The organism is Pseudomonas sp. GW821-FHT05D12, from assembly GCF_059419825.1.
Genome location: NZ_JBWKSN010000024.1, coordinates 1 through 56,273 on the forward strand (window position 1 = coordinate 1; position 56,273 = coordinate 56,273).

The following is a 56,273-nucleotide window of genomic DNA, read 5'->3' on the forward strand; positions in this document are numbered from 1 at the left end:
CTCTTGGGTCTCGTGGGGTCGGTGATGGGTATAGGAGACAGGTCGATGAATGTGTTGACTGACACGGCGCCTTCGCGGGCAAGCCCGCTCCCACCTTTGTAATCGGTGCAGTCTGCATATCCTTGCAATCTCCACTACCGCATCAAGTGATATCCCGCAGTCAACACCGGGCCCCCTGTGGGAGCGGGCTTGCTCGCGAAAGCGGTGGGTCAGTCGATGAATGTGTTGACTGACAGTCCGCCTTCGCGAGCAAGCCCGCTCCCACCTTTGTAATCGGTGCAGTCTGCAGATCCTTGCAATCTCCGCTACCGCATCAAATGATATCCCACAGTCAACACCGGGCCCTCTGTGGGAGCGGGCTTGCTCGCGAAAGCGGTGGGTGAGTCGATGAATGTGTTGACTGACACGGCGCCTTCGCGGGCAAGCCCGCTCCCACATTTTTAGACGGTGTAAGTCTGCAGATCCTTGCAATGTAGCTGTGTCAGGTGTTGACCAGGTTGGCCAGTTCAGCCCCCGCGACATACTTCTCCAGATTCGCCAGGAACGTGTCCGCAATTTCGTTGCGGCTATTGGTGGAAATGGCCGAAGTGTGCGGCGACAACCTGACTCTCGGGTGGGTATACAACGGGTGCCCATCCGGCAGTGGTTCCGGTTCGGTCACGTCCAGCGATGCCAGCCCGATCTGTCCGTTGTCGAGTGCTTCGAGCAGCGCCTCCTGATCCAGCAGGCCACCGCGTGCGATATTGATCAGGTGCAGCCCGGGCTTGGCGTTGCCGAGTACACCGCGGTTGATGATATGCCGCGTGGATTCGGTCAGCGGGGCTGCCACCACCAGGTGGTCGGCGCGGGCGAACAGGTCGTGGATGTCCTTGGCCGCTTCCACACCGGCAACGCCAAACGGCGCCTGGCTTTGGCGCAGTGCCACGACCTGGATGCCCAGGGCCAGTGCCTTGTGCGCCAGGCTCGCGCCAATTGCGCCGAAGCCGAGGATGCCCAGCGTGGTGCCTTTGAGCGGGCGCAACGGGGTGAAATGCCACTGGGCGTCCTTCACCCAGATGTCCGGCAAATGCTTGGACGCGGCAAAGATCGCCGCCAACGCGAACTCGGCGAGGTTGTCGGCCGCGCTGCCTCGGGAGGTGGTCACCGGTGGCCCGTTGAACAGCCATTGCGGGTAGAAATCGATGCCCGACGACACCAGGTGCACCCACTGTGCGCCGTAGGGCCAGCCCGGTGGCGGGGTGTCCGGGGCGGTGTAGCCGCGCACGTTGATCGGACGCAGCAACAGGATATTCGCCTGCGGCGGCAGGTCGCTCGGCACTCCTGGCGGCACGCCGATCACTTCGGCGTCGGCGTGCAGCACGCGCAGGCGCTCGCGGATCACGTCGTTGTAATCCTCGTCGAGCTGGCTGGCAATAATCACCTGACTCATGTGCGTTCCTTCTGGCGTTGGGCGAAGACCGCTTTGCCGACGCCTTGCAGCACGGCGTCATTCTGCGGGGTATGCACGCGACTGCAGAGCACGTCGCGGTAGTGTCGTTGCAGCGGGCTGTGACGCGACAGGCCGGGGTTGCCCGAGGCCTCGATGGCGAGTTCCACCGCGCGGATGGCATTGTTGGTGACCAGGTACTTCAACTGGGCTGCGTTGGCCGCCGGGGTATGACCTTCGGCGGCGGCGTCCAGCAGGCTGCGGTTGGCAAACAGCAGGGTGTCGATATGCCCGACGGTTTCCTGAAAACGCGGCAGTGTCGACAACGCTGCACCGAGGTTGGACGGCTTGCGTTCCTCCAGCCAGTTCACCAGCCAGTCCCGCGCGGCGTGGGCCACCGCGTCGTACACCGATGACAGCAGCACCGACATCCACAGGAAGCCATCGCCATCCAACTCCGGCTGCGGGGCACTCCAGGGGCTGACGCTGACCGCGTGGTCCAATGGCACCAGCACATTGTCGAGCACCACTTCATGGCTGCAGGTGGCGCGCATGCCCAGGTGGTCCCAGGTGTCGATAATGCTCACGCCGGGGCTGTCCTTGGGCACCAGCCAGGCGCCCACCAGCGGGTCGGCGTCATCGCTGCGGCCCCACACGCTGAACCAGCTCAGGCCATGGCTGCCGGTGGAGTAGATCTTGCGCCCGCTGATGCGCCAGCCCTCGGCGGTGCGCACTGCGGTGGTTGCCGGCAGGCCGCCACGGGCCGGGGTGCCGAGGTCGGGTTCGACGCGCAGCGCATTGATCAAGGCACCGTCGCGCACCGCGTCCTCGGCCACTTGCGTACGCAGGTGGACCGGCCAGCTCTTGCTGTCTTGCAGGCGGGTGTGTTGCAGGTATTGCATCACCAGGATCAGCGCAGTGGACGGCTCGCCCCTGGCAATCGCACTGATCGCCTTGCGCGCCTGCGGCAGGCTGGCGCCGCCGCCGCCCAGGGCCTTGGGCACGGTGAGGGCGACCAGGCCGTGTTCATGCAACAACTTGAAGTTGGCATGCGGGAACGCGCCGCTCTCGTCATACAGGTGCGCGGTGCTCGCCAGCTCGGCGCTGAGGCGTTCGAGCAGGGCTTCGAAGTTGGCGACTTCCACGGAGCGCAGAGACGGTTGGGTCATAACAATGTACTCGGTCAAAAATGTGGGCGCCGGCAAGCCGGCGCCTACAGGGGGTTGTGGGCTTAGATAGCGATGCGTACGGGCTGTTGGCCCAGCAGTCGCTCCACCACCTGCAGCACCGGCTCGGCCTCGGTGCGCACCAGCCAATCCGGGCTCACTTCGACGAATGCCACGGTGCCGTCCCTGGCGATCACCACCACCGTCGGTTGCGGCAGTTCCCAGGTCCCGGTGCCGGTGGTGTCGCCGATGTGGTTGCCCTTGGCCAATGCGGCGTTGCGCGAGGCTTCGTCGAAACTGTAGAGAATGCCCAGGCGCCGGCCGAGGTTGTTGTCGGTGTCGCTGGCCACCAGCAATTGCAGGTTATGGCGGGTCTTGATCTCCACCAGCCGCTCAGGCACCTGCGGGCTGACCGCCACCAGCGGCACCCCCAGTTCGCGCAGGCGTGGGTAGAGTTGGCGTTCGTAATAGGGCAGGGCGAGATTGCACGCCGGGCAGCCGGCAAAGCGGAAGAAGATCAGCACCGCCGGCCCATCGGCCAGCAACAGATCGCGGTTGAGTTCGCCGCCTTCCACGTTGAGCAGGGTGAATGGGTCCAGCTCATCGCCGACCTGCACATAGTCGTCGGGCCGTGCTTCATCGACCAGGCGCTGGCGCTGGTCGATGTTGACCTGCAACGCCGCCGGTGCCCAGGAAGCCACGCGCTCGGCGTGCAGATCCGCTAATTGACGGTTGAGGGATTCGCTCATGCCAGCGCCTCCTGTTGCGCTTCGACCTCGGCGGCGACGCTGTAGCGGTTGGCCGGCACGTCCAGGCCAAGGTTGTCGCGCAGCGTGTGGCCGCTGTACTCGGTGCGGAACAGGCCGCGCTGTTGCAACACGGGCACCACCAGTTCGGTGAAATACTGCAAGCCGTCCGGCAGCACCGAGTTGATGATGAAACCGTCGCTGGCACCGCGCTCGAACCAGGTCTGGATGGCATCGGCGACTTGCTCGGGGGTGCCGACAAAATCACGCTTGGGCCGCGAGAACCGCAGCGCCACTTCGCGCAGGGTCAGGCCTTCGTCCCTGGCCAGTTGCTTGATCCGGTCGGAGCCGCCTTTCTGGCTGTTGGCGCCGAGGTCGCCAAGTTCCGGGAAGGGCGCGTCCAGGGGGTACTTGCTGAAGTCATGGTCATTGAACGGGCGACCGAGGGCGACAATCGCGTCTTCGACGGTGACGAGGTCCACGGCCTGCTGATAGCGGCGTTCTACTTCGGCTTCATCGCGGCCGACAATCGGCCGGATACCCGGCAGGATCGACAGGCTGTCGGCGTCACGCCCAAAGCCTGTGGCGCGGCGCTTCAGGTCCTGTGAATAGGCCAGGCCTTCCTCGATGCTCTCCACGTGCACGAAGATCGCGTCGGAGTTTTCGGCGGCGAAGTTGCGCCCATCCTCCGAGGTACCGGCCTGGAAAATCACCGGTTGACCCTGGCGCGAGCGTGCGATGTTGAGCGGGCCCTTGACCGCGAAGAACTCGCCCTTGTGATTCAGTGCATGCAGCTTGTCCGGGGTGAAGAATTCGCCGCTTTGCTTGTTGTAGGCAAAGGCGTCGTCTTCCCAGGAATCCCACAGGCCCTTGACCACGTTCACGTGTTCCTTGGCGATGCGGTAGCGCACGGCGTGGGGCGGGTGCTCGGCCTTGCCGAAGTTATCGGCGGTGCCGCTGAGCCACGAGGTCACCACGTTCCAGCCGGCGCGGCCGCCGCTGATATGGTCCAGCGACGAGAACTGGCGCGCCACTTGGTAGGGCTCGGTGTAGCTGACCGTCACCGTGGCGACGAGACCGATGTTCGTGGTGATGGCGGCGAGGGCCGAGAGGATCGTCAGCGGCTCGAAGCGGTTGAGGTAGTGCGGGCTGGATTTGGCATGGATATGCAGGCTGTCGGCGATGAACACGAAGTCGAACTTGGCAGCTTCGGCCAATTCAGTCTGCTGCTTGTAGAACCCGAAGTGGGTGCTGGCATTCGGTTGGGCGTTCGGGTGGCGCCATTCGCCCCAACCGTGGCCGACACCGTGGACCATGGCACCCAGTTTCAAATGGCGTGGCTTGGAGGGATGTGGCTTGCTCATGTTCTGCTCCTGTTAGCGCGATGCTTGGGAAAAGGGGACACGCTTGGCGTTAAAGCTCTTGTCGAAGCCTTGCGACACGTCGATGTGCTTGGTCAACAGGCCTTCTTTTTGATAAGTGTCGGCGGTCGCTTGCAGGCCGCTGATCACCGAGTCGTCGATGGCGACCGGGCTCAGGCGGGTGTCCTTGGCCACTTCCACGTGGACTGCCAGCGGCAGGCCGGTGATCTTGGCCTGGGCGGCGGCGTACTCATTGGGGTGGGTGTTGGCCCACGCATAGGCGCGGTCGAGGCGTGCGACAAAGTCGTCGAGTTGCGGGCGCTTGTCGGCGATGGCCTGGCTGGTGGCGGCGAGGTACAGGTGGTTGCTCAGCAGGTTGCTGCCACTGATCAGCACGCGGGCCTGGCTTTGCGAGGTGACCACGGTGGTGTACGGGTCCCAGGTGGCCCAGGCGTCGGCGGTGCCGTTATCCAGCACCAGGCGTGATTCGCTGGGCAACAGGAAAATGAACTGCACATCCTTGGTGGTCAGCCCGGCAGTGGCCAGGGCCTTGATCGCCAGGTAATGACCGATTGAGCCGCGTCCGGTGACGATCTTCTTGCCCTTGAGGTCGGCGACAGTCTTGATCGGCGAGTCCTTGGGCACCAGCAGCGCGGTGGTATTGCGCCCTTCGGCGTGGATGATGCTGACCACCTTGAGCGAGGCACCGGCACCCAATGCGAACACGTAGGGCGCATCACCGAGGGCGCCGATGTCCACGGCGCCGGCATTCAAGGCTTCGCCCAGGGGCGAGGCGGAAGGGAATTCCGACCACTGGATTTCATACGGGACGTTCTTGCTTTCGCCGGAGACTTCCAGGAGTGCCTTGATGGTGGATTTCTGGTTGGCCACCCGCAGTGGCTGCAGGTCGGCGGCGTGGGCGCCGCCGCTCAGGCCGAGGGCAAGGGCGGCGCCCAGGAGCAAGCGTTTGAAGGGGGTGGTAAAGACCATGGGATGCAGGCTCCAGGCAGATCAAGAAGGGGTTCGGTTACCTCCGCCTGGAGAAGGGGTCGGTGAGTGGGGTTAACGTTATGCCCATAAAAACTCGCTGTGAAGTTCTTTTTGGTTATATGTTAATTATTAAAATATTTGATTATGTGTGAGTTGATTATTCTCTAATTGCATTTGGCGGCGCGCTGCGGGCCAGGGCGAAGATGCCATCCATGCGCCAATGCTCGTTGCGGTGGGCAGGGTCATCGGCCCATTCGTCCCAGCCCGAGTCGCGGCGGTATTGGCCGAGCAGCCCGGCTTCGCGGACTGCCACGGGATCGGGGTGGCGCAGCTGTTCGCAGTCGGGGTCGACGTACAGCGCATCGCTGCTGCAATACAGTTCGCACATGAAGCAGGTCTGGCAGGCCAGCTGGTCGGCGATCACGGGTTTGCCCAGGGCGTCGGCGGCAAGCACGTTGGTGGGGCAGACGGCGACACATTGGCCACAGCCGTTGCACAGGTCGGAGTAGATCAGTTCAATCATTGTGGGTGGCCTTGATGGATGGGGTCGAAACGCGCCTGCACCTGGCCCACTCCAGCCAACCGCAAATGCGCGTCAAACTGCGAATGCTGCCGCGGTGTGTCGCTGCGCTGGTGCATGCCGCGGCTTTCCTTGCGCAACGCGGCGGCGGTGTAGCACCAACGCGCGGTGGCGGCCATGGCCACGGTTTCGCGGGCGCGCAATGGGTTGTCGGCGCAGGGTGGGCCGTCGCTGATCTGGTCCCAGATGTTGTCCAGTTCACGCAGCGAGCGCGCCAGTTGGGCGCCGCTGCGGAACAGGTTCTTGTCCAGCGGATGGACTTCGGCCTGGATGCGCTGGATCAGTTCGGCACTGCCGCCCGCCGCGCCGTCAAAGCCACGCAGCGCGCCGAGATACAGCGCTTTTTGGCGGGCCAGCCGCGCGGCGCCGCGACCGGCCCATTGCCCGGTGGAGAGCGCCCAGGCCGAATTCTGCGCGCCGCCGCCGGAGGTGGCGCCGGCAATCGGCTCGCGACTGGCGGCATCCCCGGCAGCGAAGACGCCGGGCACGGTGGTCTGGCAATCGTCATCGACCAGGCGTAAACCGCCGACGCCGCGAATGGTGCCTTCGGGATGCAGGGTCACGGCGAATCGCTGGCGATAAGGGTCGACCCCGCGCCGGTCGAACGGCAGCATCAGGTTGGGTTGGATACTCGGCAGTTGTGCGCGAATATCCGGTGGCACGCGGTTCAGGCGGCAATACACCGGGCCGTTGAGCAGCGCCCTGGCCAGGTCTTCGGTGAAGCCAGGACCGGTGGCAATCCCCAGCGGCCGATCCGCGGCATCGAAATACTCGCCAAAGCTGTACACCATCGAACGGGTCATGCTGCTGCCTGCGGCGGCGATGCAGTAGTAGTTGGAAAACTCCATGCCCGACAGTTCGGCGCCCGCTTCGGCGGCCATCAGGTAACCGTCGCCGGTATTGGTGTGGTTGCCCAGCAGGCGCGACAGGAACGCGCAGCCGCCCGTGGCCAGCACCACCGCGCCGGCGCGGATCAGCCAGTCACCGCCGGCCTGGCGGCGCCAACCGCGTGCGCCGGCCACTGCGCCGTGATCGTCACGCAGCAGTTCCAGCGCAGGGTGGTGGTCGAGAATCGTCACGCCACTGTCCAGCACGCGCCGCCTGAGGCCGCGCAGGTATTCGGGGCCGCGCAGCCCGCGGTACTGGGTCACGCCATGTGCGTCCTGCGGGAAGTCGTAGTAGCCGCTCAGCCCCGGCAGGCTGGTCCAGGTGGTGTCGATGGCGCGGGCCATCCAGCGTGCATCGGCAAGGCCATAGGCGGTGCCCAGGCGTTTGTCGATGGCCGCTTCACGGGCGTCGGGCGGCACCCACCAGTGACCGGGACCGGCGGTGGCGGTCACGCCGCTGGTGCCGCAGTAGCCCTTGTCGACGAGGATCACCCTGGCCCCTTCGCGCGCCGCCGCGATGGCGGCCCAGGTGCCCGCCAACCCGCCGCCGATGATCAATACATCGCTATTCAATTCAGTCATCACCCGCGCCTCAGAAGTTGTACGCCAGGCGCGTGTAGTAATACGCGCCGCCAAAGCCGAAGGGCGAGAACTGCCCATACTCGTACCCGCCGGCCCAGTCCTTGATGCCTTTTTTATCCGGATAGACGTTGAACAGGTTGTTGGCCCCCAGGGCCACGGTGAAATGCTTGGTGATGTCGTAGGCGGCGTCGACATCGCTGATCCATTTGGCGCTGAACTTGCGATCGTTGATCGGGTTGTTGTCACCCTCGATGTAGCTGCCGAAGCGGGTCAGGGCGAGGTTGAGGGTGTAGGCGCTGACCTTCCAGTTGGCCGCCAGGATCAACTTGGACTGCGGGGTGGCGACGGTCAGGTCCTTTTGCAGGCGGCGGTCGAAGATCTGGTAGTTGGAGCCCAGGCTGGCCAGCGCGGGTGGGGTGTCCTGGAGTTTTTCGATCTTGGTCTGGTTCCAGTTGTAGGCCAGGCTCCAGCGCACCTGGCCGTACTGGTCGAGCTGCTGGCGGTATTCGTTGATGATGTCGATGCCACGGGTGCGGGTGTCGACGGCGTTGGTGTAGTACTGCGCGTACAGGCCCGGCGACAGGCCGTTGGCGACCAGGATCTGCGACACCGCCGGCCCGCCCAGCAGACTGGTGGAAACGATGCGGTCGCGAATGCCGATCTGGTACAGGTCGGTGGTCAGCCGGTAGTTCGGGGTCGGCTCGTAGGTGAAGCCCAGGCTGTAGTTCAGCGACTTCTCGGGCTTGAGTTTTTCCGCGCCCAGGGCCTGGGCCTCGGGGGTGTCCACCGGCAGCACCTTGACCGGTACCGAGACCTGCTGGCCGTTGACCACGCCGCCGGAGGTGAAGGTCGACGAGGCGTAGATCGTCTGTGCCAGCGACGGCGCCCGGAACCCGTTGTTGATCGTGCCGCGCAGGGCAAACTCGGGCGTGAGCTTGAAGCGCGTCGACAGCTTGCCGCTCCACGTGCTGCCGATGTCCTGGGTGTAGCGCTCATAGCGGGCGGCGGCGCCGATGTACCAGCGGTCCGTCACATCCAGGCCCAGGTCGACATAGCTGGCGACGTTGCTGCGACTGATCTCGCCGGCATCCGCGGTGCTGGTGCCGTTATACGACGCCAGGCCCGGCAACGGTGTTTGGCCGGCGAAGGGACCACTGGGCAGCACGTAGTTGCCGGGCGTATAGGACGCGTAGTCGCCGGCCTCGATCTGGTATTTCTCCCAGCGGTACTCGAAGCCGAATGCGGTTTGCAGCGGGTGGCTCAGGCCGATATCGAAGGTGCGGCTGAGGTCGAGGTTGTTGGTCCACTGGTCGAAGATCTGCGAGGCCAGGTTGAACGAGGTCGGGCTGGTCGGCCCCAGGGATGGGTTGAGGGTGTTGTTGGCGTTGAGGGTCGAATCGTCTTCACCCCAGGTGGAACTGATGTCGTAGTCCCAGCCACCGACCAGGCCCTTGAAGCCGCCCGCCACCTGGAAGTCCTTGGTGCGGTTGCGCCGTTGCGCGTGGATGCCATCGGGGTAGGGCGTGTTCGGGTCGCCGGCCAGGGAGGTGATCTCATTGGGGCGGTAGTTGCCGGTGACCTTGGTGGTTTCCATGTAGCTGGCGGTGGAGAACGAGTAGAACTTGAGGTCGTCCTGCAGCGGCAGTTCAAGGTTGTAGCTGGCGTTGGTGACCTTCTCGCGACCCAGGCCGTAGCTGGGGTTCCAGCCGTGGCGGTTGACCGTCTGGTCGCGGCTGTCGGGGGCGGCGGCGGTGCCGTAGAGGCGGCCGGTGGCACTGCCGGTGCGGTTGAAGGGTTCCTGTTCCTTGCTGTCCAGCGCCAGGTTGGCGAAGCCGTCGTTGGGCAGCGCCAGGCCGTAGTTGACGGTCTGGTGCACGGTGTCGCCGTCGCCCGCACCGTAGCGGCCGAAGGAGGTTTCGGCGCTGCCGCCGCTGTCGTTTTCCTTGAGGATGATATTGATCACCCCGGCGATCGCGTCCGAGCCGTACTGCGCGGAAGCGCCGTCGCGCAGCACTTCGATATGGTCGATGGCCGACACCGGGATCAGGTCGAGGTTGACCGGTACCGCCGCCGTGCCGATGCGTGCCAGGTTGTTGATCAGCGCGGTGTTGTGGCGGCGCTTGCCGTTGACCAGGACCAGCACCTGGTCGCCGGACAGCCCGCGCATGGTCACTCCGCGCACCGACCACGACGTCCCACCGCCATTGATCGCCGGCAGGTTGAACGACGGCAGCAGGCGCGCCAGGAGTTCCTTGAGGCCGACCTTGCCACTGGCCTGCAGCTGTTCGGCACTGATCACGTCGATGGGCGAGGGGCTGTCGGCGATGGTCCGCGCCTGATTGCCACGGTTGCCGGTGACCACCACGGTACCGAGGGTTTTGTCCGGGTCTTCGGCTTGGGCCGGGACATTTATGGCGAGCAGGGTCAGCGCGACTGCGCCGTATTGAAAGCGGGATGGAGGCATGGGGGCTGATTCCAGGAGACCAAAGAACACCGCAGATCCCGCGTGGGCGCGGGCTGGCTCGCGAAAAAAGTGGTGTCAGCTACCCATGAGCTGGCTGAACCGCCGCCTTCGCGAGTAAGCCCGCTGCCACAGTGAATCTGTGTGGGACTTTTAAAGGGTGATCAGGCCGCGTCAGCGGCTCTGACCCGATGCGGAATGTCGTCATAGGCAATCAGCACCCGCTCCATGCGACGCGGGTAGTCGCCGTAGTTGTAGACCGGGTAGTGCAGGGTCGAGCGGTTGTCCCAGAACGCCACCGAGCCTGGACGCCACTTGAAGCGCACCTGGTGCTCCGGCTTGTTGAATTCCTGCAGCAGGCGGTCGATCAGTTGCTTGCTTTGCTGGGGCGTCCAGCCGATCACCGAAGGGTTCTGCGAGAAGTTGATGAACAGCCCGTCTTCGCCGGTTTCCGGGTGGGTGCGCACCAACGGGTGGGCGAGGATCGGGTAGTCGTAGCCGACCTTGTCGAGGGCCTTCTTGAAGTCGTGGACCACATGCAGGTTGTCGATTTCAGCGCGCAGGTCATCCGGCAAGGCGCGGTACACCGCCCCGGTGTCGGCCCACAGGGTGTCGCCGCCGACTTCCGGCAAGTCCACCGCGCGCAGCACGGCGCCGAGCGTGGGTTGCAGCAACCAGCTGGTGTCGGTGTGCCAACGGCCGCTGGTGCGCGGGCCGTAGAGCTTGCGCTCGTCCTGGGCTTCGATCAGGTGGGCCTGGGGGCGCGACGGGTCGTTTTGCTGGGTGGTGGGGTGCACGTACAGCTCGCCGAATTCCTTGGCGAAGGCGATCTGCTGTTCGGTGTTGATAGCCTGGTCGCGGAAGAACAGCACCTTGTGCGTGAGCAGCAGGTGACGCAGTTCGTCGCGCAGCGCCGAGGTCAGCGGCTGGCGCAGGTCGATACCGCCGATTTCGGCGCCGAGGGTGGGTTCCAGGCGGGTGATATGCAGGGTCATGCGGGTGTCCTCTCGTGTGTGGGTTCAGCCTCCGCCTGGAGAGGGGTCGGATGTGGGGGCCTGCACCCGGGGTGGGTGCAGGCGGGTCAGGTCAATCAGATCACATAGAAACCGTGGGTGCCGTCGCGGCCCAGTTGCTCGACCAGGCCGAATTCCCAGTCCAGGTAAGCCTGCATGGCTTCCTTGGGGTTGTCGGTGCCTTCGTATGGACGGCGATAGCGGTCGATGCGCGGGGAGGCCAGGTGCGTCTCGCCTTCTTCCAGCGGCAGTTGCGCGTTGATCCAGCCGGCGGTGCCGTCCTGCAGCAGGAACACCTGCTTGCCGGTGATGGCCTCGACCTCGGCCACTGCCAGGCGCGCCAGTTGGCTGCTGCCGCAGGTGAGTACATAGCGCTGGGCGGCCGGCACCTTGGCCAGGGCTTCGGGCAACTGCGCGCGCAGGGCCCACCAGGCGCCGGGGATATGGCGCTTCACGTAGTTGGCGCTGGCAGTGAAATCCAGCACCACGGTGTCGCCATGGGCCTGCCAGTCGGCGAGGGTCTGCGGGCTGATCAATTCGGCCTGGGGCGGCGCGGGCACCGGGGCGACCCAGGCGCCTTTTTCGCTGAAGTGCGCCGCTTGCAGGTCATCCAGCACGTGCACTTCCCAGCCCAATTGCGCCAGCCAGGAGGCGGACATGTTGGCGCGCACGCCGTCGTCATCGGCCAGCACCAGGCGCGCTCCGCGCACACTGGCGACGTGGTCGGTTTCCTGCACCAACTGGCCGCCGGGGGTGGAGCGGGCGCCCGGCAGGTGGCCGGCTTCGAATTCTTCCGGGGTGCGCACATCGAACAGGTAGGTGGTGCGCGCAGTTTGCTGCTGCCAGGCGTGCAGATCGGCGAGGGTGGCCCGGCCAACGCGGGCCTTGTCGGCGACGCGGCGCGCATCGACGGCGGCGACCTGGCGATGTTCTTCCGAGGTCGGTGCAAAGCGGCGTGATTGGCCATGGGCGAGTTTCTGCCCGGCCAATGTCCAGCCGATGGTGCCGTTGCGCAGTGCGGAGACGGGGTTGGCCACGCCGGCGTTGATCAGCGACTGCGTGCCGATAATGCTGCGGGTCCGCCCGGCGCAGTTGACGATGATGCGGGTGGCCGGGTCGGGCGCCAGTTCACGGGCGCGCAATACCAACTCGGCACCGGGCACGCTGATGCCGGTGGGGATACTCATGGTCTGGTATTCGTCGAAGCGGCGGGCGTCGAGCACCACCACATCGGCCTGGTTATCGAGCAGCGCCTGCACTTCTTCAGCGGCCAGCGAGGGTGTGTGGCGCTCGCTTTCGACCAGCTCGCCGAATGCCTTGCTGGGCACGTTGACGTCGATAAACAGCTCGCCACCGGCCTGGCGCCAACCTTCCAGCCCGCCTTCAAGCAGGCTCACCTGGGTGTAGCCCAGCGTAACCAGGCGCTCGGCGGCGCGGGCGGCCAGGCCTTCACCGTTGTCGTAGACGGTGACCTGGGTGTCACGGCGCGGGATGCGCGAGTACACCTCCAGCTCCAGCTTGGACAGCGGGATGTTCGCGGCGAACAGCGGGTGGGACTCGGCAAACGGCGCTTCTTCGCGCACGTCCACCAGGGCGACTTCTTCACGGTCCAACAGGGCCTGGCGAATCCGGGCGAAGCTACGGGTCGATACGGTACTCATAGGGCAGGGCTCTTTTCTTTGGACAAATCCCAGATATTCGGGAGGAAGGCGTTGGAATAACCGGAGATAAACAGTTTCTCGCTGCCGTCGGGCTGGTACACCGCGCGGCGCACGGCACCGATATTGGCGCCGTACACATGAATGCTGATGGACACCTGGTCGCTGTGGGCATTGCTGACCTGATGGATATCGCCGACCTTGGGCGACACCGCCTCGACCTGGCCCGGCACCAGCTGGATCGGCTTGCCTTCGGCGACCAGGCGACCGTCAGGCGCGCGCTCGAAGCCTTGGGAAAATTCCGCGCCGCGCAACATGCCGATCAGGCCCCACACTCGGTGGTCATGGATCGGCGTGCTTTGCCCCGGCCCCCAGACAAAACTGACGATGCTGAAGCGCTGGCGCGAATCGGCATGCAGCAAAAATTGCTGGTAGCGCTCGGGGTCGGGTTGGGCAAATTCATCGGGGAGCCAGTCATCATGGCTGACCAGTTGCGCGAGCAGTTTGCCGCCACGGTGCAACAGGTCGCCTTCGCGTGGATTGCCGTCGATCAATTCCGCCAGGGCGCCTATGAAGGCTCTGAGTCTCTCGGGGTGTCGGGCCTGGGTCATGACAATTCCATCGGTGGGTGTTGATGGGTTTATCTAAGCATAATGTTTATAGTTAATATGCTATTTTTTAATGATTAGCTTATAGCTGCAGGTAATTTAGAACCGGTCTGAATAGCGTTAGACGTTATCGATTGCAGCGCGGGCTATCCAGACAGCGTTCCTGCAACTATGCTTCGCACACATCTTAATGACTGTTCTCTATGTGCGGCCCAAATGAAAATTGACGATATCGATGCCTTTGTCGAAGTGATTCGTTGCCAGTCCATCAGCCATGCCGCCGAGTCGTTGCAACTGACCCAGCCGGCCATTACCCGCCGTGTGCAGAACTTCGAGCAGGCGCTGGGTGTGGAGTTGTTCGACCGCAACACCAAGCCCCTCAAGCCTACGCTGATCGGCACCCGCGTCTATGAGCAATGCCGGCTGATCCTGCGCGAGATGGATGCCCTGCGCGAGCTGGTCGCCACCGACGCACCGCCCACCGGCCTGCTGCGCCTGGGCGTGCCGCAGACCATCGGCGACGTGGTGCTGCTCGATGCGCTCAAGCACTTGCGCACCGAATACCCCGACCTGCGCGCCCAAGTCGCCACCGGCTGGGGCAGCCAACTGGTGGGCAAGATCGAGCGCGGAGAGCTGGATGCCGCAGCGGCGCTGTTCCCGGCCGGCAAGATTTTCCCGGACAACGTGGTGGGCGAGTCGATCGGCAAGATGGAATTGGTGGTGGTGTGTGCCAAGGCACAACTGCCGAAGAAACCCTGCAAGCTGGCGGACGTGTACCAGAGCGGCTGGATCCTCAACCCGGACGGTTGCGGCTTCCGCGCGGGGTTGCAGCGCACCTTGTCGGACCAGGGCCTGGCCTTGCGGGTCAACCTGGAAACCTTCGGCACCGAGCTGCAACTGGGCCTGGTGGCGGACGGCCTCGGCCTGGGCCTGGTGCCACGCCCCCTGCTGGAGCGCAGCGCGCACCGCGAGCAACTGGCAGTGATGCCGCTCAAGGACTTCAAGCCGGTGATGGACCTGTGGCTGATCTACCCGCACTTCCTCGGCAACCTGCAGGGGCCGGTGGATGCGTTCGGCAAGCTGGTGGCAAATTCCCTGCACAAGATCCGCAACGCCGCCTGACCCGCCCGGTGCAGGAGCCCGGCTGGCCGGCGATGAGACCCTCGAGACCAGGGCATTGCTCAAGGACGCCATCGCCGGCAAGCCGGGCTCCTGCGGGGGGAGAAGGTGTCAGTTGGGTTATAAAAAAATATGATAATTAGCTTAGATTAAAATGTGCTTTTTATTATTTTTTTGCATCCCCTAGGCTTGCCTGGAAGTCCTTAAGGCCATCCAGGAAGTTTTGCCATGAGCAGCGTCACCTCGATCTCCAGCGTTTCCAACAATGTTCGCCAGCGCGTCACTCCGGAAGAATGGGAAGTGCGTGTCAAACTGGCCGCCGCTTATCGCCTGGCGGCCCTGTACAAGTGGACCGACCACATCTACACGCACTTCTCCGCGCGCGTACCGGGCCCGGAGGAGCATTTCCTGATCAACGCCTTCGGCCTGTTGTTCGATGAAATCAGCGCCTCCAACCTGGTCAAGGTCGACCTCGACGGCACCATCGTCGACGACCCTACCGGCCTGGGCATCAACTACGCCGGCTACGTGATCCACAGCGCCATCCACGGCGCACGCCACGACTTGCAAGCAGTGCTGCACACGCATACCCGCGACGGCATCGCAGTGTCGGCGCAGAAAGACGGCCTGCTGCCGATCTCCCAGCATTCCATCGGTTTCTCCGGGCGCGTGGCTTACCACGGCTACGAAGGCGTGGCGCTGGACCTCGACGAGCGCGAGCGCCTGGTCGCCGACCTGGGTGACAAGAGTGTGATGATCCTGCGCAACCACGGCCTGTTGACCGCCGGGATCAGCGTCGAACACGCCTTCCAGCAACTGCAGGGGCTGGAGCGCGCGTGCAATATCCAGATCGCGGCGCAGGCGGCGGGCAACGCAGAGTTGATCTTCCCGCCGGCCGAGGTGGTGGCCAAGGTCGAGAAGCAGGCTGAGGCGTTCAAGGCGGGGGATGGACCGGGGGTGGCGCGGCATTGGAATGCGCTGATCCGGCAGTTGGAACGCACCGACACCGACTACAAGAACTGATCTGCCTATAAGCGCCAGCCCCCTGCAGGGGCTGGCTTGCCTGCGCCTGCAGGGCGTGTGTTTATGCCACTTGTTGTGCTTGCTCGCGCTCGGCGATCAGCTGGCGGGTGAGCGGGATCAACCGCTTGCCGTAATCGATCGCATCGTTGAGCGGATCGAACCCACGGATCAGGAAGGTGGTGATCCCCAAGTCGTAGTAATCCACCAGCGCCTCGGCGACTTGCTCGGCGGTCCCGACCAGTGAGGTCGAATTTCCCTGGGCCCCGAGCAAGCCCGCAATCCCGGTCCACAAACGCTTGTCCAGGCGCGAGCCCTGTGCTGCCGCTGCCAGCAAGCGGCGCGAGCCTTCATTCGGCGGTTCGCGGCGTACAAAGCCATTCTTCTCGGCCAGCGCGGTAGCCTGCTGCAGGATGGTCTCGGCACGCGCCCATGCCAGTTCCTCGGTCTCGGCCAGGATCGGCCGCAACGACAGGCTGAAGCGGATGGTGCGCCCGTGCTTGGCCGCCTCGGCGCGTACCTGGGTCACGATCTCGCGCACTTGCTCATAGGTTTCGCCCCACAGCGCGTACACGTCGGCATGCTTGCCCGCCACTTCAATCGCGGCCTGTGAGGAACCGCCGAAGTACAGCGGGATATGCGGCTGTTGCGGCGACTTCACCGTGGAATACGCGCCTTCGACCTGGTAGTAGTTGCCCGTGAAGTCGAACGGTTGCTCGCTGGTCCATTCCTGGCGCACCACGCTCAAGTATTCGTCAGTGCGCGCGTAGCGTTCGTCCTTGCCGATATGGCTGCCATCGGCGCGCAGTTCGCGGTCGTCGCCGCCGGTGATGATATGCACGGCGGTGCGCCCGCCGTTGAATACGTCGAGGGTGGTGAACTGGCGGGCGGCCAGGGTCGGCTGGGCAAAGCCTGGGCGATGCGCGATCAGAAATTGCAGCTTCTTGGTCACGCTGGCGGCATGCGAGGCGATCAGCGTGCTGTCCGGGCTATTGGAATGGAAGGCCACCAGGGCGCGGTCGAAGCCGGCCTCTTCGTGGGCGCGGGCCACGGTTTCCACGTAGTCCGGTTGCAGGGTCGGGCCGCTGCGCGGGTGGATCTCGGAAGCGTGGTGGCCGCCGATGTAGCCGATGAATTCAATGCTCATGGTCTGTCCTTGTCGAGTTCGCGGGGTGCACCTCCGCCGGGCAGGGGGTCGGTTATTCGCGTCCAAAGTAGGGGCAGGGAAGGGGCCTGTAAAATGCCGATTGGTTCTAACCTAATTATTAAAAAACAGAATCATAAATTATTTGATGTATCAGTAATTTGCATGTTGATCGCATTAGGTTATTCCCAGAAAGACTTTCACCAGGGTTTTTTATGCGCTTAGCATGGACCCGCAACGGCGCTCCCGGCCGTGACGTTTTGAACAGGAAGGCCAATGACCGAGACGATTTCCCTCAATAAAGCCGAGGGTCAGCTGAAAGCGACCCGTGGCTGGCGCACGCCCGACGCGGTGCTGCGGCTGGTCAGCCCGATCGTGCTGTTGCTGCTCTGGGAGCTGGCCTCGCAGCTGGGCTGGATCCCCACGCGCGTGATCGCCGCGCCTTCGCAGATCGGCGGCACGCTGTGGGCGATGATCGTCTCCGGCGAACTCGGCAAGCACCTGCTGGTGTCGCTGCAACGCGCGTTGTTCGGCTTGAGTATCGGCGTCAGCATCGGCGTGGTGGCGGCCTTGATCACCGGCTTGTCCAGGCGCGGCGAGGTGATCCTCGATTCGCCCATGCAGATGCTGCGCACCATTCCTTCGCTGGCCCTGGTGCCGCTGTTCATCCTGTGGTTCGGCATTGGCGAGTTCACCAAGATCGCGCTGATCGTCACCGGCACCACGTTCCCGGTGTACCTCAACCTGTTCGCCGGCATCCGCAACATCGACCCCAAGTTGATCGAGGCCGCCAACACCCTGGGCCTGAACCGTCGCGAGCTGATCTGGCATGTGATCTTGCCCGGCTCGTTGCCCTCGTTTTTTGTCGGCCTGCGCTATGCCCTGGGCATCTCGTGGCTGGCACTGGTGTTTGTCGAGCAGATCAACACCACCGCCGGCATCGGCTTCCTCGCCAGTGATGCCCGCGATTTCATGCGCACCGATGTCATCGTGATCTGCCTGCTGATCTACAGCGTGCTCGGCCTGTTGATCGACGGCCTGATCCGCACCCTCGAACGTTTCGCCCTGGCCTGGCGCCCATCCTTTGTGAGGAACTGATATGTCGACGATTGAAGCTGCGGTGCAGTTGCGCAATGTGGTGCGCCAATTCGGCCAGCAACGGGTCATCGATGGCCTTGACCTGGACATCGCCCCCGGCGAATTCGTCGCCTTGCTCGGCGCCAGCGGCTCGGGCAAGACCACCTTGCTGCGCAGCCTGGCCGGGCTCGACAGTATCGACAGCGGCCAATTGCGGGTGCCCAAGGCGCGGGCGGCGGTGTTCCAGGAGCCGCGCCTGATGCCGTGGAAGCGCGCCTGGAAAAACGTGATCCTCGGCCTGCGCATTCCCGAAGCCAAGGCGCGGGCGGTGCAAGCCTTGACGGAAGTCGGCCTGGCCCATCGCCTTGAGGCCTACCCGGCGACCCTCTCCGGCGGCGAAGCCCAGCGCGTGGCCCTGGCCCGTGGACTGGTGCGCGAACCCAAGCTGTTGCTGCTGGACGAACCCTTCGCCGCCCTCGACGCACTGACCCGGATCAAGATGCACCGCCTGATCATCGAGCTGTGGCGCAGGCACACACCGGCGGTGCTGCTGGTGACTCACGATGTGGACGAAGCGATCCTGCTGGCCGACCGGGTGATCGTGCTGGCCGACGGCAAGATCGCCGAGCAACTGCGCATCGATCTGCCGCGTTCGCGGGACACCGGCCAGGACGGTTTCCAGGCGATCCGGGCGCGCTTGCTGAACCTGCTCGGCGTGGAAGTCGATGCACCGGCGGCGCGTCCGCCGGCGATCAACCTGCGGCGCGTAGCGCATGGGTAAAGGCTGACCGAGCCTAACGTTGTAATTTCGCCTGGCCTGAGGTCTGATGGGCGCCGAAACGGGCACGTCAACGGTTGGGCAATGATGCGAGCAGAACTAGCGCAGTTTGGCGGGATTACCGTGATGATTCCGGCTGCCCTCATCATTGCTGTGTGGCTGCGGTATTCCAGCCCGTGGGCACTGCGGGGCTGGATCGTGACGGTGGGTGTCACGTATTCGATCGTGGCGTTCAGCAAGTTGCTGTTCAAAGGCTGGGGCTTGTCCTTTCAGCACGTGGACATTGCCGTACTCAGTGGCCACGCCATGAACACCTGCCTGATGCTGACCGTGGGCTCAAGCCTGCTGGCGCGTCAGTTCAGCGCGGCCCTGCGCTGGCCGGCGGCGCTGGTGGGCCTGCTGCTGGGGCTCTGGTTCAGTGCCTACTGCGTTGCCCCCTTTATCCATCCGCTCAATGAAGCCCTGGCCGGTGCGGTGCTGGGTGGCGTCGCGGCGATTGCCTTTCTGTGGCGGATTGAACCCACCGAGGTCAAGGTGTCCCCGGCGTTCATCGGCGCCGGCCTGGCGGTGTTGCTGGTCTGCGCCCTGATGCCCAAATACAACGCCGAACTGTTGCTCAACCGGGTTGCGGTGACGCTGTCAGGGGCCGAGCGTGCTTATCAGGAGCCTGCCTGGCGCCTGGACGCAGCGCCCAGGCAGGCTGAGTAGGCTACCAGGTCCAGCGCGAGGTTGCTGTCCACCATCAACGCCAGCAATTGCGTCTGTGCCTGAAAGCGTCGTGCATCACGTCGACGGCGCGCGCCCTTCATTTGCCCGAACAACGCCTGGGTGATCTGCTGCGGGGAGCTGCCGTGCAACTGGTCCAGCCAGTGCCCGATGGCCTGGGTGTTGCGCTGATACTGTTCTGGCGAAGCCGGCTCCGCAAACCCTTCGAACATTCCCGTGAGCTTTCGCAGCGCATACCCGCGTTTGACATCCCCCCACAGGCTCATGGCCGTTCCTCGGTGCCGGAGATATTCGCCAGCAATTCGGCGGTTTTTACCTGCATGAACTGGCTGTCACCGCGACTTTCCACGCACAGGCACACCGACAACGCGTCGCTGACCTGCAACTTGAAGCGCCAGTCGGCGAACACCATCGACAGCCCGGCGCCGGTTTCGTCGGTGTCCAGAGAGTTGCTGGCATAGAGCACCTGCATGCGCGCGACAACGCTGGTCGAATTATTCACATCAATATGGATGTTTCCCGAAGAGGGGAATAAGCCAATACGTTCTACCAATAACTTTGACGTGTTCATGGCCGCTCCTCGCCGTTTTGTTCAGGTGGCACTTTATTATGATGTTGCGAGGAAGTAAGTGAATGTTAGATTTTGTCGGATCATTAATACTTGTTATTTTTCGTCTGCCTCAAGAGATGGTCGAATAATAAAGCCTGTGTTCATAATTGCCTGGCTGCTGTGTTGAGGTTGTGTTGCTGTTTTATTCAGGGCGCAGGCACTTACCTTTAACTATTCATCTTCTGCGGCGCGTGAGAGGTTGCCTTGTTCAATAGGATTTTGATCGTGTGTGTCGGCAATATCTGTCGCAGTCCCACGGCGGAAAAACTGCTCCGCACGGCGCTGGCGTCTTCCGCTATTGAAGTGAGTTCGGCGGGGCTGGCGGCATTGTCCGATCACCCGCTGGAACCCACGGCTTCACAGGTTTTGCAAGAACATGGGCATGGCCCGTGCCTGCACAAGGCGCGCCAGCTGACCAGCGATGCGGTGAGTGATGCGGACTTGATCCTGGTCATGGAGCAACGGCACATCGACGGGGTGCTGAGCCTTGCGCCCGAGGCGCGGGGCAAGGTGTTCCTGCTGGGCAAGTGGCAGCAGAACCGTGAGATCAAAGACCCTTATCGCCAGGGCAAACCGGCATTTGTGCATGCCTATGCGTTGATCGAACAAGCCGCCCAGGCTTGGGCGCAGCGGTTAGTCGGCTGAACAAAGTCACTGCAATAAAACGCTATTGATCACTGTTAAAAAGAGTAACGCCTAGTTAAATAAGCCTGGGGTGTTTTATCCGGCACTAGTGAGCGTTTGTGTATTGAGTGAAGTCGTTAAACGTGCAGGGAGCCGGGCGTCTTGCACCCTGTGCCATGCTTTGACTATTTGCAGGAAAAAAGAACTGACTTATGCAATCAGCACCCACTGTAACGTCACATAACACTGAAGAAACTGATCTGGATTTTATGATGCTGGTGGGGACACTGCTGGATCATAAATGGCTGATTGGTGTCATCAGTGCCGCCTTCATGGCCCTTGGCGTAGCCTATGCCGTGTTGTCGACACCTGTCTACCAAGCCACGGCACTGGTGCAGGTCGAGCCGAAAAAGAGCGACATGTTGGGGTTTTCGGATGTCGGCAGTCTGTTGGGCAAGGAGTCGCCCACCGTCACCGAAATCGAGCTGATCCGTTCGCGAATCACCATCGGTACCGCCGTCGATAACCTGAACCTGGACCTTGAGGTCAAGCCCCGGCGCTTTCCGTTGGTGGGGGATTTTATCGCCCGGCGTTTCAAACCTGCCGAGCCGCGTGCCGTGGCCAGCCCCTGGTTCGGCCTGGAACGCTTCGGCTGGGGCGGTGAGCTGTTGACGTTTTCGCGGTTGCAGCTGCCCGCTGAACTGCTTGGCCAGGAGCTGACCTTGACGGCCGGCGAGGGAGCGAGTTTTACCCTGACGGACCCGGATGACCAGGTATTGCTGGCAGGCCAGGTGGGGCGCTTCTATGAGAGCAATGGCATCAGGCTGCAGGTCGATGCGCTTCAGGCCAACCCCGGGACGCAGTTCAGCGTGGTCCGTTCGCCGCGCCTGACCACTATCCTGCGCTATCAGAAACTGCTGGATGTGGCGGAGCGGGGCAAGGAGTCAGGCATCATCGGCCTGGCGCTGGAAAGCACGCGCCCGGCGGCCGCGATCCAGGTGCTCAATGAAGTGGCGCGGATCTACGTGCGACAGAACATTGATCGCACTTCGGCCGAAGCAGCCCAGAGCCTGGCGTTCCTCAAGGATCAGTTGCCGCAGGTGCGCAAGGACGTCGAGCAGGCGGAAACCGCGCTGAACCAGTTTCAGATCCGCAATAAAACCATCGACATCAGCCTGGAAGCCAAGGCGATTCTCGACCAGATCGTCGCGCTGGATGCGAGCATCTCCGAACTCAAGATGCAGCAGGCGGAAATAGAACGAAAGTTCACCCCCCAGCACCCGGTGTATCGAGCGTTGCTGACCCAATTGGCCGAGCTGACCGCACGTCAGGATGAGTTGGCCAAGAAGGTCGAGAGCCTGCCCACCACGCAGCAGGAGCTGCTGAGCCTGACCCGCGACCTGAAGGTCAGCACTGAGATCTACACCCAACTGCTGAACAAGTATCAGGAGCTGGATGTGATGCGCGCCGGCACCGTGGGCAATGTGCGCCTGATCGACAGCGCTGATGTCGACTTGCGCAACCCCGTCCGGCCGCAGAAAGCGCTGATTGTGGTGATCGCCACGTTGCTGGGTGCCTTCGTCGCGATTGCCCTGGTGCTGTTTCGCAAGGCGCTCAACCGCGGAGTCACCAACCCCAACGATCTGGAAAAGCTCGGCCTGCCGGTGTACGCGGCCATCCCGTTCAGCGCGATCCAGAAGGATTTCGACCAGACGCTCCTGCGCACCCGCAAGGCCGATGCGCCGCAGCTGCTTGCCGTCAGCAACCCGACTGACCTTGCCATCGAGGGGCTGCGCAGCCTGCGCACCAGCCTGCATTTCGCCATGCTGGAAGCCGGCAACAATCGCCTGATGATTTCCGGGCCCAGCCCACAGGTGGGCAAGACGTTCGTCTCGGCGAACCTGGCGGCGGTGGTCGCGCATTCGGGGCAGCGCGTGCTGCTGGTCGATGTGGACATGCGCAAGGGCTACTTGCACAAGGTCTTTGGCGTGACGGCGGAGCATGGTTTGTCTGACGTCTTGGCCAGGCGCTGCGAGCTGAGCACGGCCATCCACCCCACGGCGGTGGAAAACCTCCACCTCATCAGCCGTGGGCAGATACCGCCGAACCCTTCGGAACTGTTGATGCACGCCAATTTCACCGCGTTCCTTGAACAGGTCAGTGGGCTGTATGACCTGGTGATCCTGGACACGCCGCCGTTTCTGGCGGTGACCGACGCAACCATCGTCGGTCGCCAGTCCGGCACCAACCTGATCGTGGCCCGTTTCGAACTCAACTCGGTGCGCGAGGTGGAGTTGACGATGCGCCGCTACCAGCAAAACGGCATCGAGCTCAAAGGCGCGATTTTCAACGGTATCGAGAAGCGCTCATCGGCCAAATACGGCTACGGCGCCTACAGCTACTACCACTACGAATACAAGTCAGACAGCGTTTGAGCCTGGGCCACCGGCACTTTAAACCCTGCGCGCAGCACCTTTACCACTGGCCGTACGTTCAACGAGAAACGCTATGAAAGTAACAGTATTTGGCATCGGTTATGTGGGCCTGGTCCAGGGAGCGGTACTCGCTGAAGTCGGCCACGACGTGCTGTGTGTCGATATCGACGCCCAGCGGGTCGAGCGCCTGAACCAGGGCCACATCCCGATCTATGAGCCTGGCCTGGAGACCCTGGTCAGGGAAAACCACGCGGCGGGCCGCTTGAATTTCACCACCGATGCCGTCGCCGGGGTCAAGCATGGTGAAGTGCAATTTATCGCGGTGGGCACGCCGCCGGATGAAGACGGCTCCGCCGACTTGAAATACGTGCTGACGGTGGCCGAGACCATCGGCCAGCACATGCAGGCCCCGTTGACCATCATCGACAAGTCCACCGTGCCGGTGGGCACCGCCGACAAGGTCAGCGCGCGCGTGGCGGCCATGCTGGCCTTGCGTGACCGTACCGACCTGACCTTCGACGTGGTCTCCAACCCCGAGTTTCTCAAGGAAGGCTGCGCGGTGGCCGACTGCATACGTCCGGACCGTATTGTCATCGGCACCGCCAGCCGGCATGCCGAAGCGGTGATGCGCGAACTGTATGCGCCGTTCAACCGCAACCACGAAAAGATCATCGTGATGGATGTGCGCAGCGCCGAACTCACCAAGTACGCCGCCAATTGCCTGCTCGCCACCAAGATCAGTTTCATGAACGAAATGGCCAACCTGGCGGAAAGGCTGGGGGCCGATATCGAGATGGTGCGCCAGGGCATCGGCTCCGATCCGCGCATCGGCTACCACTTTCTGTATGCCGGCGTCGGGTATGGCGGGTCGTGTTTTCCCAAGGATGTCCAGGCGTTGATCCAGACCGCCGATGGCATCGACTTCGACGCCACGCTGCTCAAGGCGGTGGAACGGCGCAACGCCGAACAGAAAAATACCCTGTTCAACAAACTGTCCAGTCACTTCAAGGGTGAACTGGCGGGCAAGACCTTCGCGCTGTGGGGGCTGAGTTTCAAACCCAATACCGATGACATGCGCGAGGCGCCCAGCCGTGTGCTGATGGAAGCGCTCTGGCGTGCGGGCGCCAAGGTGCAGGCGTTTGACCCGCAGGCCATGGAAGAAACCCAGCGGCTCTACGGCGACCGCGACGACCTGCGCCTGTGCGGGACCAAGGAGGCCGCCCTCAAGGGCGCCGACGCCTTGATGATTGTCACCGAGTGGCAGGTGTTCAAGGCGCCAGACTTCACGGTGATCCAGCAGCAGCTCAAACAGCCGTTGATTTTTGACGGGCGCAACCTGTACGACCCCGCGAGTGTGCTGAAGAAAGGCATTCACTACATATCCATCGGGCGACCTCTCGACACCGTATAGGTCATCCCATGAGCGTAGTTAAAAGAATCGTCAATGGCATTGGTGCCAACTCGTTCGGCCAGGTGGTCAACCTGCTGATCCAGTTGGTGAGTGTGCCGGTACTGATCGCCAGTTGGGGCTTTGGCGCCTACAGCGAGTGGGTGGTGCTGTCGGCGATCCCCACCTACCTGGCGCTGTCTGACCTGGGCGTGACCACGGCGGCGTCGAGCAAGGTGGTGATCTGGCATGAACGCGGGCGGGTCAGGGTGGCCCGTGCGGTCTACAGCACCAGCTTTGCGTTTTTAATGCTGGCGGGGCTCAGCGTGCTGGTGCTGGCCCTCGGGGCCATGGCGTTTTTCGACCTGTTCGGCGTGCTCAATCTCCACGCCATCAGGAGCCACGATGGGGTGTTGATCCTGTCGGCACTCACCGGCTATTCGCTGCTGTGCCTGTTCACCAACATGATCTCGATCCGCTACCGGGCCAGCAAGGCGTTGCCGTTGTCGGCCTTCATCATGAACGTCATCAGGATGCTCGAATGGACGGCCGCATTGGTGTGCGCCTCGCTCACCCACAGCCTGGTCGCTACCAGCCTGACGTTGCTGGGCGTGCGCCTGATCGGCCTCCTCAGCAAAAACCTGATTGCCAATCGGCTGGGCATCACCTTGCGTTTCGACCCGGCGGCGATCGGCAAGCGTGCGTTCACCACCTTGATCAAACCCTCGATTGCCTCGCTGGCGTTTCCTATCGGCCTGGCGCTGAACGTGCAGGGCTTGATCATCCTGCTGTCGGTGCTGCTGTCGCCGGCCCATGCGGCGATCTTTGGCTTGTACCGCACCATTTCGAGGGTGCTGGTGCAGTTCTCGACGGTGGTCAACCAGTCCCTGTGGCCGGAGATCTCCTATGCATTTTCGGTCGGAGACAACCAATTGGTCAGGAAGATGATTCGCTACGCCTTGAAGTTTTCACTGCCCATCGCCTGTGTGATGGGGGTGCTGGTGGTGGTGTTTGGCGGCACCATATTCGATGTGTGGTCGGGCCGGAAGGACGATTACTCCAGCACCATCATGCTGGTGCTGACCCTCGGCGCACTGACCCACGTGGCCTGGCAGGTGTACTGGGTCGCGTTGATGGCGACGGCGTCCTACTCGCGCTTCGCACTGGTGTTCATGCTGGTGTCGATAGCCAGTGTGCTGGCGGTTTTCGGCCTGGCACAACCCTTCGGCCTGCTCGGCGTCTGCTACGTGCTGGTGGCCACGGAAGTCGTGTTGTTCTGCTTTGCCAGGCACGGTTTTCATCGTCTTGAAGTGAGGATGGCCCGTGTTGATCAATGACTTGATTCGGCAGCGATTGAAAGTCAACCCGCTGACGCTGGAGGGCCTCAAGTACCTGGCCAAGCGTGTGCTGTTGCTGGGCCGGCTGCTCAAGGCCAGTCACCGCCAGCGTGCATTGCGTCGCCAGGGCGCCACGCTGGGCTCGCTGGTGATGATCAACGCTTGCGAGTTCGAAGGGGCGCTGGCGCGCTTCAGCATTGGTACCGGCAGCTTTATCGGCCAGCGCAGCTTCATTCAATTGCACGCCCCCGTGCGCATCGGCGCCCACGTCGCGATCAATGAGGGCGTGAGGATCCTGACCGGCACCCATGCCATCGATGACCCCGCCTGGCGCCTGAAGGTTGCAGCGGTGGTGATCGGTGATTACGCCTGGATTGCCACCGGCGCGATGATCCTGCCGGGCGTCACGATCGGCGAGGGCGCCGTGGTGGGGGCGGGCAGTGTGGTCAACCGCGATGTGGAACCCTTCACGGTCGTGGCGGGCAACCCGGCGCGGGTCGTCAAGCAGCGTGCCACGCGCACGTTCACCTACAGTCCGGCGCGTTCAAGTGCCATCTTCGAAGCCTGGATGGGGAAATAAAATGATTCTCGTCGCCCATCCCGTCGGTAACCAGAATGTCCGTGCGTTGCTGCGTGCGTTGAACCAACGACAGCTGCTGCATTCCTTTCATACCTCGCTGGCGCTGCACAAGGACTCGCTGTTGTGCCGCCTGCCTATCGTGGGCAAGGAGTGCCTGCGCCGCACCTTTGACCAGGTCGATGGCGCGCTGCTGCACAGCTACCCGCGCTACGACGTGCCGCGCGTGCTCTGCGACAAGCTCAAGTGGTTTCGCCTCACGCAGCGCAACAGCGGAATGTTCTGCCCGGAAAATGTGTACCAGCACATTGACCAGTCCAGCGCGCAGTTCTTGTACCGCTCCGCGCGCAAACCCCGGCACGTGTACGGCTACGACGGCAAGTGCCTGGCCTTGTTCCGCGCGGCCCGCGACATCGGCGGGATCACCCTCAATTATGAGGCGGCCTTTGGCTCGGTCGCCTACGCGTGCAAAGTCCTTGAGCATGAGCGCGAGGCCAACCCCGCGTGGCGCGCCAGCATCCCGAACATCAGTGACGACACCGTGCGCAAGCAGACCACCGAGTTGGCGCTGGCGGACAGGATCATCGTCGCGAGTGCGTTTGCCAAGCGAACCCTGGGTGACTTTGGCATCGCCCCAGGCAAGGTCTCGATCACACCCTACGGTGCACCGGCGCCGCTGGCACATCCGCCGGCAGCGGTGCGCCCCGGTGCGCGGTTGAAGGTGATGTTTATCGGCGCGCTGACCCAGCAGAAAGGCCTCTCGTACTTCTTCGAGGCGCTGAACCTGGCCGCCAGCAGTGTTGCCCTCGACGTCACGGTGATCGGTGGGGACTACGCCAACGGCCGTAACCCGACGCTCAACGCCGAGCTGAAAAAGGTCCAGTGGTTCAGCTCGGCCTCCCACGATCAGGTGATTCGCCATCTGCAGGAGGCTGACGTGCTGGTCCTGCCGTCACTCGCCGAGGCGTTCGGCCTGGTGGTCGGTGAAGCGCTCTCCACGGGGACGGCGGTGATCGTCTCGCAGAACTGTGGCGCGGCCGACCTGGTCGTCGAGGGGGTCAATGGCTACGTGGTGCCGATCAGGTCCGCCGAAGCCATTGCCAGCCGCCTGGTGGAACTGTCCAGTGATCGGCAAAAACTCGCGACGTTGAAGCACAACGCACTGCTGTCTGCCGGCGGCACGACCTGGGACAGCTACGCCAGGGAGGTGCTGGATGCAATCCTTTGCCAGCCCTGAACGGCTCAGCCTGCACGAGCGCTACCGGGCCCGCGTGGTCAGTGCGTTCGTGCTCATCTACCTGCTCATCCTGTTCGAAGGGATCTTGCGCAAGTGGGTGGTGCCCGGCCTCAGCTCGGTGATCTATTTCATCAAGGACCCGATTGTCCTTTACATCTACTGGTGTGCCTTCAGGTTCGGGTTCTTTTCGAAAAACCTGGTGTCGGCTTACTTCGTGGTGCTGGTCATGGTGTTCTTCGTGCTGGTGTCGGCGTTTTTATTGAGCAGCCCTGAAGGGTTCGTCATCTACGGCTACGGCGTGCGCAACTACCTGCTGTATTTCCCGTTGATCTTCGTGGCCGGCAAGACCCTCAGGCTGATGGATGTCTATCGGTTCGCGCGCATCACACTGTTTGCCGCGATCCCGATCAGCGTGCTGGTGGTGCTGCAATATTCGTCCGGGCCCCAGGCGTACGTAAACAAAGGCATCGGCGATGACGACTTCATCTTCATGATCGCCGACGGTGTCGTCAGGCCGTATGGGACCTTTACCTTTACCGCCGGGCACGTGGTGTATGTCTCCGCCTGCTTTGCGTTCCTGGTCGCGTCGATCTTCGACAAGGCGCTGTTCCAGGCGGTGTTTGCGCGGCGCTATGGGCTCTTTGCGGTGTCTGCGGCCTCGGTGGCGGTGATGTGTTTTCTCACCGGCTCAAGGGCCATCTATGCCTATGCGGCGATCGTATTGCTCGCTGCGCTGGTGGTGGCCTTGATCAAGAAGTCGCAGCGCAACCTGCTGGCGCTGTTCCTGCTGGCGGCCGCGTTGTTTGTCAGCCTGTTGATCTTCATGTCCACCGACAGCTACCAGGTACTGGTCGAGCGCAACCGCAGCGCGGTGGCCAGTGAAGGCTCGCCGGTGACCCGCGCATTTTCCAGCCTGTATGCATTTACCCGGGTGGTCGACGACGCGCCGCTGTGGGGGCACGGCATCGGGTCGGGCACCAATGCCGCCTCGACCCTGCTGCGCGCCGGGCGCGAGCAGGGCGCAGGCTTCTTGCTGGCCGAGGACGAGTGGTCGCGAATTGTCCTGGAGATGGGCCTTCCTGCCGGGGCGATGTTCATCCTGTTCAGGATCTTTGTCCTGCTGTGGTTGCTGCTCAAATCCTATAAGGCGCTGGTGCGCCAGGGCACGGGGGTGCCGTTGCTGCTGTGCGGGTTCCTCGCGCCGATTTTGTTCAACGGGGTGATGACCATGCAGGGCACGTTCCTGGCGTTTGGCGTGCTCTACGCCTGCCTGATCCTCGCGGCCTGCAAGAAATCCTGAATCCACTCAACGCATCAGCGGACGACAGCACTTGAAGTTACTAAGAATCATCTCTTCGGTTAAACCGGAAAATGGCGGCCCGATCAACGCCGCTCGGGAAATTGACAAGGTGCTGGTCCAGGACGGGCATCGGGTGGATGTCTTGACGCTGGATGCGCACTTCGCGGTCGACTACCCGGGCGCTGTGCACTTCATGGGGCCGAGTCGGTTTGGCTACGGGCTGAACGGCAATATCCGCCAATGGCTGGAGCAGCACGCGCGCGAGTACGACTTCTTCATCATCAACGGGTTGTGGCAGTACCACGGTTTTGTCGCCCGCCAGGTGCTGAACGCGCAGGATAGGCCGTACATTGTGTATACCCACGGCATGCTCGACCCCTGGTTCAAGCACGAATACCCGCTCAAGCATTTGAAGAAATGGTTGTACTGGCCGTGGGGTGAGTACCGAGTGCTGAGGGATGCCAAGCGCGTGGTGTTTACCAGCGAGGAAGAGAAAATCCGCGCGCGTGAGTCGTTCTGGCTGTATCGCGCCAACGAGACGATCACCGCCTACGGCACCGCCAGCCCACCGGCTGACGGCGCGCGCCTGGCGCAGGCCTTTATCGAGGATCACCCCGAGTTGCAGGGCAAGCGGCTGATCCTGTTCCTGAGCCGCATCCACGTCAAAAAAGGCTGCGATCACCTGCTGCAGGCGTTTGCCCAGGTCGCTGGCCAGGACGCGCGTTTGCACCTGGTGATGGCCGGCCCCGATCAAGGTGGCTGGGGCCAGGCGCTGCGGGCGCAGGCCGAGCAGTTGGGGATCGCCCACCGCGTGAGCTGGCCTGGCATGTTGCAAGGCGCCGCCAAGTGGGGGGCGTTCTATGCGGCCGAGGTGTTTTGCCTGCCTTCCCATCAGGAGAATTTTGGCGTGGTCGTGGCTGAAGCCCTGGCCTGCGGCAAGCCGGTGCTGATCAGCAACAAGGTGAATATCTGGCGTGAAATCGACCAGGACGCCGTCGGGTTTGTCAGTGAAGACACTGCCGCCGGAACCGTGCTTAACCTGCAGCGCTGGCTGCAGCTCGATGTGCCGGGCTACGCGCAGATGTCGGCACGCGCCAAGGTGTGTTTCAGCCAACGCTTTCATATCCGCCGCGGCGCCCAGCGCCTTTTGGAAATCGTGCGGGAGTGTTGCCCATGATTCTCCAAGGCAATGACCCGCATCGCTCGGCGTCATTTTCACTCGGCCATCGGATCCGCCGTCAGCTGTGGAACATGGTGTACGTGGTGCTGTTTCGCACCAGCCCACGCCCGTTTCATGCCTGGCGGGCGTTCTTGCTGCGCCTGTTCGGGGCACGACTGGGCAAGGGCGTGCACGTGTACCCACGGGCGAAAGTCTGGGCACCGTGGAACCTGGAGCTGGGTGACCACGTCGGGATTGCCGATGGCACCACCCTCTACAACATGGCGTTGATCCGGATCGGGCGCTACAGCGTGATTTCCCAGGGCGCGCATTTGTGCGGTGGCTCCCACGACTACAACAGTCGCAATTTCCAGCTGTATGCCAAGCCCATCGTGCTGGGCGAGCACGTGTGGGTGTGTGCCGAGGCCTTTATCACCCTTGGCGTGTGTATTGCCGATGGCGTGGTGGTGGGCGCGCGCACCCTGGTGATCAAGAGCATCGCGCAGCCATGGACCGTGCATGCCGGGCATCCGTCGCGGCAGATCAGCCAGCGCACCCAACACGTGCAGGAGTCGAGGCCATGACCCGCGAAACCGTCAGCGTCATTATCCTGACCTACAACGAAAGCCTGCACATCGCCCGTGCCATCGACTCGGCACGCGCTTTCAGCGACGAGGTGCTGGTGGTCGACTCGTTCTCCACCGACGACACCTGCGACATCGCCCGCCGTCACGGCGCGTTGGTGGTGCAGCACCCCTTCGTCAACCAGGCCAAGCAGTTCCAGTGGGCGTTGGACCACCTGCCGATTACCGGCAACTGGACGATGCGCCTGGACGCCGACGAGATCATCGAGGCTGACCTCGCCGCCGCGATCAATACCCGCTTGCCGACATTGGCCGGCGATATCACCGGCATCAACTTCAAGCGCAAGCATATTTTCATGGGGCGCTGGGTGCGCCACGGCGGGCGTTACCCGCTCAAGATGCTGCGCCTGTGGCGCAGCGGGCTGGGGCGCGTGGAAGACCGCTGGATGGATGAGCACATCTCGGTGGCCGAGGGCCGCACCATCACCCTGGACGGCGGATTTGCTGACCATAACCTGCATGACCTGACCTTCTTCACCCACAAGCACAACCAGTACGCCACCCGCGAGGCGATCGAAGTGCTGAACGCACGGCTGGGGTTGTTTGCGATCCGCGATGAACTGCACACCGGGCAGAGTTCCTTGCAGGCCCGCACTAAGCGCCTGGTGAAGAACCGCCTGTACAACCGCGTGCCGTTCACCCTGAGTTCCACCGCGTATTTCCTGTGGCGCTACATCATCCAGCTGGGGTTTCTCGATGGCCGCAGTGGTCTGGTCTATCACCTGCTGCAGGGCTACTGGTACCGCTTCCTGGTGGGCGCAAAAGTGCTCGAACTGGAAACCGCGATTGCTCACTTAACCGACAAGGAAGCCATTGTCCGGGAACTTTCAAAGTTGACCGGCCATAACTTGAACCTGCCCACACCGAAGTAACTGACCGTTTTTAACAAACACCCAAGTTTGGGTGAAGGCCTTCGCTCGCCTATCAATCGGGAGACAGACATGAACAAAGTTGCGCTTATTACCGGGATTACCGGTCAGGACGGCTCGTACCTGGCGGAGCTGCTGCTGGAAAAAGGCTATACCGTGCACGGTCTCAAGCGGCGTTCATCGTCGTTCAATACCCAGCGCATCGATCATATTTACCAGGACCCCCAAGCCCTGCACAAAAACCTGATCCTGCACTATGGCGACCTGGCGGATTCGTCGAACCTGACGCGCATCATCCAGCAGATCCAGCCGGACGAAATCTACAACCTCGGCGCGCAATCCCACGTCGCCGTGAGCTTCGATTCACCGGAGTACACCGCCGACGTGGATGCCCTCGGCACGTTGCGCATCCTTGAGGCAATCCGCCTGCTGGGCCTGGAAAAGAAGACCCGCTTCTACCAGGCCTCGACCTCCGAGTTGTACGGGCTGGTGCAGGAAACCCCGCAGAAGGAAACCACGCCGTTCTACCCGCGCTCGCCCTATGCGGTGGCCAAGCTGTATGCCTACTGGATCACCGTGAACTTTCGCGAGGCCTACGGGCTGTACGCGTGCAACGGCATCCTGTTCAACCACGAGTCGCCGCGTCGCGGCGAAACCTTTGTGACGCGCAAGATCACCCGCGCCCTGACTAACATCGCGCTGGGCCTGGAGCAGTGCCTGTACATGGGCAACATGGACGCGCTGCGGGACTGGGGCCATGCCAAGGACTACGTGCGCATGCAGTGGATGATGCTGCAGCAGGACAGCCCCGAGGACTTTGTGATCGCCACCGGCGTGCAGTATTCGGTGCGTGACTTCATTCGCTGGTCGGCGGCGGAACTGGGCGTGCGCCTGCGCTTTGTCGGCAAAGGCGTGGAGGAAGTGGCGGTGGTGGAACACATCGATGGTGACCTGGCACCGGGCGTCCTGGTCGGCGATGTGATTGTGCGGGTGGACCCGCGTTACTTCCGCCCGGCGGAGGTCGAGACGCTGCTGGGCGACCCGTCCAAGGCCAAGCACAAACTGGGCTGGACTCCGGAGATCAGCGCCCAGGAAATGTGTGCGGAGATGGTGCGCGAAGACCTCAAGGTCGCCCAGCGCCATGCCTTGTTGCGCCTGCATGGGCATGACGCACCGATTGCCGTGGAGAACTGAGCATGGCACGTGATCTGGATGCGCGGATTTTTGTCGCCGGCCATCGCGGCATGGTCGGCTCGGCCATTGTGCGGCGCCTGTGGGCCTTGGGCTATACCCGAATCCTCACGGCCAGCCGTGATCAACTCGACCTGCTCGACCCGGCGGCGGTGCAGGCGTACTTCGCCGAGCAGCGGGTGGAGCAGGTGTACCTGGCGGCTGCCAAGGTCGGCGGGATTCATGCGAATGCCACGTACCCGGCCGATTTCATCTACCAGAACCTGATGATCCAGGCCAACGTGATCCACGCCGCCCACAGCCATGGCGTGGCAAAACTGTTGTTCCTCGGCTCCTCCTGCATCTACCCGGTGCATGCACCGCAGCCGATGATCGAAGCGGTGTTGCTCGACGGCGCGCTGGAGCCCACCAACGAACCCTACGCGGTGGCCAAGATCGCCGGCATCAAGCTGTGCGAAAGCTACAACCGCCAGCACGGCCGCGACTACCGCAGTGTGATGCCGACCAACCTGTATGGCCCTGGCGACAATTACCACCCCGAAAACAGCCATGTGATCGCGGCGCTGTTGCGGCGCTTCCATGAGGCAACCCAGCGTGGCGATGACGAAGTGGTGATCTGGGGCAGCGGCCGGCCCCGGCGTGAGTTCCTTCATGTGGACGACATGGCCGCGGCCAGCGTGCATGTCATGGAGCTGAGCCCCGAGCGCTATCGCGAGCAGACCCAGCCGATGCGCTCGCATTTGAATGTCGGCACCGGCGTGGACTGCACCATCGCCGAGTTGGCCCAGGCGCTGGTGCGGGTCACCGGCTTCAAGGGGCGCTTGCGCTTTGACGCGAGCAAGCCCGACGGCGCCCCGCGTAAATTGCTTGATGTGAGCCGCATCAATGCCTTGGGCTGGGAGGCCTATGTGCCGTTGGAGGAGGGCCTGCGCGATGCCTATAACGCCTATCTCGCCGCCCTTGAACAGCCACGGGGCCAGTGATGAAGATCCTTCTGTACGGCATCAATTACAGCCCGGAACTCACCGGTATCGGCAAGTACAGCGGTGAACAGGCGCGCTGGTTGGCCAGCCAGGGGCATGACGTGCGCGTGGTGACGGCGCCGCCGTATTACCCGCACTGGCAGGTGGGCGCGGGCTATTCGCCGTGGCGCTATCGCACTGAACAAGACCATGGCGTGACGGTGATTCGCTGCCCGCTGTATGTGCCACGCCAGCCCACCGCGCTGACGCGGTTGCTGCACCTGATCAGCTTTTGCGCCAGCTCGTCGTTGGCGGTGCTGGGGCAGCTGCGCTGGAAGCCGGACCTGGTGATGCTGGTAGTGCCGACATTGTTTTGTGCGCCCCAGGCGTTGCTGCTGGCCAAGCTCAGCGGCGCGCGCTCGGTGCTGCATATTCAGGACTACGAAGTCGATGCAATGTTCGGCCTCGGCCTCGGTGGCGGATCACTGTTGCGGCGCGTGGCGTTTGGCATTGAACGCTGGTTGCTGCGGCGGTTCGACCGGGTGTCGACGATTTCCACCGGCATGCTCGACAAGGCCCGTGGCAAAGGCGTGCATAGCCAGCGGTTGCTGTTTTTTCCCAACTGGTCGGAGACCACGCGTTTTCGCCAGGTGCCGCGCAACCGCGCATTGCTGCAACGTCTGGGGGTGCCGGTGGGCGCGCGGGTGCTGTTGTACTCGGGCAACATCGGTGAGAAGCAGGGGCTGGAACTGATCCTCGAGGCTGCCAAGGCCCATGCCCAGCGTGCGGAGTTGATCTTTCTGATTGTCGGCGAGGGTACGGGCAAGGCGCGGTTGCTGGAGGGCGTCGAACGCGATGGCTTGCGCAATGTGCTGTTTGCACCGTTGCAGGCGTATGCCGACCTGCCGGCCCTGCTGGCGTCGGCAGACGCGCACCTGGTGATTCAGAAGCGCGGGGTGGCGGACGCGGTGCTGCCGTCCAAGCTCACCAACATTCTGGCGGTGGGGGGCAACGCGATCATCACCGCCGATCCAGGCACTACCCTCGGCCGCCTGTGCGAGGAGCACCAGGGCATTGCCGTGCTGATCGAACCGGAGTCGGTCGCCGCGCTGAACGCCGGGATCGAGCGCGTGCTGGCACTGCCCGCGCGCAATGAGGTGGCGTTGAACTACGCCAAGGAGTTCCTCGACAAGGAGCGCATTCTGCAACGTTTCCTGGCACAGGTTTGACGTGTATGTGGCTTGATTTACCGACCTTCCAGACGGTCGTGGCATCGACGCCGCTGGTGGCGATTGACCTGGTGGTGCGCAACAGCCGAGGCGATGCGTTGCTGGGCCTGCGCGTCAATCGCCCGGCCTATGGGTACTGGTTCGTGCCCGGCGGGCGTATCTACAAGAACGAAAGCCTCGACAACGCGTTTCGGCGCATCAGCCGCGACGAGCTGGGGCACCCGTTCGAGCGCGCCCATGCACGGCTGCTGGGCGTGTTCGAACACTTCTACGATGACAGCGTATTTGCCAACGCCGGAGCCGGGCCGGACACCCACTACGTGGTGCTCAGCTATTGCCTGGAGCTGGCTGACCACCAGACGCTGCAGCCGCCCACGGAGCAACACCGGCAGTATCGCTGGTGGCCCCAGGACGAACTGCGTTTCAGCCCACGGGTGCACGAAAACACCCGCGCCTATTTCTGATTCTCCCGAGGATGCTCTGATGTTATTACCGGTGATCATGGCGGGAGGGTCGGGGTCGCGCCTGTGGCCGCTCTCGCGGCAGTTGAACCCCAAACAGTTCCTGCGCCTGACCGACGCGCACCTGTCGATGCTGCAGCAGACCATCGCCCGGCTGGAAGGCGCCAATGTCGCCGTGCCGCAGTTGATCTGCAACGAACAGCACCGTTTCCTGGTGGCCGAGCAATTGCGCCAGCTGGGCCTGGAGCACGCGAGCATCCTGCTTGAACCGGTGGGGCGCAACACCGCGCCGGCCATTGCGCTGGCGGCGTGCAAGGCGCTGGCCGAGGCCGATGACCCGATCCTGCTGGTGCTGGCCGCTGACCACTTGATCGAGGATATCCCGGCGTTCCATGCCAGCCTCGAGGTGGCGCTGCCGCTGGCCCGCGCTGGCAAGCTGGTGACGTTCGGCATCACACCCACCCGTGCGCACACCGGCTATGGCTATATCGAGCGGGGGGACGAGGTAGGCGAGGGCGGTTACCAGGTCCGGCGCTTTGTCGAGAAACCGGACGCGGCCACCGCGGCAACGTATGTGGCCAGTGGCGGGTATTTCTGGAACAGCGGCATGTTCATGTTCCGCGCCAGCCGTTACCTGCAGGAGCTGGAGCGCTTTCAACCGGCGATCCTCGAAGCCTGCCGCGTGGCACTCGAGGGCGGCAGCCAGGACCAGCCGTTTACCCGGGTTCACGCAGCCACCTTCGCGGCCTGCCCGGATGACTCCATCGACTACGCCGTGATGGAGAAAACCGCCGACGCGGTGATGGTGCCGCTGCAGGCGGGCTGGAGTGATATCGGCTCCTGGTCGGCGTTGTGGGAGGCCAGTGAAAAAGATGCCCGTGGCAACGTCATACGCGGCGACGGGTTGACCCTGGATACGCGCGACAGCTACGTGCACGCCGACAGTCGGCTGGTGGCCACGGTGGGCGTGCAGGACCTGATCATTATCGAGACCAAGGACGCGGTGCTGGTGGCCCACAAGGACCAGGTGCAGCAGGTCAAGGCTATCGTCGACCAGCTCAAGCAGGCCGGCCGCCATGAGCACCTCAACCACCGCGAGGTGTACCGGCCCTGGGGCATGTACGACTCGGTCGACGCCGGCCCGCGCTATCAGGTCAAGCGCATCACCGTGAAGCCGGGGGCAAAGTTGTCGGTGCAGATGCACCACCACCGCGCCGAGCATTGGATCGTGGTCAGCGGTACGGCACGGGTGACCAATGGCGAGCAGACCTACCTGGTCTCGGAAAACCAGTCGACGTATATCCCCATCGGCCAGGTGCATGCACTGGAAAATCCCGGGGTGATTCCACTCGAGTTAATTGAAGTGCAGTCGGGCGCTTATTTGGGCGAGGACGATATTGTGCGCTTTGAAGACAAGTACGGCAGGGCCTGAAGTTTTCGACAATTAATAACATTTGCCCTGACGCCCATTGCTACCAATGCACACACTGCCGGGCGCTTCATCGCTAAAACGTTATTTTCAACTGAGTGAGCACGTTTTTATCCGTCTGGTGTGCGGTTTAGTTGAATGGCACTATCGGCCGGACTACTCACTGACGATAAGGAGTCTGTTATGAGAAAACCACTGGCTATTATGTTGCTCAGTCTCTTGAGTATGTCGGCGCTGGCTGCCGAGTTGCCGTTGGGCCTCGACACGACCGTGGTGGGTTCGGTGACGGTCGGCGAAACCCTGCTGATCGGCAGCGCGATTGTCGCCGGCGTGGCGGCTGCGTCCAACAGCGGCGGCAGTTCCAACGGTGGCACGACCACGGGCACCACCGGCACGACCGGTACCACGGGCACCGGCAACTAAGTTGTAGACCTTCCTTTTACAGGCCGCTTGGAATCCCCGTCCAAGTGGTCTTTTTTTCTTGTCGAATATCGCGAGTGTCCAAGCACTATGAGGCGTCTTTTTCCTGTTGCGGCCGTGGCCGCTGCATTGTTGCAAGGTTGCATGTTTGCCCCGGGTCAATATATGGATACCGCGGCAATGACCCAGGAGGGTAGCGCTGAAAGTAGCCGCGTGGAGTTAATTCCGATCACCCCAAAGTTATTGGCCATGGACGCCGCCACGCGCGAGCCTTATTCATTACCCAAAGAACTACTGGATTATAAACCGGCGCCTTATTTGATCGGTCCCAATGACGCGTTGTATATCACGGTCTGGGACCACCCCGAACTGACCGCGCCGTCCGGCCCGCAACAGCAGATCGATGCCAACGGCCGGCTGGTCAATCCGGATGGCAACCTGTTCTACCCGTATGTCGGTGAAGTGGTTGCCAAGGGCCGGACCCTGGCCGCGCTGCGCAGCGAGATCACCGAGAAGCTGCGCCAATACATCGACAGCCCGCAAGTGGATGTCAGCGTCCTGCGCTTTGCCAGCCAGCGCGTGGTCGTGACCGGCGCGGTCGCCAAGGCCGGGCCGGTGCCGATCACCACGATCCCGATGAGCGTGATGGAGGCGGTGGCCACCTCGGGTATCGACCCGCAGAATGCCGACCTCTCCAATCTGAGCCTGACCCGTGGCGGCAAGCGCTACACCCTCGACCTGGACACGTTGAACAAGGACCCGTCGCGCCTCAACGATATCTACGTCAAGGACGGCGACCAGTTGTACCTGCCCTACAACGACCGCAAGCGTATCTACGTGATGGGCGAGGTCATGCAGCCCCGCGCCCTGAGCTTCAAGACCCGCAGCATGAACCTCTCCGACGTGCTGGGCTCGGCGGGCGGGGTCAACCAGAACACCTCGAATGCCGACGCCATCTACGTGATCCGTGGCGCACAGAACATCGAGGTGGAGCCGGCCAAGGTGTTCCAGCTGGAAGCCGCGTCGCCCTCCGCCATGGCCCTGGCCACGCGCTTTGATGTGCAGCCCCAGGACGTGGTGTTTGTCGGCCCCGCCAATATCACGCGCTGGAACCGTTTTATCAGCCAGTTGCTGCCGTCCGCTTCGATCATTGGCATCGGCGCTTCCACTCAAAACAACCTGAGCGAAGCCAGCAGCCGATAAGGTGGACCTTGCGTGAACAGTCTGAAGCGTACGATTTACGTGTCTACGGCGTGGTTACTGTGTGCCTGCAATCCACTGATGCAGGCCTCGCTCGATACCTTCAAGGCGGCGGCTGGCGGGCCTTCGCCGCTGGTGGTGAGCCAGGCCCAGGTGGACGCGGTGCCCTTTCCCCAGATCAAGGTCACCACGGTGTCCAGCGAAGGCGTGATGGCGCTGATTCGCCAGCGCGGCGACCTGCAGTTCTGGGTCGCTTCCGGCAAACAGGTGCTGCTGATACGCGATGGCCTGGTGGTGCGTACGGTCGGCCTGGGCGCCGATCTGGATGGCACGCGCTGGCAAGGCCGGTCGCCGTTCCAGCAGGGCTTGCACAGCGTGCCCGACGGCTATCGCAGCACACGCCAGATCGATGTGGTCGAGGGCTATCAGCTAGGGATCACGGTCACCAGCCGCTTTCAACGCCGGGGCATCGAGACCCTGGAGATCGTCGACAAACCCTACGCCTTGCTGCGCATCGATGAGGACATCGAGGCCCAGGCCCTGGGTTTTCATGCGCGCAACCGTTATTGGGTCGACCCGGTTGACGGCACGATCGTGCAGAGCGAGCAGCATCTCACCCCCCGTTTGAGCCTGACCATCACCCAACTCAAACCCGCCCGCAAGGAGGCGCCATGACGCTGCGCAGAAGATGGGCCCTGGCGTTGCTGTGGAGCTGTGCCACGGCTTGCCAGGCAGCGGTGACCGTCAGCGGCGAGGTGCGTGACACGCAGCCCATCAGCTGGCAACCGGGTATGCGCCTGCTCGACGTGATGACCGCCGCGCAACCGGATGCCCAGGGCTATTGGCTGGCGGCGGCCTGGCTGCACCAACCCTTGCTGGAGCGCCAGGCACGGCTCAAGACCGGCGTGCTGTTTGACCTGGACACCCTGCGCCGTGCCGCGTTGGCGGCCGGGCGTGAGAGCCGGGCGCGGGCAGCGGCGCAGCTGTATCGACAGGTACTGGCGCTGCCGGTCACCGGTCGCCAGATCGCCAAGCTCGACCCGGTGGCGGTAGAGGTCGGCTTTGCGCCCAACCTGCCGGTCAGTGAGGGTGATCGCCTGATCTACCCGTCACGACCCGACACCGTGCGCGTGTTCGGCGCCGTCGTCGCCACCTGCACCTTGGCATTCCAGCCGATGCAACTGGCGCGCGCTTACCTGCGCGCCTGTCCGGCCCTGGCAGAGGCGGATGCCGACCAGGTGTGGCTGATCCAGCCCGACGGGAATGTCACGCGCCTGGGCGTTGCCCCCTGGAATCGCGCAGACGGCCTGCCGCTCGCGCCCGGCAGCACGCTGCTGGTGCCGATCCGCAGCGATGACCTGGACCCGCCCACGCCCGAGCTGAACCCGCAACTGGCCGAGTTTATTGGCACCCAACCCCTGGCCGAGGTCTCGCCTTGAAATTATGTATTGCAGCCGTGCTGCTGGTGCCGTGTGGCGTCGTGCATGGCGATCCCCGTTATACCCAAAGCGATTTCGGCGGCGTCGGGCTGCTGCAAACGCCCACCGCCCGCATGGCGCCCGCCGGCGAACTCAGCGTGAACGCCAACCGGACCGAGCCCTACAGCCGCTACAGTTTTTCCGCGCAGCCGCTGGATTGGCTGGAAGGCACCTTTCGCTACACCGCGATTACCAACCGCCCGTATGGCGCCGAGTCGTTCAGTGGTGGCCAGAGTTACAAGGACAAGGCGGTCGATGCCAAGGTGCGCCTCTATCAGGAAACCCACTGGTTGCCCGAGGTGGCGCTGGGGCTGATGGACCTGGGCGGCACCGGCCTGTTCTCCAGCGAATACCTGGTCGCCAACAAGCGCTACGGCGACCTGGATTTCAGCGCCGGCATCGCCTGGGGCTACCTGGGCAGCCGCGGCGATTTCGGCAACCCGTTGGGCGCGTTGGACGACAGTTTCAACACGCGCCCCACCGCCGAAGGCTCCGGCAGTTTTTCCAACGGCTACTTTCGCGGGCGCCCCGCAGTGTTTGGCGGTGTCGCCTACCAGACACCCTGGGCGCCGCTGAGCCTCAAGCTCGAAGTGGAGGGCAACGACTACAAGCACGAGCCCCGCGACAACCACTTTCGCCAGGACTCGCCGATCAACCTGGGCATGGTCTACAAGCTCGCTGACTCCATCGACGTGAGCGCCGCCTGGGAGCGTGGCAACACCGCCATGTTCGGCATCACCTTGCACACCAATTTCGTCAGCCGCAAAGCGCCGGTCAAGACCTACGATCCACCGCCGCCCAAGCTGCCGACGACGCCGCCCACCACGCCGATGGACCAGGTCGATTGGGCCGCCGTGTCCCAGCGCCTGCACGACAACGCCGGCTACAACGTGCAACGTATCGCCCAGCGCGGGCCGGAGTTGCTGGTGTATGGCGAGCAGCAGCGCTACTTCTACAGTGCCAAGGCAGTGGGTCGCGCCAGTCGGATCCTCGACAACAGCGTCAATGACCAGATCGATTGGTTCACTCTGGTCAGCGAGCGCTACGCCATGCCGATCGAGGAAACCAGTGTGCCGCGCAAGACCTTCCGCGAGGTGGTCGACAACCGCGAGCCCCTGGAGAACCTGCACCGTCAGGCCGAAGTCAATCGGCCCAGCGCCACTCCACCGACCGTACTCTATACCCAGCCACCCAAGCCCTTGAGCTATGGCTTGGGCCTGGGCTACAAGCAGAATGTCGGCGGCCCGGATGGCTTGCTCTACCAGGTCTCCGCCGACCTCGACGCCGAGTACCGCTTCACTCGCAATACGTGGTGGAGTGGCCTGCTCAGTGTCAACCTGCTGAACAACTACGACGGTTTCACCTACGACGCCCCCACTGGCCTGCCCAGGGTGCGCACCGACCTGCGCCGCTACATGACCAGCTCCGATGTGACCCTGCCGACCTTCCAGCTCAACCATGCGCAGCGACTCGACCAGGACCTGTACGGCATGGTCTATGGCGGGCTGCTGGAGTCGATGTATGCCGGGGTCGGCAGTGAAGTGCTGTACCGCCCGATGGGCCAGCGCTGGGCATTGGGAGCGGACCTCAACTACGTGCGCCAACGCGGTTTCGAGCAGGATTTCAGCCTGCGTGACTACCGCACCGTGACCGGCCATATCACCGGCTACAGCGAGTTGCCGTTCAACCTGCAGGGCGCATTGAGTGTTGGCCGCTACCTGGCCAGGGACTGGGGCGCCACCCTGGACCTGTCGCGCGAATTCAACAATGGCGTGCGGATTGGGGCCTGGGTCACGCGCACCAACGTGTCCAAGGAAGACTTTGGCGAAGGTAGCTTCGATAAGGGCCTCTACCTGTCCATTCCCTTCGACGAATTGATGAGCCTGTCGACGATGCGCCGCGCCAATCTGGTGTGGGCGCCGCTGACCCGTGATGGCGGGGCCAGGTTGAACCGCGCGTATTCACTGCATTCGATGACTGATGGACGCGACAGTGACCTGTTCTACAAGAACATCGACAAGATCACTGAGTGAGGCGGGAAGGGGGGGCAGGAAGCCCCCCTTTTTTTGCGTCAGTAGATGTCTTTGGACAGCAGCGTGAATGGCGTCTTGATCAGGATCTTGATGTCCAGCCACAGCGACCAGGTATTGATATAGCGCAGGTCGATGTCCACGCGCCGTTGCATCTTTTCCAGGGTCTCGGTCTCGCCCCGGCAACCGCTGACCTGGGCCAGGCCGGTGATGCCGGGCTTGATGCGATGGCGCGCCATGTAGGCGTGGATCTTCCCCGAGTAGTAGTCATTGTGCGCAATCGCGTGGGGGCGCGGCCCGACCAGGGCCATATTGCCTTGCAGCACGTTGAACAACTGCGGCAATTCATCGATTGAGGTTCGGCGGATAAACCGGCCCACCGGGGTAATGCGCGAATCGTTGCGGCTGGCCTGACGTACCTCATGGTCGTCATGCACACGCATCGAGCGGAATTTCCACACCTTGATCACTTCGCCATTCCAGCCGTGGCGGTCCTGTTTGAAAATCACCGGGCCCGGGGATGTGAGCTTGATCAACAGGGCGAACACCAACAACACCGGGCTGAGCAGCAGGATCGCCAGCAGGGCGATGCTCTTGTCCAGCAATGACTTGCTCAAGGCGGCGGTGGGGCGACTGGTCAGCGGGCTTTCATTGAGGAAAATCGCCGGCAGCCCGTCCACTTCGGCCACGCAGTGATTGAGCAGCAGCATGTTGTTCAGGTCGGGCACCCAGATCACGTCCACGCTGATGTCCAGCAGGTTGAGGTACAGCGCCTCGATGTGCGTGGCGTCCTGCAGTGAGTGGGTGATATAGAGCCGGCGGATACCGTGCTGTCGGATCAGCTGGGGCAATTGCGGCAGGTCGCCGAGGATCTGCGCGGGTGCGTCAGCGGCGATCTCGCTGTGGCTACCGACGAGGCCCACCAGCGGCGAGCGTTTCTGCCGCGAGAGCGTCTTGGCCAGGTCCACGGCGAGCTTGCCGGTGCCGACAATCAGTGACTTGTGCCGTTCATGAAGTTGGCGGTGGTAATACCGGGAGGCACTGTGCAGCGGGATATAACACAGGGCAAGTAACGGGTAACTGACCGCCGCCCACAGTAATAACGTTTCCAGCGGAAACAGTTCGCTGGCATTGCAAACAATGCCGACAATAAACACGATGCCCACGGTCAACAGCCACCCCATGAACAGTCGTCCCAGGCCTACGCCGTAATCATCTTTTTTACTGTAGACATCACACACACTGTACGCCGGGAGCGAGGCCAGAATGGTGAAGGCGGCGAGCACGCGGTAGTTATATTCAAGTTGTCCCGTCTTGAGGAAAACCAGCATAAACAACAGCGCAACGACCAGGCTGGATGCAAGCATCCACTGGCCCCAGAAGGTTAAACCCTTGGGGGTCAGGTTGCGATGCATTCTAGTGTTATTCAGCATACTTCTGCTCCCGGTGGTGACCACGCACGTGGTGGCAGGGTTTAATGAAAAAAACAACAGGCACGCGCAAGCGCGTACCCATGAATGGTAATGAACGGCCGGGGGCAATGGCTGACGACTTATAACAAGGTCAGGTGCGTATTTATTAGAGGTGGGTGTTATAAACGGGCAGCTGAGAGAGGCAGTAAATGGCAGGGTTTTTAATAGAGTCCGGGTGTTTTTTTATTTTAGCGACGCGCGGGAGTCAGCTCTAACGGCTTCTTGATTTTTTGCGTGAGGCAATAACCACGGTTCCTGACGGCGCGAAACAGGCGCTCGCCATCGTTGACCCGTTTGAACTTTTCCTGCAGTCGGCTCAAACACATTTCGAGTCCCCGGTACAACTCGGGTTCACGCCCTATATTACGGATCAACTCTTCTTTGCTGACCACGCGTTCTTCATGGTGCAGCATCTTCTTAATTAAAGCCGATTCAATAGTGGTCAATGAAATCCGCAGGCCACCTTTGACCAGGGTGCGGTCGTGCTGGGTCAGCAGCCAGAAATCCTGCGGGTGCAGTGGGGGTCTTTCGCTATTGATCTCCGTCGTTCGAGTGTGGGGTGTTGGCGGACTGTCCGGCGCCTCGGGCGCTGGCATTCTTGAAGCCTGCCGCGCCGCGTTAACCGGCTGTGCGTGCAAACCGAGGGAGTGGGTAATCACATAAGTATTGAACCGCGCGCGCGTCGGTTGTGGGTCGAGGAAGGATGACGTTTTAGGCGCAGTGAGTTCGTAATGGAATAACTCTGCATTGGGCGTGAAGTCCTGCAGCGCTATCGCAGGAAGTGTCGCAGTGAAGGCATGTTTCTTGAGGGAGCTCATAGTGTCCACCGATATCAGGAAGGGGCAGTTTTACAGGCAGTCAGCAGGGGAGTAATAACCGCCCTGAAAGTATTCGAACGGCAGGTTTTTAGCCAGCATCGCACTGTCGGCAAACTCGACGGTGTCGGCGATGAAGCGCACCCCGCTGGCACTGATCAGCGCCAGCATGCGGTCGTAGAGCCTGTCGAACAGGTCCGAGCGCGTATTCAGACTGAGCCTGAGAGCGGAATCCGGAAAAGGCATTTTTATATAGTCGTACAACTTGAGGTCGATCAGCAGGTCCCCAGGCTTTGTGTCGAGCCTGTAGTTGTTGTAGGCCAACGTAATACCACTGTGATCTTTCAACTTATATAACTGGCGCACCATGGCCCGGCGTTCGACCGGGCCGGGCAGGGCATCCAGGCGGTTGTCGAGCGTGAGGGTGAGGGGCTGGCGATGTTTTTCCAATGACTGCGCGGTCTGGATAATTGCCTTGAACGTGTCTTCGTTCATCAAGGCCGCTTGCCCGATACGCAGGAACGCATGACGAACCCCTTGGCCTGTGACCTGGAGTGTCTTGCGTCGCGGGTTGATGCGCAGCATTGCCTCGCGCCAGGCACTTTCCGGCAGCGCGTCCTCACCGTGATGTTCCGCCCTGATTTCACTGCCCCATAAGGCATGACGACGGTCGACGATGGCTTGCCGGATGAGCGTGTAGCCCGTGGTAGTGGCACAGGGTTGGTGTTCGTTATTCACCGTGCGAACTCCCCTTGGCGGGCGGGAAGTCGCTGACACAAATTAGACCCCGGCTTAGTTTGTAACCGTAACCGCGAATATTCTGGATAATGTTTTCACCGTAGTGCGCCTTGATTTTACTGCGCAGGCGACTGATGGATTTTTCCAGTGCGCGGGAGTCGTAGTACTTGGTATTAAGGCCCATGACGGCGGCGATCTCATTATGACTGAGCAGTCGGTTATGAATGAGCGCTTCGAGTACTTTCATTTCGACGAAGGATATTTCCAGCTTCTTGCCATCGCCGTAGATGCACATGCGGTCCTGGTCCAATACCAGTCCACGATGAAGTCGCTCGCTCTCGTTGAGAAAGGTATCAAACAGGCTTATCTTTTTTTCCGCAGAAGTTTCCACGGCCTTGACGCAGTAATCCGCACCGGCCAGATAATATTTTGTTTTGCTCAAGGTCGAGGCAAACGTAACGACCACAAATATGGTCGAGCCCGGGTGCTCTTCGCGGGTTTTTCTTATTATGTCCAGGGTTTGCTGGCTGGCGGAGGGTGTATCGATTTCTATAATGATGGCACGGTAATGTCCGTGGTGTTGCTGAGGGTCAATTAGTTGTCCGTAGCAACGTGTATCGACTTTTAAATTATTCGCTACAGTGCGAACTAAAAGCGCCCGAAAGTCCTCCGATTTCGATTGAGTCCGGGCAATAGCGAGGACGTTGGAAAAATGCATTACCCTACTCCCTTTTCCGGCATGCAGGCCGTCAGTTCAATCGCTGCTAGCGTTTAGATACTAATCGAATTGAATACGCTAAAACGTGACAAATTTTAACATTCGCCACTTTGTTTTTACGAGCGAGGAGGGCTAATAGGCACAGTTTGTGAAGGGGGTGTGCGGACTTACACATATGCTAGTGCAAATTTTTAATCGCCTATAAGTATTTTAGCCCAAACGATTTTTTTGATTGCACGCGAGGTTGGCCATTGCCTTTCCCAGGCGCCGACGCCACCAGGCCAGGCGAGCACCAGGGGTGAGAAGGGTTCCCATCGCGCCCTGGTGTTTGACCGCCGACAGTACCGTCGGTGCCTCACCGTCTTAGCTGTATTTCGCCCTCGATGCACCCCACCAGAAACTCCATCACCACCTTCACCAGCGGCGAGCGGCGCATATCGGGGTACACCGTCAGCCAGATATCGCGCTGCGGACCCTCGGTCGCCGTCGGCAGCTTGACCAATTGCGGGTCGTGATCGCCCACCAGCGTCGGCAGCACCACCACACCCACTGCGGCCCTGGCCGCCATTTGCTGGGTGATCAGCTCGCTGGCAGCAAAGGCAATTTCGCGCGGGCCGCGCAGTTGGTGCATCCATGCCTGTTGGGGCAGGTGGTCACGGCTGCTGTCGTAGGCAATGAAGGACCACTGTTCGGTGGGCAGTTGCTGCAACGCCGGCGGGCCGTACAGCCCGAAGCGCACCACGCCGACCTTCCTGCGCACCAGCGCGTCTTCATCGGGACGCAGCGTGCGCAGGGCGATATCTGCTTCACCCTTGTCCAGCGCGGCCAAGTGGGTGGAGGGCATCAGTACCAGGTTCAGTTGGGGATACTCGGCACGCAAGCGCGCCACATGCGGGGCGATGCAGTAATTGGCAATGGACGGCGGGCAGCTGACCCGCACCGTGCCAGCCATTTCGATGGACGCCACCCGCGACAGGCGCAGCACTTGGGTCGCCATCTCGTCCATGCCGGCGGCCAGTTCGGCCAGCGCCAGGCCCTGGGCGGTAAGAGGGCGGCTGCGCGGCAAGCGGTCGACCAGTTTCACGCCCAGGGCTTTTTCCAAGGCGTCGACCCGGCGACCCACCGTGGCGTGCTCCACCTGCAACTCGCGGGCAGCGGCCGACAGCGATTGGCTGCGGGCCAATACGGTGAAGTAATACAGATCCTGCCAATCGAACATCGGGTTATTTCCGCACAGAGGCTGGGACGGTTTGGGGAATATTCCAACGGATTGCGTCCTTTTACCATGGCCGCTTCCCCGTGCACATGGAGTTGTTCCTGTATGAAAGCCATCACCTTGCAAACCTACGGCGGCCCGGATGTCTCGCAACTGCAGCTGGATGTGGCCAAGCCGCTGATACGCGCGGGCCACGTGTTGATCAAGGTGGCCTGCGCCGGGATCAATTTCATGGACATTCACACGCGCCAGGGCAAGTACGCCCAATCAGTCACGTACCCGGTGCGCCTGCCCTGTACGTTGGGCATGGAAGGCGCCGGTGTCGTGGTGGAGGTCGGCGCGGACGTGCATCACTTGGCCGTGGGCGACCGCGTGGCCTGGTGCATCGCCTGGGGCGCGTATGCCGAATACGCGCTGGTGCCGGTCGACAAGGTTGCGCAGATACCCAGCGCGATCACCTTCGATCAGGCCGCTGCGGCGATGTTCCAGGGGTGCACGGCCCACTACTTGATTGAGGATGTGGCCCGTTTGCAGGCGGGCGACACCTGCCTGGTACACCCGGCGTCAGGCAGCATCGGCCAGTTGCTGGTGCAGATGGCCCGGCACGTGGGGGCGACCGTGCTCACCACGGGCAGCACCGCACAAAAGTGCGCGATTGCCCTGCAGCGCGGCGCGCACCAGGCCTGGACCTATGATGACGGCGGCTTTGTCGAGCGTGTCCTGGCAGCCACCGACGGCCAGGGCGTGGACGTGGTGTTCGATTCCCTGGGCAAAAGTACCCTGCGTGACAGCTTCCGCGCCTGCCGCACACGTGGACTGATCGTCAATTACGGCAATGTCTCGGGCTCGCTGACCGACCTCGATCCGATTGAGCTGGGCGAGGCCGGCTCGCTGTTCCTGACCCGTCCACGGCTGGCCGACCATATGGCCGACGGGGCGACGGTGCAGCGCCGCGCCAATGCGGTGTTCGCGGCAATGCTCGAAGGGTCGTTGAGCGTGGAGATCGAAGGCCACTACCGCCTGGAAACCGTGCAGCAGGTGCATGCGCGTATCGAGGCTCGGCAACAGATCGGCAAGGCGGTGCTGTGGGTGGACCGCGACTTGGGTTAATGACAGGCGAAAAAAAACCGGCTGATCAGGCCGGTTTGGGGTTCCCGCCAACAGCGCGGGATTATGCGTTGTTGCCTTGCAGACGATCCGCACCGCCTTCAGCCAGGCCACGTTCCTGCAAGCGATCCGCACCGCCTTCCGCCAGGCCACGTTCCTGCAAGCGATCCGCACCGCCTTCAGCCAGGCCACGTTCCTGCAGGCGATCCGCGCCGCCTTCAGCCAGGCCGCGTTCCTGCAGGCGATCCGCGCCGCCTTCCGCCAAGCCACGTTCCTGCAGGCGATCAGCGCCACCTTCAGCGAAACGGTTGCCTTGCAGGCGGTCCGAACCACCCTCTGCAACACGGCTTTCGATCAGGCGATCCGCACCGCCTTCAGCGACGACAGGGTGAGCAAATGCGTTTGCAGCAAGTACCGAGAAAGCGAGGCTAAGCAAGATTTGGCGTTTCATGTGAGTGTGCTCCGAGTGTTTTAGTTGGGTTGTTGCCGGTATGGGTTTGATGTTACGCGTTGGATTTTTTAAGAGAACTTCATTGGGCTGATGGTGACTATCGACGCCAGCGATGGCCCGCTTGCGCGGACCTTCGCCGAGTCGGTCATGGCATCTGCGGCAGCTCATTGGGGCGCAGGTCGAACACCAGCACCTCGGCATCCTCGCCGTGGCCCAGGCGGATCTGCCGCTCATCCCGCACACGGGCGCCGTCGCCTTCCTGCAAGCGCTGGCCGTTGACCTCAACGCTGCCTCGGGCCACATGCACGTACACATGGCGATCTGGCGGCAGGTCCAGGGTGGCGCTTTCGTCAGCGTTGAACAGCCCGGCATACACCCGCGCGTCCTGGCGCACGCTCAGGGAACCGTCGGCGCCGTCCGGCGAGATGATCAACTGCAGGCGTCCGCGTTTCTGCGCCGCGCTGAAATGCTCTTGTTGATAGCGTGGCTCGGCACCGGCCACGGCGGGCACGATCCAGATCTGCAGGAAGTGCACGCCACGGCTCTGGCTGTGGTTGAACTCGCTGTGGGCCACACCGCTGCCGGCGCTCATCAGTTGCACATCACCGGGGCGGATCACCGAGCCGGTACCCAGGGTGTCTTTGTGTTCCAGGGCGCCTTCGAGCACGTAGGAGAAAATCTCCATGTCGCGGTGCGGGTGCTGGCCGAAGCCCTTGCCGGCGGCGACACGGTCATCGTTGATCACCAGCAGGTCGGAAAAACCTTGCTCGGCGGGGTTCCAGTAGTTGGCGAACGAAAAGGTATGGAACGACTTCAACCAACCGTGATTGGCGGCGCCGCGTTCCGAAGCTTTGCGAAGGGTCAGCATGGTGGTGTCCTCAAGTGAGCGCGGGCTGCGAGATGCAGGGCGCTGGCGTTGAGAGGAAGGTTACTGGTTACTGTTGGATTCATTAAGGAGATGAAATCTGAATGACTGTCGCCCTGAGGTTGACAGTAATCGACGTGCCATAATGGCTGACGCTTTCCCTTCTTTAATAGGTCTCCCGCTTGATGAAAACCGTGGCCATGGCGCTGTTTCCGGACTTCCTCCTGCTCGACATGGCGGGGCCGCTCGAGGTGTTTTCCATCGCCAACCGCTACCTGCCTGCGGCCGACCACTACCAGATACTCACCATCGGCACCGAGCCCGGCCCGTTGCGCGCCTCCAATGGGGTGGTGGTGCAGGCCGACCTGGCGCTGGGCCAGGCGCACGCGGCCTACGACCTGCTGCTGGTGCCCGGCGGGCCCGGCGCCTATAACGAATGCCATCCCGCGCTGTTGCCCTGGCTGCAACAGGCCGCGCCGCGTGCCCGGCGCTTTGGGTCGATCTGTACCGGAGCGTTTGTGCTGGGGCATGCCGGCCTGCTCGATCATCACCGCGTGACCACCCATTGGCACTACACCGAGCGCCTGATCAAGGCCTTCCCCAAGGCCATCGTCGAGACGGACCGCATCTACCTGCAGGACGGGCGATTGATTACCTCTGGTGGGGTCACGGCCGGTATCGACCTGGCGCTGTCGATTGTCGCCCAGGACCACGGCAAGCAGGTCGCGGTGGACGTGGCCAAGGTGCTGCTGGTGGTAATGAAGCGCCAGGGCGGCCAGGCCCAGTTCAGCCCGATGACAGCCGCCGTCGCGCCCCAGGAAACCGCGATCACCCGCGTGCAGCAGCACGTACTCGACCACCTGGACCAGCCCTTCAGCATCGAGTCGATGGCCACGCTGGCAGGCATGAGTGCGCGCCACTTCGCGCGGCTGTTTGCCAAGGAGGTGCAGATGACGCCCATGGCCTTCCTGCAGGGCGCGCGTATCGACCGCGCGCGCCAGCTGCTGGAGGCCACCGACCTGCCGCTGAAGACCGTGGCCTTCCACGCAGGTTTTGGCAGCGTGCGGCATATGCGTTCTCTGTTCAGTGAAAAGCTCGGTCTCAACCCGACCCAATACCGGCAGCAGTTCAGTTAGCGCCAGGATGTCCGTCTCGCGCACTCGAATGTCCGTGTCGCTCCCCGTGCCAGCATTGTCCTGTCATCGCCAAGTGGCAAGATAGCCACAGGCCCATGGAACAGGACGCGCAAACGCCCAAGGCCGGGTGTTCCAGCGCGATGACAGCGATGAACAACCTTCAGGCGATGGATGCGAACGGCACGGTGCGTTTCGGTGCCTATGCCTTTCACCGGCAACAGCGGCTGCTCAGCAAGGCCGGGTGGCCGGTGCCCTTGGGCGGCCGCGCGCTGGATATCCTCGCGGTGCTGCTCGAGGCGCCCGGGCAGTTCATCAGCAAGGCCACGCTGATCGAGCGCGTCTGGCCGTGCAGTGTGGTCGAGGAAAGCAACCTGCGCGTGCACATCGCCGCCTTGCGCCGTGCCCTCGACGGGCAACGCTGCATCCTCAACGATCCCCTGCGCGGCTACTGTTTCATTGCGCCGGTGCACGGCGAGCTGTCGTCGCAGTTGCCCCGGCACAATCTGGCGACGCGGCTCAGCCCGGTGATGGGGCGTGATGAATTGCTTGGCGTGCTGGTACGGCGCCTGTCCGGGCAGCGTCTGATGACCCTCACCGGCTGTGCCGGCGTCGGCAAGAGCACCCTGGCCCTGGCGCTGGCCGAGCGCGTATTGCCACGCTATCGCGCCGGCGTGTGGTGGGTGGACCTCGCCACCGTGCAGGCGCCGACAATGCTGCTACAACACCTGGCCACAGTGCTGCACCTGGTGCCCACCCGTAGCCCTGTCGAATTATGCCGCCAACTGGCCGGCCGGCAGTTATTGCTGGTGCTCGACGGCGTTGACCCGCTGCTGGGGGCGTGCCGGCATCTGGTGCGCGCGCTGCACGAGCAGGCGCCGCAGGTCAGCGTGCTGATCAGCAGTCGCGAAGCCTTGCGCGTGCCCGGCGAATGGGTGCTGCGCGTGCCGCCGCTGGCGGTGCCTGCACCGGCGGTATTGGGCAGCGTCGACCACGCGATGGCTTGCCCGGCGGTGCAACTGTTCGTCGCCCGCGTACGTGCCAGTCAGCAGGACTATGATTTGCGCCCCCAGGACCTGGGCCCCCTGCGCGACATCTGCCGACGCCTCGACGGCCTTCCCCTGGCCCTGGAACTGGCGGCCGCCCAGGTCGACGCCTTGGGCGTGCGCGGTTTACAGGCGCAGCTGCGCAGCGGCATACAGACGCTGAGCCGCGGTCGACGCACGGCCGTGGAGCGCCACCAATCGCTTGCCGCTGCCCTGGACTGGAGCTACGAACGCCTGAGCCTGCCGGAGCGCTGGCTGTTCCTGCAATTGGGCTTGTTCAAAATGGCCGTGACCTTGCCGTCCTTGAGCGTGCTGGTCGCCGGCACCGAGCTGGAACACGCCGACCTTGCCTACCTGCTGGCGCGACTGGTGAGTACCTCGTTGCTGAACGTCGAGCCGGGCCCGGGGCCCGCGCGTTATCGTTTGCTCAACAGCACCCGCAGCTACGCCCTCGCGCAGTTGCGCGACCCGGCGCAGGTGGCACGGTTGCAGCAGGGGTATGGGCATTATCTGGGGGCGTTTTCAGGCCGGACGTTTGTCCTGCAACTCGTCGAGCAGGCCGCGTACGCGCAGTAGGTCGCGGGTGGCAAAGCCTTCGGTAAAGCGCCCGTAGACTGAACCGAGCAGATCGCGCGCAGGCTGCAGGCGACCTTGCTGCTGCCAGCGTTGTGCCAATGAGGTCGCGCAACGCAGTTCCCAGGCCAGCGCGCCTTGCTGGTTAGCCAGGCCGAGGGCTTCGAGCAGCAGCGCTTCGGCGGTGCGGGTGTCGGCCATGCCCTCGGCGTGCACGCGGATCACTTCGGCGGCGCACCAGCCGGCTGCCCCCGTGCGGGCGCGCTCGAAGGCTTGCTCATCGACGACACGCGCGCCGAACGTGATCAGGATGTCGTCTATCAGCCCCAGGCCCTGCAGGTCCTGGTGGCCGGGAATCCCGGCGTAGTGCCCCGCCCAGGTCTGGAACAGCTGCACCGAATGCTTGTGGGACTGCTCCAGCAGCAGCGTCTGCAGGCGCTGCGCCGCCTCGTCATCGCCGTTGTAGCGGGCGATGACCACGCCGGCCAGGGCCAGGGTGTAGCAGATCGACGTGCCGTGATTGATCTGCAGCGCCAACTCCAGCGCCTGGCTGGCCACGGCCCAGGCGCGCTCGGGAAAACCCTGCAACCACAGGATGCGCGCCAATACCGTCAGTGAGGCGACGCTCTGGTCATATTGCACGCCCAAGCGATAGGCAAAGCGATTCAGCGAGCCGCTGTGCGCCATGCGCTGGATGACCTGTTCGGCCGTGTGCCGGGCGAGTGCCTGGTTGCCGGTGTAATGCTGCGCCAGCACGTGCAGGCGCTGGGTACTCAGCTCCAGCAGCGGTTCGGTGCGCGGGTCGAGGTGGTCGAATTGCACGCTCAGCGCCTGTGCCTGGCGATAATGGCCTGCGCACAGGTTGACCGCCATGTGGCCGGAGACCGCGCGCAATTGGCCGGCGAGGTCCTGGCGTTCCTCGGCCAGGCGCCTGGCGCTGACAAACGCGGCGATGGTCCGCGGTGCGCCACCCAACGCGTGATAGGACAGGCTGCCCAGGGCCAATTGCAGCTGCATCGTCAATTGCGTGCAGGGCGCACGGGCCTCGGCCATCAGCGCCAGCGCCCTGTCGACATACACCGCATGCTCCCTGACCAGCGACAACTCTTGCCACAGCGGCATGGCGCTGACCGTCAGGCGGATCGCCAGCAGGTGTTCGCCGCCCTCGGCAAGGCCCCAGTCGAGCGCGGCACGCACGTCTTCGCGCAGTGGCGCGTAGCGGTCGAGCCACGGTTGGGTCGCGATCAACTCCCAGTCGTCCTGCGCCTGCTCCATCAGCGTCAGGCAGCGCACCGCATGGCGCTCGCGCGTGGCGTGCAGCTCGTTGGCGAGGCTGAGCTTTTCCAGGGCGTAGGTACGGGTGATGTCCAGCAGGCGATAGACCATCTCGTCATCACCCGGCTCCACATTGAGCAAGGATTTGGCCACCAGTTGGGTGATCGAGCCCAGCACCTCGGCCGGTGCAATCTGCTCGCCGGCAATCACCGCCGCCGCGCTGGCCAGGCTGAAACCGCCACGGAACACCGCGAGGCGGCGCAGGCACACCTGCTCGCACGCGGTCAGCAGGTCGAAGCTCCAATCCAGCGTGGCGCGCAAGGTCTGATGACGGGGCAGGGCGCTGCGCCGGCCACGGGTCAGCAGGCGGAAGTTGTCTTCCATCTGCACCAGCAGGCGCGGCAGGCCGAAGCGTTCGATCTGCGCCGCCACCAACTCGATTGCCAGCGGGATGCCGTCGAGGCGCTGGCAAATATCAATCGCCAACGGCAGTTCGGCTTCGCTCAGCTCAAAGCGGTCCTGGTGCGACATGGCTCGCTCGATCAGCAATTGCAGGGCCGGGTAGCCCATGGCCTGGGCGCGATTGCCGGTGGCGGGCGGGCAGGCCAGGGGGTCGAGGCGTTGCACCGACTCGCCCTCGGCGCGCAGGGCTTCGCGGCTGGTGGCCAGGATATGCAGCCGGGGCGCATGGCGCAGCAGGCTTTCGCTGATCAGCGCGATGTCGTCCAGCAGGTGCTCGCAATTGTCGATCACCAGCAGCCACTGGCGTTCCTGCAGGCGGCGCGCGAAGGTGTCCAGGGGTTCATGCTCGACGTGTGGGAGGCCGAGCAGGGCGGCGAGGTTGGGCAGGATCAGTGCCGGTGCGCTGAGGGGCGCCAGGTCCAGCAGGTGGATGCCGTCGCGGTAATGTCCGATCAGCAGTTCGGCCACGCGCAACGCGACGGTGGTCTTGCCGATGCCGCCGGCGCCGGTCAGGGTGATAAAGCGCTGTTGCGGCAGCTGTTGCACCAGTCGGTCGATCAAGGCCTGGCGGCCGATCACGCGGGTGCGCCGCAGTGGCAGGTTATGGCCCTGGGCTTGCGGAGTGCCATCAGCCGGAAAGGTCATCGGTTCGATGCTCAGTGGCGCAACAAAACTGTAGCCACGCTGGGCCACCGTGACGATATAGCGCTGCCCGGCCTGGCCGTCGCCCAATGCCTTGCGCAACGCGGCCATGTGCACCCGCAGGTTGCCGTCTTCCACCACGCTGTGCGGCCAGACCCGGGCGATCAAGGCCTGCTTGCTCACCACGTTGCCGGCCTGCTCCAGCAGGATCAGCAGGATATCCAGCGCGCGCCGGCCCAGGCGCAATGGCTGGCCGGCCTCCAGCACCAGGCGTTGGCGCGGATGGACGCGGTAGGGGCCGAAATGTACGGCCTGGTCGCTGAGGTCGCTCATGGCGCGCCATGCTCGGAAAAAGGAGTGCGGCCAGCATAGGCCAGGTGCGCCGCCACCACTAGGCCGCGATCACGTCGGGCTTGTGACGCAATTGGTGATTTCGCCAGGTCATCGGGTTGACGCCTTCGCTGCGGGTGAACATATGGCAGAAATGCGCCTGGTCGCAGAAGCCGCATTCGAGGCTGATCTGCGTCAGGCTCAGGGCGGAACCGGTGATCAGTTCCTTGGCCCGCTGGATGCGCTGCTGGCGAATCCATTCCTGCGGCGACAGCCCGGTGGTGCACTTGAACGCGCGGGAGAAATGGCTGCGTGACAGCGCGCAGGCCTGGGCCAGGTCGGCAATCGCCAGGCTTTCGCCGAGGTTGGCGAGGATCAATTGCTTGGCAATGCGCTCGCGCCGGGGGCAGAGGCCGCCGGTCGCGGGCAAGCGGGGAGCACAGTACTCAAGTCGGGCCATGACAGATATCCGCAGTCGATGGGAGCGTTCCCGGTGAATGGATGCAGTGTAGACCGCTGCATTCTTGGCGCCGGACCGTCTGGCTGACGAGTTAATCGTTGTTAATTTTGCCAGCTCAGGCGGCAAAAACCGGCGGAAAAGACAGCACAGCCATGCAATACCACGGGCGGCTCGCGTGCTTATCTGTGGGCCTTTCAGCCGTTTGGATTGCCCCATGAACCGCAACGACCTGCGCCGCGTCGACATGAACCTCTTGGTGATTTTCGAAGCGCTGATGTTCGAGAAGAACCTGACCCGCGTCGCCGAAAAGCTCTTCATGGGCCAACCGGCGGTCAGTGCGGCACTCGGGCGCCTGCGCGACCTGTTCGACGACCCGTTGCTGCTGCGCAACGGCCGGGGCATGGAACCCACGCCACGGGCGCTGGCGATACTCAAGGAGCTGCAACCGGCCATGGACACTATTTCCGGCGCGGTCAGCCGCGCCAAGGATTTCGACCCTTCCACCAGTTGCGCGGTGTTTCGCATCGGCCTCTCCGACGACGCCGAGTTCGGCCTGTTCCCGCCGTTGCTCAGCCAACTGCGCGAAGAGGCGCCGGGCATCATCGTGGTGGTGCGTCGCGCCAACTACCTGTTGATGTCGTCGCTGCTGGCCAGTGGCGAGATCACGGTGGGGGTGAGCTACACCACTGAATTGCCGGCGAATGCCAAGCGCAAGAAGCTGCGCGATATTCCCTGCAAGGTGCTGCGCGGCGACGCCGGCGTGGCACCGCTGACCCTCGACGACTACTGCGAGCGGCCCCACGCGATGGTGTCGTTTTCGGGGGATTTGAGCGGCAACATTGACCTGGACCTGGCGCGTATCGGCCGGGCCCGCCGGGTGGTGCTGGCGGTACCGCAGTTCAGTGGGTTGCGCGCGCTGTTGGCGGGCACGCAGATCATCGCGACAGTGCCGGATTACGCGGCCTGCGCGTTGACCGAGGGCACGTCGCTGCGAGCCGAGGACCCGCCGTTTGCGATAGAGGCAGCGGAGCTGTCGATGGTGTGGAGCG

51 protein-coding genes and 1 pseudogene (1 of these 52 running past the window's edge) are annotated in these 56,273 nt (G+C 63.0%); 29 read left to right on the top strand and 23 right to left on the bottom strand.

Annotated elements, in window-relative coordinates; genetic code table 11:
• Positions 1-481: 481 nt before the first annotated feature.
• The 11 genes from AC07SI_RS29380 to AC07SI_RS29430 form a co-directional block, all read right to left on the bottom strand.
• Positions 482-1,429 (bottom strand): D-isomer specific 2-hydroxyacid dehydrogenase family protein, encoded by a 948-nt coding sequence (locus AC07SI_RS29380; RefSeq protein ID WP_495007046.1) that lies wholly within the window; start codon positions 1,427-1,429, stop codon positions 482-484.
• Positions 1,426-2,595: an acyl-CoA dehydrogenase family protein gene (locus AC07SI_RS29385; protein ID WP_106804274.1), complete on the bottom strand. Its 1,170-nt coding sequence runs from the start codon at positions 2,593-2,595 to the stop codon at positions 1,426-1,428. Before AC07SI_RS29385 ends, AC07SI_RS29380 begins: the two co-directional genes overlap by 4 nt.
• 62 nt (positions 2,596-2,657) lie before the next feature.
• Positions 2,658-3,341, bottom strand: a complete 684-nt coding sequence (locus tag AC07SI_RS29390) for a peroxiredoxin-like family protein (protein WP_106804273.1) — start codon at positions 3,339-3,341, stop codon at positions 2,658-2,660.
• A complete protein-coding gene (locus tag AC07SI_RS29395; RefSeq protein WP_065906148.1) occupies positions 3,338-4,702 on the bottom strand; it encodes an LLM class flavin-dependent oxidoreductase in 1,365 nt (454 codons plus the stop codon). The genes AC07SI_RS29390 and AC07SI_RS29395 overlap by 4 nt, the downstream gene beginning before the upstream one ends.
• 12 nt (positions 4,703-4,714) lie before the next feature.
• Positions 4,715-5,689, bottom strand: coding sequence for an ABC transporter substrate-binding protein (locus AC07SI_RS29400; RefSeq protein ID WP_495007047.1), 975 nt, complete (start codon positions 5,687-5,689; stop codon positions 4,715-4,717).
• 157 nt (positions 5,690-5,846) lie between these two features.
• Positions 5,847-6,212 carry a 4Fe-4S dicluster domain-containing protein gene (locus AC07SI_RS29405; protein ID WP_065906152.1) on the bottom strand — a complete coding sequence of 122 codons (366 nt, stop codon included), beginning with the start codon at positions 6,210-6,212 and terminating at the stop codon, positions 5,847-5,849.
• A complete protein-coding gene (locus tag AC07SI_RS29410) occupies positions 6,209-7,738 on the bottom strand; it encodes an FAD-dependent oxidoreductase (RefSeq protein WP_495007048.1) in 1,530 nt (509 codons plus the stop codon). Before AC07SI_RS29410 ends, AC07SI_RS29405 begins: the two co-directional genes overlap by 4 nt.
• Positions 7,739-7,748: 10 nt before the next feature.
• Positions 7,749-10,202, bottom strand: coding sequence for a TonB-dependent receptor plug domain-containing protein (locus AC07SI_RS29415; RefSeq protein ID WP_495007049.1), 2,454 nt, complete (start codon positions 10,200-10,202; stop codon positions 7,749-7,751).
• A gap of 161 nt (positions 10,203-10,363) precedes the next feature.
• The gene (locus tag AC07SI_RS29420) at positions 10,364-11,194 is read right to left on the bottom strand and encodes a TauD/TfdA dioxygenase family protein (protein ID WP_065906160.1); all 831 of its coding nucleotides are present in this window, start codon (positions 11,192-11,194) and stop codon (positions 10,364-10,366) included.
• 95 nt (positions 11,195-11,289) lie between these two features.
• On the bottom strand, positions 11,290-12,873 hold the full coding sequence (locus AC07SI_RS29425) for a rhodanese-related sulfurtransferase (RefSeq protein WP_495007050.1): 1,584 nt from the start codon (positions 12,871-12,873) through the stop codon (positions 11,290-11,292).
• Positions 12,870-13,481: a cysteine dioxygenase family protein gene (locus AC07SI_RS29430; protein WP_065906162.1), complete on the bottom strand. Its 612-nt coding sequence runs from the start codon at positions 13,479-13,481 to the stop codon at positions 12,870-12,872. The genes AC07SI_RS29425 and AC07SI_RS29430 overlap by 4 nt, the downstream gene beginning before the upstream one ends.
• Before the next feature lie 213 nt (positions 13,482-13,694).
• Between AC07SI_RS29430 and AC07SI_RS29435 the strand changes: the two genes are divergently transcribed.
• Complete coding sequence (locus tag AC07SI_RS29435; RefSeq protein WP_065906163.1) at positions 13,695-14,600, top strand: LysR family transcriptional regulator; 906 nt, start codon at positions 13,695-13,697, stop codon at positions 14,598-14,600.
• Positions 14,601-14,825: 225 nt separating this feature from the next.
• Positions 14,826-15,620, top strand: a complete 795-nt coding sequence (locus tag AC07SI_RS29440) for a class II aldolase/adducin family protein (protein WP_065906167.1) — start codon at positions 14,826-14,828, stop codon at positions 15,618-15,620.
• Positions 15,621-15,681: 61 nt separating this feature from the next.
• On the opposite strand, the gene AC07SI_RS29445 is transcribed toward AC07SI_RS29440, so the two are convergent.
• Complete coding sequence (locus tag AC07SI_RS29445) at positions 15,682-16,764, bottom strand: LLM class flavin-dependent oxidoreductase (RefSeq protein ID WP_201144115.1); 1,083 nt, start codon at positions 16,762-16,764, stop codon at positions 15,682-15,684.
• A gap of 330 nt (positions 16,765-17,094) precedes the next feature.
• On the opposite strand from AC07SI_RS29445, the pseudogene AC07SI_RS29450 reads away from it, so the two are divergent.
• The 3 genes and pseudogenes from AC07SI_RS29450 to AC07SI_RS29460 all read left to right on the top strand — a co-directional run.
• Positions 17,095-17,859: pseudogene (locus AC07SI_RS29450) on the top strand (ABC transporter permease); the annotation flags it as partial.
• Position 17,860: 1 nt separating this feature from the next.
• On the top strand, positions 17,861-18,619 hold the full coding sequence (locus AC07SI_RS29455) for an ABC transporter ATP-binding protein (protein WP_201144116.1): 759 nt from the start codon (positions 17,861-17,863) through the stop codon (positions 18,617-18,619).
• Positions 18,620-18,703: 84 nt separating this feature from the next.
• On the top strand, positions 18,704-19,324 hold the full coding sequence (locus tag AC07SI_RS29460) for a hypothetical protein (RefSeq protein ID WP_495007051.1): 621 nt from the start codon (positions 18,704-18,706) through the stop codon (positions 19,322-19,324).
• Here the strand turns inward: AC07SI_RS29460 and AC07SI_RS29465 are convergent.
• Positions 19,276-19,608 carry a hypothetical protein gene (locus AC07SI_RS29465; RefSeq protein ID WP_495007052.1) on the bottom strand — a complete coding sequence of 111 codons (333 nt, stop codon included), beginning with the start codon at positions 19,606-19,608 and terminating at the stop codon, positions 19,276-19,278. The genes AC07SI_RS29460 and AC07SI_RS29465 overlap by 49 nt on opposite strands.
• Positions 19,605-19,913 carry a phosphomannomutase gene (locus tag AC07SI_RS29470; RefSeq protein WP_226939989.1) on the bottom strand — a complete coding sequence of 103 codons (309 nt, stop codon included), beginning with the start codon at positions 19,911-19,913 and terminating at the stop codon, positions 19,605-19,607. Before AC07SI_RS29470 ends, AC07SI_RS29465 begins: the two co-directional genes overlap by 4 nt.
• A gap of 243 nt (positions 19,914-20,156) precedes the next feature.
• On the opposite strand from AC07SI_RS29470, the gene AC07SI_RS29475 reads away from it, so the two are divergent.
• The 20 genes from AC07SI_RS29475 (at position 20,157) to AC07SI_RS29570 (ending at position 41,924) form a co-directional block, all read left to right on the top strand.
• Positions 20,157-20,597 (top strand): low molecular weight protein-tyrosine-phosphatase, encoded by a 441-nt coding sequence (locus tag AC07SI_RS29475; RefSeq protein WP_065906177.1) that lies wholly within the window; start codon positions 20,157-20,159, stop codon positions 20,595-20,597.
• Positions 20,598-20,788: 191 nt separating this feature from the next.
• Entirely contained in the window at positions 20,789-23,011 is a 2,223-nt protein-coding gene (locus AC07SI_RS29480; RefSeq protein ID WP_495007053.1) for a polysaccharide biosynthesis tyrosine autokinase, read from the top strand.
• A 73-nt stretch (positions 23,012-23,084) separates the two neighbouring features.
• The gene (locus AC07SI_RS29485) at positions 23,085-24,422 is read left to right on the top strand and encodes a UDP-glucose dehydrogenase family protein (RefSeq protein WP_107339005.1); all 1,338 of its coding nucleotides are present in this window, start codon (positions 23,085-23,087) and stop codon (positions 24,420-24,422) included.
• Between the two features lie 8 nt (positions 24,423-24,430).
• Complete coding sequence (locus tag AC07SI_RS29490) at positions 24,431-25,735, top strand: lipopolysaccharide biosynthesis protein (protein ID WP_495007054.1); 1,305 nt, start codon at positions 24,431-24,433, stop codon at positions 25,733-25,735.
• Positions 25,722-26,315 (top strand): acyltransferase, encoded by a 594-nt coding sequence (locus AC07SI_RS29495; protein ID WP_495007055.1) that lies wholly within the window; start codon positions 25,722-25,724, stop codon positions 26,313-26,315. Before AC07SI_RS29490 ends, AC07SI_RS29495 begins: the two co-directional genes overlap by 14 nt.
• A gap of 1 nt (position 26,316) precedes the next feature.
• Positions 26,317-27,549 carry a glycosyltransferase family 4 protein gene (locus tag AC07SI_RS29500; protein ID WP_495007056.1) on the top strand — a complete coding sequence of 411 codons (1,233 nt, stop codon included), beginning with the start codon at positions 26,317-26,319 and terminating at the stop codon, positions 27,547-27,549.
• Complete coding sequence (locus AC07SI_RS29505) at positions 27,527-28,849, top strand: O-antigen ligase family protein (protein ID WP_495007057.1); 1,323 nt, start codon at positions 27,527-27,529, stop codon at positions 28,847-28,849. Before AC07SI_RS29500 ends, AC07SI_RS29505 begins: the two co-directional genes overlap by 23 nt.
• Positions 28,850-28,880: 31 nt before the next feature.
• Positions 28,881-30,026 (top strand): glycosyltransferase, encoded by a 1,146-nt coding sequence (locus AC07SI_RS29510; RefSeq protein WP_213550807.1) that lies wholly within the window; start codon positions 28,881-28,883, stop codon positions 30,024-30,026.
• On the top strand, positions 30,023-30,592 hold the full coding sequence (locus AC07SI_RS29515; RefSeq protein WP_065906189.1) for an LbetaH domain-containing protein: 570 nt from the start codon (positions 30,023-30,025) through the stop codon (positions 30,590-30,592). Before AC07SI_RS29510 ends, AC07SI_RS29515 begins: the two co-directional genes overlap by 4 nt.
• Positions 30,589-31,524, top strand: coding sequence for a glycosyltransferase family 2 protein (locus AC07SI_RS29520; RefSeq protein ID WP_065906191.1), 936 nt, complete (start codon positions 30,589-30,591; stop codon positions 31,522-31,524). Before AC07SI_RS29515 ends, AC07SI_RS29520 begins: the two co-directional genes overlap by 4 nt.
• Positions 31,525-31,593: 69 nt before the next feature.
• Entirely contained in the window at positions 31,594-32,715 is a 1,122-nt protein-coding gene (gene gmd / locus AC07SI_RS29525; protein WP_065906193.1) for a GDP-mannose 4,6-dehydratase, read from the top strand.
• Positions 32,716-32,717: 2 nt separating this feature from the next.
• Complete coding sequence (fcl, locus tag AC07SI_RS29530; RefSeq protein WP_213550803.1) at positions 32,718-33,695, top strand: GDP-L-fucose synthase; 978 nt, start codon at positions 32,718-32,720, stop codon at positions 33,693-33,695.
• Positions 33,695-34,903 (top strand): glycosyltransferase WbuB, encoded by a 1,209-nt coding sequence (locus AC07SI_RS29535; protein WP_495007058.1) that lies wholly within the window; start codon positions 33,695-33,697, stop codon positions 34,901-34,903. The genes fcl and AC07SI_RS29535 overlap by 1 nt, the downstream gene beginning before the upstream one ends.
• A gap of 5 nt (positions 34,904-34,908) precedes the next feature.
• Positions 34,909-35,367: a GDP-mannose mannosyl hydrolase gene (locus tag AC07SI_RS29540; RefSeq protein WP_282397555.1), complete on the top strand. Its 459-nt coding sequence runs from the start codon at positions 34,909-34,911 to the stop codon at positions 35,365-35,367.
• Between the two features lie 19 nt (positions 35,368-35,386).
• Positions 35,387-36,796 carry a mannose-1-phosphate guanylyltransferase/mannose-6-phosphate isomerase gene (locus AC07SI_RS29545; RefSeq protein ID WP_495007059.1) on the top strand — a complete coding sequence of 470 codons (1,410 nt, stop codon included), beginning with the start codon at positions 35,387-35,389 and terminating at the stop codon, positions 36,794-36,796.
• Between the two features lie 180 nt (positions 36,797-36,976).
• Complete coding sequence (locus AC07SI_RS29550; protein WP_213550795.1) at positions 36,977-37,216, top strand: hypothetical protein; 240 nt, start codon at positions 36,977-36,979, stop codon at positions 37,214-37,216.
• 87 nt (positions 37,217-37,303) lie between these two features.
• The gene (locus AC07SI_RS29555; protein ID WP_213550793.1) at positions 37,304-38,416 is read left to right on the top strand and encodes a polysaccharide biosynthesis/export family protein; all 1,113 of its coding nucleotides are present in this window, start codon (positions 37,304-37,306) and stop codon (positions 38,414-38,416) included.
• A gap of 12 nt (positions 38,417-38,428) precedes the next feature.
• On the top strand, positions 38,429-39,088 hold the full coding sequence (locus AC07SI_RS29560) for a YjbF family lipoprotein (protein ID WP_495007060.1): 660 nt from the start codon (positions 38,429-38,431) through the stop codon (positions 39,086-39,088).
• A complete protein-coding gene (locus tag AC07SI_RS29565) occupies positions 39,085-39,852 on the top strand; it encodes a capsule biosynthesis GfcC D2 domain-containing protein (protein WP_495007061.1) in 768 nt (255 codons plus the stop codon). The genes AC07SI_RS29560 and AC07SI_RS29565 overlap by 4 nt, the downstream gene beginning before the upstream one ends.
• On the top strand, positions 39,849-41,924 hold the full coding sequence (locus AC07SI_RS29570) for a YjbH domain-containing protein (protein ID WP_495007062.1): 2,076 nt from the start codon (positions 39,849-39,851) through the stop codon (positions 41,922-41,924). Before AC07SI_RS29565 ends, AC07SI_RS29570 begins: the two co-directional genes overlap by 4 nt.
• A gap of 38 nt (positions 41,925-41,962) precedes the next feature.
• Here AC07SI_RS29570 and AC07SI_RS29575 read toward each other — a convergent pair whose 3' ends face one another.
• The 5 genes from AC07SI_RS29575 to AC07SI_RS29595 form a co-directional block, all read right to left on the bottom strand.
• Positions 41,963-43,354: an undecaprenyl-phosphate glucose phosphotransferase gene (locus AC07SI_RS29575; RefSeq protein ID WP_106804255.1), complete on the bottom strand. Its 1,392-nt coding sequence runs from the start codon at positions 43,352-43,354 to the stop codon at positions 41,963-41,965.
• 227 nt (positions 43,355-43,581) lie between these two features.
• Positions 43,582-44,211, bottom strand: coding sequence for a winged helix-turn-helix domain-containing protein (locus AC07SI_RS29580; RefSeq protein ID WP_495007063.1), 630 nt, complete (start codon positions 44,209-44,211; stop codon positions 43,582-43,584).
• Between the two features lie 30 nt (positions 44,212-44,241).
• Entirely contained in the window at positions 44,242-44,946 is a 705-nt protein-coding gene (locus AC07SI_RS29585; RefSeq protein ID WP_065906214.1) for a YuxH family protein, read from the bottom strand.
• Complete coding sequence (locus AC07SI_RS29590; RefSeq protein WP_120448302.1) at positions 44,939-45,664, bottom strand: winged helix-turn-helix domain-containing protein; 726 nt, start codon at positions 45,662-45,664, stop codon at positions 44,939-44,941. The genes AC07SI_RS29585 and AC07SI_RS29590 overlap by 8 nt, the downstream gene beginning before the upstream one ends.
• 355 nt (positions 45,665-46,019) lie before the next feature.
• Entirely contained in the window at positions 46,020-46,883 is an 864-nt protein-coding gene (locus tag AC07SI_RS29595) for a LysR family transcriptional regulator (protein WP_495007064.1), read from the bottom strand.
• Positions 46,884-46,985: 102 nt separating this feature from the next.
• Between AC07SI_RS29595 and AC07SI_RS29600 the strand changes: the two genes are divergently transcribed.
• Positions 46,986-47,990 (top strand): quinone oxidoreductase family protein, encoded by a 1,005-nt coding sequence (locus AC07SI_RS29600; RefSeq protein WP_495007065.1) that lies wholly within the window; start codon positions 46,986-46,988, stop codon positions 47,988-47,990.
• A 61-nt stretch (positions 47,991-48,051) separates the two neighbouring features.
• Here the strand turns inward: AC07SI_RS29600 and AC07SI_RS29605 are convergent, their stop codons facing one another.
• A complete protein-coding gene (locus tag AC07SI_RS29605) occupies positions 48,052-48,438 on the bottom strand; it encodes a hypothetical protein (protein ID WP_065906224.1) in 387 nt (128 codons plus the stop codon).
• A 145-nt stretch (positions 48,439-48,583) separates the two neighbouring features.
• Entirely contained in the window at positions 48,584-49,306 is a 723-nt protein-coding gene (locus AC07SI_RS29610) for a pirin family protein (RefSeq protein WP_065906226.1), read from the bottom strand.
• 182 nt (positions 49,307-49,488) lie between these two features.
• Between AC07SI_RS29610 and AC07SI_RS29615 the strand changes: the two genes are divergently transcribed.
• Positions 49,489-50,439: a GlxA family transcriptional regulator gene (locus tag AC07SI_RS29615; RefSeq protein WP_495007066.1), complete on the top strand. Its 951-nt coding sequence runs from the start codon at positions 49,489-49,491 to the stop codon at positions 50,437-50,439.
• A 95-nt stretch (positions 50,440-50,534) separates the two neighbouring features.
• Complete coding sequence (locus AC07SI_RS29620; RefSeq protein ID WP_495007067.1) at positions 50,535-52,058, top strand: ATP-binding protein; 1,524 nt, start codon at positions 50,535-50,537, stop codon at positions 52,056-52,058.
• On the opposite strand, the gene AC07SI_RS29625 is transcribed toward AC07SI_RS29620, so the two are convergent.
• Positions 52,005-54,767 carry an ATP-binding protein gene (locus AC07SI_RS29625; RefSeq protein ID WP_495007068.1) on the bottom strand — a complete coding sequence of 921 codons (2,763 nt, stop codon included), beginning with the start codon at positions 54,765-54,767 and terminating at the stop codon, positions 52,005-52,007. The two genes, AC07SI_RS29620 and AC07SI_RS29625, sit on opposite strands and share 54 nt — an antisense overlap.
• Before the next feature lie 58 nt (positions 54,768-54,825).
• A complete protein-coding gene (locus AC07SI_RS29630; protein ID WP_065906233.1) occupies positions 54,826-55,224 on the bottom strand; it encodes a helix-turn-helix domain-containing protein in 399 nt (132 codons plus the stop codon).
• A 214-nt stretch (positions 55,225-55,438) separates the two neighbouring features.
• Here AC07SI_RS29630 and AC07SI_RS29635 point away from each other — a divergent pair, with 214 nt between their 5' ends.
• On the top strand, positions 55,439-56,273 hold the 5' portion of the coding sequence (locus tag AC07SI_RS29635; RefSeq protein ID WP_106804244.1) for a LysR family transcriptional regulator. Its footprint extends 71 nt past the window's final position; 835 of the gene's 906 nt are visible here — the first part of the coding sequence; it begins with the start codon at positions 55,439-55,441; its stop codon lies beyond the right edge, outside the window.

What these genes read in the sequence shown, in the direction of transcription:
- AC07SI_RS29615 (WP_495007066.1), top strand. Translation starts at nt 49,489, where the DNA reads ATGAAAACCGTGGCCATGGCGCTGTTTCCGGACTTCCTCCTGCTCGAC.
- AC07SI_RS29405 (WP_065906152.1), bottom strand. Translation starts at nt 6,212, where the DNA reads ATGATTGAACTGATCTACTCCGACCTGTGCAACGGCTGTGGCCAATGT.
- AC07SI_RS29590 (WP_120448302.1), bottom strand. Translation starts at nt 45,664, where the DNA reads ATGCATTTTTCCAACGTCCTCGCTATTGCCCGGACTCAATCGAAATCG.
- AC07SI_RS29500 (WP_495007056.1), top strand. Translation starts at nt 26,317, where the DNA reads ATGATTCTCGTCGCCCATCCCGTCGGTAACCAGAATGTCCGTGCGTTG.
- AC07SI_RS29470 (WP_226939989.1), bottom strand. Translation starts at nt 19,913, where the DNA reads ATGAACACGTCAAAGTTATTGGTAGAACGTATTGGCTTATTCCCCTCT.
- AC07SI_RS29575 (WP_106804255.1), bottom strand. Translation starts at nt 43,354, where the DNA reads ATGCTGAATAACACTAGAATGCATCGCAACCTGACCCCCAAGGGTTTA.
- AC07SI_RS29425 (WP_495007050.1), bottom strand. Translation starts at nt 12,873, where the DNA reads ATGAGTACCGTATCGACCCGTAGCTTCGCCCGGATTCGCCAGGCCCTG.
- gmd (WP_065906193.1), top strand. Translation starts at nt 31,594, where the DNA reads ATGAACAAAGTTGCGCTTATTACCGGGATTACCGGTCAGGACGGCTCG.
- AC07SI_RS29440 (WP_065906167.1), top strand. Translation starts at nt 14,826, where the DNA reads ATGAGCAGCGTCACCTCGATCTCCAGCGTTTCCAACAATGTTCGCCAG.
- AC07SI_RS29465 (WP_495007052.1), bottom strand. Translation starts at nt 19,608, where the DNA reads ATGAGCCTGTGGGGGGATGTCAAACGCGGGTATGCGCTGCGAAAGCTC.
- AC07SI_RS29400 (WP_495007047.1), bottom strand. Translation starts at nt 5,689, where the DNA reads ATGGTCTTTACCACCCCCTTCAAACGCTTGCTCCTGGGCGCCGCCCTT.
- AC07SI_RS29545 (WP_495007059.1), top strand. Translation starts at nt 35,387, where the DNA reads ATGTTATTACCGGTGATCATGGCGGGAGGGTCGGGGTCGCGCCTGTGG.
- AC07SI_RS29620 (WP_495007067.1), top strand. Translation starts at nt 50,535, where the DNA reads ATGGAACAGGACGCGCAAACGCCCAAGGCCGGGTGTTCCAGCGCGATG.
- AC07SI_RS29455 (WP_201144116.1), top strand. Translation starts at nt 17,861, where the DNA reads ATGTCGACGATTGAAGCTGCGGTGCAGTTGCGCAATGTGGTGCGCCAA.
- AC07SI_RS29610 (WP_065906226.1), bottom strand. Translation starts at nt 49,306, where the DNA reads ATGCTGACCCTTCGCAAAGCTTCGGAACGCGGCGCCGCCAATCACGGT.
- AC07SI_RS29480 (WP_495007053.1), top strand. Translation starts at nt 20,789, where the DNA reads ATGCAATCAGCACCCACTGTAACGTCACATAACACTGAAGAAACTGAT.
- AC07SI_RS29505 (WP_495007057.1), top strand. Translation starts at nt 27,527, where the DNA reads ATGCAATCCTTTGCCAGCCCTGAACGGCTCAGCCTGCACGAGCGCTAC.
- AC07SI_RS29435 (WP_065906163.1), top strand. Translation starts at nt 13,695, where the DNA reads ATGAAAATTGACGATATCGATGCCTTTGTCGAAGTGATTCGTTGCCAG.
- AC07SI_RS29395 (WP_065906148.1), bottom strand. Translation starts at nt 4,702, where the DNA reads ATGAGCAAGCCACATCCCTCCAAGCCACGCCATTTGAAACTGGGTGCC.
- AC07SI_RS29515 (WP_065906189.1), top strand. Translation starts at nt 30,023, where the DNA reads ATGATTCTCCAAGGCAATGACCCGCATCGCTCGGCGTCATTTTCACTC.
- AC07SI_RS29385 (WP_106804274.1), bottom strand. Translation starts at nt 2,595, where the DNA reads ATGACCCAACCGTCTCTGCGCTCCGTGGAAGTCGCCAACTTCGAAGCC.
- AC07SI_RS29540 (WP_282397555.1), top strand. Translation starts at nt 34,909, where the DNA reads ATGTGGCTTGATTTACCGACCTTCCAGACGGTCGTGGCATCGACGCCG.
- AC07SI_RS29490 (WP_495007054.1), top strand. Translation starts at nt 24,431, where the DNA reads ATGAGCGTAGTTAAAAGAATCGTCAATGGCATTGGTGCCAACTCGTTC.
- AC07SI_RS29625 (WP_495007068.1), bottom strand. Translation starts at nt 54,767, where the DNA reads ATGAGCGACCTCAGCGACCAGGCCGTACATTTCGGCCCCTACCGCGTC.
- AC07SI_RS29535 (WP_495007058.1), top strand. Translation starts at nt 33,695, where the DNA reads ATGAAGATCCTTCTGTACGGCATCAATTACAGCCCGGAACTCACCGGT.
- AC07SI_RS29415 (WP_495007049.1), bottom strand. Translation starts at nt 10,202, where the DNA reads ATGCCTCCATCCCGCTTTCAATACGGCGCAGTCGCGCTGACCCTGCTC.
- AC07SI_RS29580 (WP_495007063.1), bottom strand. Translation starts at nt 44,211, where the DNA reads ATGAGCTCCCTCAAGAAACATGCCTTCACTGCGACACTTCCTGCGATA.
- AC07SI_RS29430 (WP_065906162.1), bottom strand. Translation starts at nt 13,481, where the DNA reads ATGACCCAGGCCCGACACCCCGAGAGACTCAGAGCCTTCATAGGCGCC.
- AC07SI_RS29445 (WP_201144115.1), bottom strand. Translation starts at nt 16,764, where the DNA reads ATGAGCATTGAATTCATCGGCTACATCGGCGGCCACCACGCTTCCGAG.
- AC07SI_RS29565 (WP_495007061.1), top strand. Translation starts at nt 39,085, where the DNA reads ATGACGCTGCGCAGAAGATGGGCCCTGGCGTTGCTGTGGAGCTGTGCC.
- fcl (WP_213550803.1), top strand. Translation starts at nt 32,718, where the DNA reads ATGGCACGTGATCTGGATGCGCGGATTTTTGTCGCCGGCCATCGCGGC.
- AC07SI_RS29380 (WP_495007046.1), bottom strand. Translation starts at nt 1,429, where the DNA reads ATGAGTCAGGTGATTATTGCCAGCCAGCTCGACGAGGATTACAACGAC.
- AC07SI_RS29520 (WP_065906191.1), top strand. Translation starts at nt 30,589, where the DNA reads ATGACCCGCGAAACCGTCAGCGTCATTATCCTGACCTACAACGAAAGC.
- AC07SI_RS29485 (WP_107339005.1), top strand. Translation starts at nt 23,085, where the DNA reads ATGAAAGTAACAGTATTTGGCATCGGTTATGTGGGCCTGGTCCAGGGA.
- AC07SI_RS29420 (WP_065906160.1), bottom strand. Translation starts at nt 11,194, where the DNA reads ATGACCCTGCATATCACCCGCCTGGAACCCACCCTCGGCGCCGAAATC.
- AC07SI_RS29605 (WP_065906224.1), bottom strand. Translation starts at nt 48,438, where the DNA reads ATGAAACGCCAAATCTTGCTTAGCCTCGCTTTCTCGGTACTTGCTGCA.
- AC07SI_RS29460 (WP_495007051.1), top strand. Translation starts at nt 18,704, where the DNA reads ATGCGAGCAGAACTAGCGCAGTTTGGCGGGATTACCGTGATGATTCCG.
- AC07SI_RS29390 (WP_106804273.1), bottom strand. Translation starts at nt 3,341, where the DNA reads ATGAGCGAATCCCTCAACCGTCAATTAGCGGATCTGCACGCCGAGCGC.
- AC07SI_RS29595 (WP_495007064.1), bottom strand. Translation starts at nt 46,883, where the DNA reads ATGTTCGATTGGCAGGATCTGTATTACTTCACCGTATTGGCCCGCAGC.
- AC07SI_RS29600 (WP_495007065.1), top strand. Translation starts at nt 46,986, where the DNA reads ATGAAAGCCATCACCTTGCAAACCTACGGCGGCCCGGATGTCTCGCAA.
- AC07SI_RS29555 (WP_213550793.1), top strand. Translation starts at nt 37,304, where the DNA reads ATGAGGCGTCTTTTTCCTGTTGCGGCCGTGGCCGCTGCATTGTTGCAA.
- AC07SI_RS29550 (WP_213550795.1), top strand. Translation starts at nt 36,977, where the DNA reads ATGAGAAAACCACTGGCTATTATGTTGCTCAGTCTCTTGAGTATGTCG.
- AC07SI_RS29630 (WP_065906233.1), bottom strand. Translation starts at nt 55,224, where the DNA reads ATGGCCCGACTTGAGTACTGTGCTCCCCGCTTGCCCGCGACCGGCGGC.
- AC07SI_RS29410 (WP_495007048.1), bottom strand. Translation starts at nt 7,738, where the DNA reads ATGACTGAATTGAATAGCGATGTATTGATCATCGGCGGCGGGTTGGCG.